Annotated in this window: 39 protein-coding genes; 26 read left to right on the plus strand and 13 right to left on the minus strand. The window is 72.0% G+C overall.

The window, feature by feature from the left end:
* Positions 1–164 precede the first annotated feature (164 nt).
* Positions 165–395 (minus strand): hypothetical protein, encoded by a 231-nt coding sequence (locus ACIRPK_RS24490; RefSeq protein ID WP_403041614.1) that lies wholly within the window; start codon positions 393–395, stop codon positions 165–167.
* Between the two features lie 503 nt (positions 396–898).
* Here ACIRPK_RS24490 and ACIRPK_RS24495 point away from each other — a divergent pair.
* The 3 genes from ACIRPK_RS24495 (at position 899) to ACIRPK_RS24505 (ending at position 5,124) form a co-directional block, all read left to right on the plus strand.
* Positions 899–3,010 (plus strand): type IIA DNA topoisomerase subunit B, encoded by a 2,112-nt coding sequence (locus ACIRPK_RS24495; protein ID WP_403041616.1) that lies wholly within the window; start codon positions 899–901, stop codon positions 3,008–3,010.
* 165 nt (positions 3,011–3,175) lie between these two features.
* On the plus strand, positions 3,176–3,526 hold the full coding sequence (locus ACIRPK_RS24500; RefSeq protein ID WP_403041619.1) for a DUF485 domain-containing protein: 351 nt from the start codon (positions 3,176–3,178) through the stop codon (positions 3,524–3,526).
* A complete protein-coding gene (locus ACIRPK_RS24505; protein ID WP_403041622.1) occupies positions 3,523–5,124 on the plus strand; it encodes a cation acetate symporter in 1,602 nt (533 codons plus the stop codon). The genes ACIRPK_RS24500 and ACIRPK_RS24505 overlap by 4 nt, the downstream gene beginning before the upstream one ends.
* Here the strand turns inward: ACIRPK_RS24505 and ACIRPK_RS24510 are convergent.
* Positions 5,102–5,800, minus strand: coding sequence for a response regulator (locus ACIRPK_RS24510; protein WP_403041624.1), 699 nt, complete (start codon positions 5,798–5,800; stop codon positions 5,102–5,104). The two genes, ACIRPK_RS24505 and ACIRPK_RS24510, sit on opposite strands and share 23 nt — an antisense overlap.
* Positions 5,797–7,377: an ATP-binding protein gene (locus tag ACIRPK_RS24515; protein ID WP_403041627.1), complete on the minus strand. Its 1,581-nt coding sequence runs from the start codon at positions 7,375–7,377 to the stop codon at positions 5,797–5,799. Before ACIRPK_RS24515 ends, ACIRPK_RS24510 begins: the two co-directional genes overlap by 4 nt.
* 225 nt (positions 7,378–7,602) lie before the next feature.
* On the opposite strand from ACIRPK_RS24515, the gene ACIRPK_RS24520 reads away from it, so the two are divergent.
* From ACIRPK_RS24520 to ACIRPK_RS24535, 4 genes are read left to right on the plus strand one after another with little or no spacing between them, the layout of a single operon-like run.
* Positions 7,603–8,424 (plus strand): ABC transporter ATP-binding protein, encoded by an 822-nt coding sequence (locus ACIRPK_RS24520; RefSeq protein ID WP_403041629.1) that lies wholly within the window; start codon positions 7,603–7,605, stop codon positions 8,422–8,424.
* Positions 8,414–9,280, plus strand: coding sequence for an ABC transporter permease (locus ACIRPK_RS24525; protein WP_403041631.1), 867 nt, complete (start codon positions 8,414–8,416; stop codon positions 9,278–9,280). The genes ACIRPK_RS24520 and ACIRPK_RS24525 overlap by 11 nt, the downstream gene beginning before the upstream one ends.
* 39 nt (positions 9,281–9,319) lie before the next feature.
* Positions 9,320–10,366 (plus strand): ABC transporter substrate-binding protein, encoded by a 1,047-nt coding sequence (locus ACIRPK_RS24530; RefSeq protein ID WP_403041634.1) that lies wholly within the window; start codon positions 9,320–9,322, stop codon positions 10,364–10,366.
* Positions 10,367–10,421: 55 nt separating this feature from the next.
* Positions 10,422–11,573, plus strand: a complete 1,152-nt coding sequence (locus ACIRPK_RS24535; RefSeq protein ID WP_403041637.1) for a hypothetical protein — start codon at positions 10,422–10,424, stop codon at positions 11,571–11,573.
* Here ACIRPK_RS24535 and ACIRPK_RS24540 read toward each other — a convergent pair.
* Positions 11,536–12,453: a sucrase ferredoxin gene (locus ACIRPK_RS24540; protein ID WP_403041640.1), complete on the minus strand. Its 918-nt coding sequence runs from the start codon at positions 12,451–12,453 to the stop codon at positions 11,536–11,538. The genes ACIRPK_RS24535 and ACIRPK_RS24540 overlap by 38 nt on opposite strands.
* Before the next feature lie 375 nt (positions 12,454–12,828).
* A complete protein-coding gene (locus ACIRPK_RS24545) occupies positions 12,829–15,282 on the minus strand; it encodes a DNA topoisomerase (ATP-hydrolyzing) subunit A (protein WP_403041643.1) in 2,454 nt (817 codons plus the stop codon).
* Between the two features lie 252 nt (positions 15,283–15,534).
* Between ACIRPK_RS24545 and ACIRPK_RS24550 the strand changes: the two genes are divergently transcribed.
* The 3 genes from ACIRPK_RS24550 to ACIRPK_RS24560 all read left to right on the plus strand — a co-directional run bounded on the left by ACIRPK_RS24550 (position 15,535) and on the right by ACIRPK_RS24560 (position 19,745).
* Positions 15,535–16,869 carry a M16 family metallopeptidase gene (locus tag ACIRPK_RS24550; protein WP_403041645.1) on the plus strand — a complete coding sequence of 445 codons (1,335 nt, stop codon included), beginning with the start codon at positions 15,535–15,537 and terminating at the stop codon, positions 16,867–16,869.
* Positions 16,866–18,251: a M16 family metallopeptidase gene (locus ACIRPK_RS24555; protein WP_403041647.1), complete on the plus strand. Its 1,386-nt coding sequence runs from the start codon at positions 16,866–16,868 to the stop codon at positions 18,249–18,251. The genes ACIRPK_RS24550 and ACIRPK_RS24555 overlap by 4 nt, the downstream gene beginning before the upstream one ends.
* Positions 18,252–18,551: 300 nt before the next feature.
* Complete coding sequence (locus ACIRPK_RS24560; RefSeq protein ID WP_403041650.1) at positions 18,552–19,745, plus strand: RtcB family protein; 1,194 nt, start codon at positions 18,552–18,554, stop codon at positions 19,743–19,745.
* Between the two features lie 4 nt (positions 19,746–19,749).
* Here the strand turns inward: ACIRPK_RS24560 and ACIRPK_RS24565 are convergent, their stop codons facing one another.
* Positions 19,750–20,589: an LAGLIDADG family homing endonuclease gene (locus ACIRPK_RS24565; protein ID WP_403041652.1), complete on the minus strand. Its 840-nt coding sequence runs from the start codon at positions 20,587–20,589 to the stop codon at positions 19,750–19,752.
* A 101-nt stretch (positions 20,590–20,690) separates the two neighbouring features.
* Between ACIRPK_RS24565 and ACIRPK_RS24570 the strand changes: the two genes are divergently transcribed.
* A complete protein-coding gene (locus ACIRPK_RS24570; RefSeq protein ID WP_403041655.1) occupies positions 20,691–21,611 on the plus strand; it encodes a glutaminase in 921 nt (306 codons plus the stop codon).
* A 230-nt stretch (positions 21,612–21,841) separates the two neighbouring features.
* On the opposite strand, the gene ACIRPK_RS24575 is transcribed toward ACIRPK_RS24570, so the two are convergent.
* A complete protein-coding gene (locus ACIRPK_RS24575) occupies positions 21,842–22,120 on the minus strand; it encodes an HPr family phosphocarrier protein (protein ID WP_403041657.1) in 279 nt (92 codons plus the stop codon).
* Positions 22,121–22,369: 249 nt separating this feature from the next.
* Between ACIRPK_RS24575 and ACIRPK_RS24580 the strand changes: the two genes are divergently transcribed.
* The 4 genes from ACIRPK_RS24580 (at position 22,370) to ACIRPK_RS24595 (ending at position 27,708) form a co-directional block, all read left to right on the plus strand.
* Entirely contained in the window at positions 22,370–25,147 is a 2,778-nt protein-coding gene (locus ACIRPK_RS24580) for a GNAT family N-acetyltransferase (RefSeq protein ID WP_403041658.1), read from the plus strand.
* Positions 25,148–25,240: 93 nt separating this feature from the next.
* The gene (locus ACIRPK_RS24585) at positions 25,241–25,831 is read left to right on the plus strand and encodes a DUF5998 family protein (protein WP_184913544.1); all 591 of its coding nucleotides are present in this window, start codon (positions 25,241–25,243) and stop codon (positions 25,829–25,831) included.
* Between the two features lie 10 nt (positions 25,832–25,841).
* Positions 25,842–27,011 (plus strand): alkaline phosphatase family protein, encoded by a 1,170-nt coding sequence (locus tag ACIRPK_RS24590; protein WP_403041661.1) that lies wholly within the window; start codon positions 25,842–25,844, stop codon positions 27,009–27,011.
* Between the two features lie 34 nt (positions 27,012–27,045).
* Positions 27,046–27,708 carry a thymidine kinase gene (locus ACIRPK_RS24595; RefSeq protein ID WP_403041664.1) on the plus strand — a complete coding sequence of 221 codons (663 nt, stop codon included), beginning with the start codon at positions 27,046–27,048 and terminating at the stop codon, positions 27,706–27,708.
* A 236-nt stretch (positions 27,709–27,944) separates the two neighbouring features.
* Here ACIRPK_RS24595 and ACIRPK_RS24600 read toward each other — a convergent pair whose 3' ends face one another.
* Entirely contained in the window at positions 27,945–28,649 is a 705-nt protein-coding gene (locus tag ACIRPK_RS24600; protein WP_403041667.1) for a VOC family protein, read from the minus strand.
* 128 nt (positions 28,650–28,777) lie between these two features.
* Here ACIRPK_RS24600 and ACIRPK_RS24605 point away from each other — a divergent pair, with 128 nt between their 5' ends.
* Positions 28,778–29,611, plus strand: coding sequence for a sulfurtransferase (locus tag ACIRPK_RS24605; protein WP_403041669.1), 834 nt, complete (start codon positions 28,778–28,780; stop codon positions 29,609–29,611).
* A 52-nt stretch (positions 29,612–29,663) separates the two neighbouring features.
* On the opposite strand, the gene sepH is transcribed toward ACIRPK_RS24605, so the two are convergent.
* A complete protein-coding gene (gene sepH / locus ACIRPK_RS24610) occupies positions 29,664–30,731 on the minus strand; it encodes a septation protein SepH (protein WP_403041671.1) in 1,068 nt (355 codons plus the stop codon).
* A 433-nt stretch (positions 30,732–31,164) separates the two neighbouring features.
* Here sepH and ACIRPK_RS24615 point away from each other — a divergent pair, with 433 nt between their 5' ends.
* Positions 31,165–31,971 (plus strand): hypothetical protein, encoded by an 807-nt coding sequence (locus ACIRPK_RS24615; RefSeq protein WP_403041674.1) that lies wholly within the window; start codon positions 31,165–31,167, stop codon positions 31,969–31,971.
* Between the two features lie 7 nt (positions 31,972–31,978).
* Here ACIRPK_RS24615 and ACIRPK_RS24620 read toward each other — a convergent pair whose 3' ends face one another.
* Complete coding sequence (locus tag ACIRPK_RS24620) at positions 31,979–33,292, minus strand: D-arabinono-1,4-lactone oxidase (protein ID WP_403041676.1); 1,314 nt, start codon at positions 33,290–33,292, stop codon at positions 31,979–31,981.
* 326 nt (positions 33,293–33,618) lie between these two features.
* Positions 33,619–34,854 carry an MFS transporter gene (locus ACIRPK_RS24625; protein ID WP_403041678.1) on the minus strand — a complete coding sequence of 412 codons (1,236 nt, stop codon included), beginning with the start codon at positions 34,852–34,854 and terminating at the stop codon, positions 33,619–33,621.
* Positions 34,855–34,979: 125 nt separating this feature from the next.
* Here ACIRPK_RS24625 and ACIRPK_RS24630 point away from each other — a divergent pair, with 125 nt between their 5' ends.
* Positions 34,980–36,134: a ferrochelatase gene (locus ACIRPK_RS24630; RefSeq protein WP_403041680.1), complete on the plus strand. Its 1,155-nt coding sequence runs from the start codon at positions 34,980–34,982 to the stop codon at positions 36,132–36,134.
* 44 nt (positions 36,135–36,178) lie between these two features.
* Positions 36,179–36,952: an inositol monophosphatase family protein gene (locus tag ACIRPK_RS24635; RefSeq protein ID WP_403041710.1), complete on the plus strand. Its 774-nt coding sequence runs from the start codon at positions 36,179–36,181 to the stop codon at positions 36,950–36,952.
* A gap of 212 nt (positions 36,953–37,164) precedes the next feature.
* Here ACIRPK_RS24635 and ACIRPK_RS24640 read toward each other — a convergent pair whose 3' ends face one another.
* Complete coding sequence (locus ACIRPK_RS24640; protein ID WP_057229287.1) at positions 37,165–37,350, minus strand: hypothetical protein; 186 nt, start codon at positions 37,348–37,350, stop codon at positions 37,165–37,167.
* A gap of 464 nt (positions 37,351–37,814) precedes the next feature.
* Here ACIRPK_RS24640 and ACIRPK_RS24645 point away from each other — a divergent pair, with 464 nt between their 5' ends.
* From ACIRPK_RS24645 to ACIRPK_RS24660, 4 genes are all read left to right on the plus strand, one after another.
* Positions 37,815–38,468: a response regulator transcription factor gene (locus ACIRPK_RS24645; protein WP_403041682.1), complete on the plus strand. Its 654-nt coding sequence runs from the start codon at positions 37,815–37,817 to the stop codon at positions 38,466–38,468.
* A gap of 52 nt (positions 38,469–38,520) precedes the next feature.
* Positions 38,521–39,819, plus strand: a complete 1,299-nt coding sequence (locus ACIRPK_RS24650; RefSeq protein ID WP_403041684.1) for a sensor histidine kinase — start codon at positions 38,521–38,523, stop codon at positions 39,817–39,819.
* Positions 39,820–40,086: 267 nt separating this feature from the next.
* The gene (locus ACIRPK_RS24655) at positions 40,087–41,088 is read left to right on the plus strand and encodes an acyl-ACP desaturase (protein WP_403041687.1); all 1,002 of its coding nucleotides are present in this window, start codon (positions 40,087–40,089) and stop codon (positions 41,086–41,088) included.
* A gap of 447 nt (positions 41,089–41,535) precedes the next feature.
* Positions 41,536–41,835, plus strand: coding sequence for a DUF4193 domain-containing protein (locus ACIRPK_RS24660; RefSeq protein ID WP_057229281.1), 300 nt, complete (start codon positions 41,536–41,538; stop codon positions 41,833–41,835).
* 239 nt (positions 41,836–42,074) lie between these two features.
* Here the strand turns inward: ACIRPK_RS24660 and ACIRPK_RS24665 are convergent, their stop codons facing one another.
* Positions 42,075–42,524 carry a DUF3093 domain-containing protein gene (locus ACIRPK_RS24665; RefSeq protein ID WP_403041690.1) on the minus strand — a complete coding sequence of 150 codons (450 nt, stop codon included), beginning with the start codon at positions 42,522–42,524 and terminating at the stop codon, positions 42,075–42,077.
* 196 nt (positions 42,525–42,720) lie between these two features.
* On the opposite strand from ACIRPK_RS24665, the gene ACIRPK_RS24670 reads away from it, so the two are divergent.
* The 3 genes from ACIRPK_RS24670 to ACIRPK_RS24680 are packed head-to-tail and all read left to right on the plus strand — an operon-like array spanning position 42,721 to position 44,639.
* Entirely contained in the window at positions 42,721–43,293 is a 573-nt protein-coding gene (locus ACIRPK_RS24670; RefSeq protein WP_057229481.1) for a PaaI family thioesterase, read from the plus strand.
* Positions 43,290–43,778 carry a dUTP diphosphatase gene (dut, locus tag ACIRPK_RS24675; protein ID WP_403041693.1) on the plus strand — a complete coding sequence of 163 codons (489 nt, stop codon included), beginning with the start codon at positions 43,290–43,292 and terminating at the stop codon, positions 43,776–43,778. Before ACIRPK_RS24670 ends, dut begins: the two co-directional genes overlap by 4 nt.
* 57 nt (positions 43,779–43,835) lie before the next feature.
* Positions 43,836–44,639, plus strand: coding sequence for a DUF3710 domain-containing protein (locus tag ACIRPK_RS24680; RefSeq protein ID WP_403041696.1), 804 nt, complete (start codon positions 43,836–43,838; stop codon positions 44,637–44,639).
* Positions 44,640–45,084: the final 445 nt, after the last annotated feature.

The following is a 45,084-nucleotide window of genomic DNA, read 5'->3' on the forward strand; positions in this document are numbered from 1 at the left end:
TCGCCGCGTGGCGCCCCCCTCCGCGCGTTCTCGCACGCCCCCCCCCACCGCGTGCGGGGCGGGGGCGCCGGAGCCGGGGGGGGCGGGGGCGGCCCGCCCCGCGAGGGGTGGGCCGCCCGGCTCCGTCGGTCAGCTCTGCGCGCTCGCCTGTGCGAGCGGCGAACTCAGCGTTCGTCCTCCGAGGCGTTGGTGCTCGGCTCCGTGAGGCGGCCGCTCTCGTCGTGTATCTCGGACGCGATCTTCTTGAGCTCGGGCTCGAACTTCCGCCCGTGGTGGGCGCAGAAGAGCAGCTCTCCGCCGCTCGCGAGTACGACGCGCAGGTAGGCCTGGGCGCCGCAGCGGTCGCAGCGGTCGGCCGCGGTGAGCGGGCTCGCAGGGGTCAGAACAGTAGTCACGTCGCCTCTTCTCTAGCTCGACGAGCTGTCGTACCAGGGTCAACATCCAACCAGGCCGAAAACGTTCCCGCTCGTGGCTTTTCTTCTCTGAGGATTCTGCTGTGTTGTTGCTGAGGACGTGCCCAAGGCGTCGGCGGTTCATGCCTGCCGAATCCCAGGACTCGCCATTTGGCTCGAACTCCCGATCGGTCGGGTGTCGAGGTCCGCGTAGCATAATCCTCTGCTGGGTTGGAGCATAAGCCCCGTCCCCGACACCGGTAGCCTGCATATCGCCTGCTCCACCGCCTGCTCCCCGGGCGACGGTCCTTCAGGACCCGTGGTGGCAGGAGGAGATGGCGCTCCGGTGACCCCGGATCCGGCGCAGACCTTGTTCGCGCAGCGCGTACAAGCTGCGCAGGCCGTCTCCGATGTGTCTCAGGCATTGGGAACACTGTGGGGCCGGCCGGGGAAGCACCGGGCCGGAAGTCAGACGAGTCAGAACGTCATTGAGGAGTGCACACCGAGTGAGCGCCGATCCGAACGCGTCGCCCGCCCTGCTGGCCGGAGACGACGGCTCCAACTACACCGCTCGGCACCTGCTCGTCCTGGAGGGGCTGGAGGCGGTCCGCAAGCGCCCCGGCATGTACATCGGCTCCACCGACAGCCGCGGCCTGATGCACTGCGTCTGGGAGATCATCGACAACGCGGTGGACGAGGCGCTCGGGGGCCACTGCGACCGGATCGAGGTGGTCCTGCACCAGGACGGCTCGGTCGAGGTCAAGGACAACGGCCGTGGCATCCCGGTCGACGTGGAGCCGAAGACCGGGCTCTCCGGGGTCGAGGTCGTGATGACCAAGCTGCACGCCGGCGGCAAGTTCGGCGGCGGTTCCTACGCCGCCTCGGGTGGTCTGCACGGCGTCGGCGCCTCGGTGGTCAACGCGCTCTCCGCGCGGCTGGACGTCGAGGTGGACCGGGGTGGCCACGTGCACGCGATCAGCTTCCGGCGCGGCACGCCGGGCATCTTCACCGAGCTCAGCCCGGACGCCCCGTTCGAGGCGGGCAGCGGGATGTCGAAGAAGGGCAAGGTCGCCAAGGGGAAGACCGGGACCAGGGTCCGCTACTGGGCCGACCGGCAGATCTTCCTCAAGGAGGCCAGGCTCTCGCTGGAGAACCTGCACGCCCGGGCCCGGCAGACCGCCTTCCTGGTCCCCGGCCTCACCATCATCGTGCGTGACGAGCGCCTGACGGAGAGTGAGAAGGTCCAGACCGAGACCTTCCGCTTCGACGGCGGGATCAGCGAGTTCTGCGAGTTCCTGGCCCCGGACAAGCCGGTCTGCGACGTGCTCCGGCTGCACGGCGAGGGCAGCTTCAAGGAGACCGTCCCGGTGCTGGACGCGCTCGGTCACATGACCCCGACCGAGGTCACCCGCGAGCTCGGGGTGGACATCGCCCTGCGCTGGGGCGCCGGCTACGACACCACGCTGCGCTCCTTCGTGAACATCATCGCCACCCCCAAGGGCGGCACCCACGTCACCGGCTTCGAGCGCTCGCTCGCCAAGACGGTCAACGAGGCGCTGCGCTCGGGCAAGCTGCTCCGGGTCGCCGAGGACGACATCACCAAGGACGACGCGACCGAGGGCCTGACCGCGGTGGTCACCGTCCGGCTGGCCGAGCCGCAGTTCGAGGGGCAGACCAAGGAGGTGCTCGGCACCTCGGCCGCCAACCGGATCGTCGCGGCGGTGGTGGCCAAGGAGCTGAAGGCCTTCCTCACCTCGGCCAAGAAGGACGAGAAGCTGCAGGCCCGCGCCGTGCTGGAGAAGGTGGTGGCGGCTGCCCGGACCCGGGTGGCGGCCCGTCAGCACAAGGAGGCGCAGCGCCGGAAGACCGCGCTGGAGACCTCCTCGCTGCCGGCCAAGCTGGCCGACTGCCGCAGCGACGACGTCGAGCGCAGCGAACTCTTCATCGTGGAGGGCGACTCGGCGCTCGGCACCGCCAAGCTGGCCCGCAACTCGGAGTTCCAGGCGCTGCTGCCGATCCGCGGCAAGATCCTGAACGTGCAGAAGGCGTCCGTCGCCGACATGCTCAAGAACGCCGAGTGCGCCTCGATCATCCAGGTCATAGGAGCCGGTTCGGGCCGGACCTTCGACATCGACCAGGCCCGCTACGGCCGGGTGATCTTCATGGCCGACGCCGACGTGGACGGGTCGCACATCCGCTGCCTGCTGCTGACGCTGTTCCAGCGCTACATGCGCCCGATGGTGGAGCAGGGCCGGGTGTTCGCCGCCGTCCCGCCGCTGCACCGGACGGAGCTGACCGCTCCCAAGCGCGGCCAGGAGAAGTACCACTACACCTACTCCGACGCCGAACTGCGGTCCACCCTGCTGGAGTTCCAGCGCAAGGGGATGCGCTGGAAGGAGCCGGTGCAGCGCTACAAGGGTCTCGGTGAGATGGACGCCGACCAGCTGGCGGAGACCACCATGGACCCGCGCCACCGCACCCTGCGGCGGATCAACCTGGGCGACCTGGAGCAGGCCGAGCGGGTCTTCGACCTGCTGATGGGCAACGACGTGGCGCCGCGCAAGGAGTTCATCGTCGACTCGGCGGCCACCATGGACCGTTCGCGGATCGACGCCTGACCCTGTTCGGTCGCAGCTGAGCCCCCGTCGGTCGACGGGGGCTCACCTGATTGAGTGAACGTATCTGCAAAGCCACCGCGAACGGCTCCGCAGGGGTTCCATGCTGGAGCAGTCCAGGTGACCGGAGGCTCGCCCTCCGGTGCCGATGCCGACCGTGGAGCAGCCGTGGCCCAACAGGAGATCGCACCCCAGCAGAGCGTGGGCCGGGCCGAGGTGTACCGGACGGTCCAGGAGAGCGACGCGTTCCAGCAGATCCGGCGCGGCTACCGGGGGTTCGTGTTCCCGGCCACGGCCGGCTTCCTCGGCTGGTACCTGCTCTACCTGGTGGCCCAGACCGCCGCCCCCGGCCTGATGCGGCAGCAGGTGGCCGGTCCGCTGAACGTGGCCTGGGTGTTCGGCCTGCTGCAGTTCTCCTCCACCTTCGTGCTCACCTGGCTCTACGCCAGGAACGCCCGGGCCGGCCGGGACGCGGCCGCCCTGGAGCTGCGCTGGGACACCCAGGACCAACTGCGGTGAACAGCGCCCGACACGGTCTGGCCGTGGTCCTGTTCGCCGTCATCGTGCTGGTCACCCTGGGCATCACGCTGTGGGCCGGCCGCCGGGGGCAGGCCGCCGAGGAGTTCTACACCGGCGGCCGGGAGTTCAGCCCGTTGCAGAACGGCCTGGCGCTCTCCGGCGACTACCTCTCGGCCGCCTCCTTCCTGGGCGTCACCGGCCTGATCGCGCTCTACGGCTACGACGGCGTGCTCTACAGCATCGGCTTCCTGGTCGCCTGGCTGGCGGTGCTGATGCTGGTCGCCGAGCTGGTCAGGAACGCGGGCCGCTACACGCTGGCCGACGTGCTGGCGCTGCGGATGCGCCAGCGGCCGGTCCGGGGCGCGGTGGGCAGCGCGAGCGTGGTGGTCACCCTGCTCTACCTGGTCGCGCAGATGGTCGGCGCGGGCAGTCTGGTGGCCCTGCTGCTCGGCACCGGCAACGGCTCGGCGAAGACCTGGGCGATCGTCGGGGTGGGTGCCCTGATGATCGTCTACGTCACGGTGGGCGGCATGAAGGCCACCACCTGGATCCAGATCGTCAAGGCCGTGCTGCTGGTGGCCGGTTCGGTGCTGCTGACGGGGCTGGTGCTGGTCCGCTTCCACGGCGACCTGGCCGAGCTGATGCGGTCCGCCGCCCGGGGCAGCGGGGCGGGCGAGGCGTTCCTCCAGCCCGGCCTCAAGTACGGGACGGGGGCGGCCAGTCGGCTGGACTTCTTCTCGCTCGGGCTGGCCCTGGTGCTCGGCACCGCCGGGCTGCCGCACATCCTGTCCCGGTTCTACACCGTGCCGACCGCCCGGGCCGCCCGCCGCTCCACGATGTGGGCGATCGGGCTGATCGGCGGCTTCTACCTGATGGCCATCGTGCTCGGCCTCGGCGCCGCCGCCCTGGTCGGCAGCGCCGCCGTCCGGACCGCCAACCCGGCCGGGAACACGGCGGTCCCGCTGTTGGCCCAGGCGCTGGGCGGGGGAGCGGGCAGCATCGGCGGGGTGCTGCTGTTCGCGCTGATCTCGGCGATCGCCTTCGCCACCATCCTGGCGGTGGTCGCCGGGCTGACGCTGGCCTCCTCGGCCGCATTCGCCCACGACCTGTTCGCCCGGGCCTGGCGCCGGGAGGGCGGGCGCCCGGTGACCGAGCGTCAGGAGGTGCTGGTGGCCCGGATCGCCGCCGTGGTGATCGGCGCGCTGGCCATCGTGCTCAGCCTGTACGCCCAGCGGCTGAACGTCGCCTTCCTGGTCGGCCTGGCCTTCGCGGTGGCCGCCTCGGCCAATCTGCCGACCCTGCTCTACTCGCTGTTCTGGCGCCGCTTCACCACCCGGGGCGCGGTCTGGTCGGTCTACGGCGGGCTGGTGCCGGCCGTGGTGCTGGTGCTGTTCTCCCCGGTGGTCTCCGGTTCGCCGACCGCGGTCTTCCCCGGGGCGGACTTCCACTGGTTCCCGCTGGAGAACCCGGGTCTGGTCTCCATCCCGCTCGGCTTCCTGGCCGGCTGGCTCGGCACCGTCACCTCCCGGGAGGCCGCCGACCCGGACAAGTACGCGGAGCTGGAGGTCCGCGCGCTCACCGGGGCGGGAGCGGCGTAGGCAGGACGTACCGGTGCTCGGGGCGGCCGGTGTCGCCGTAGCGCAGGCTCAGCCGGAGCCGGCCGTCGCGCTCCAGCTGCTTGAGGTAGCGCTGTGCGGTGGAGCGGCTCAGCCCGGTGTCGTCGGCCACCTCCTGGGCGGAGAGCGGGCGGCCGGCCCGGCGGAGCACGCCGAGCACCAGGTCGGTGGTGGGCGCCGAGTGGCCCTTGGGCAGGGTGCTCGGCGGGGCGGCGGCGCTGCGCAGGGTGGCGTACATCCGGTCCACCTCGTCCTGGCAGGTCTCCCGGGCGGCCGGTCCGGCCAGCGCGTGCCGCAGCTCGGCGTACGCGACCAGCTTCTCCCGCAGCCCGGCGAAGCTGAACGGTTTCACCAGGTACTGCAGGGCGCCGTGCTGCATCGCGGCGTGCACGGTGGAGACGTCCCGGGCGGCCGTCACCATCATCACGTCGCAGCCGATCCCGGCCGCCCGCATCCGGCGGACCAGGGCCAGGCCGGTCTCGTCCGGCAGGTGGTGGTCGAGCAGCACCAGGTCGACCGGGGTGCGCTCCAGCGCGGCCAGCGCCGCCCCGGCGCTGTGCGCCCGGCCGGTCACCCGGAAGCCGGGCACCTTGGCCACGTAGGCGGCGTGCACGTCGGCCACCCGGAAGTCGTCGTCCACCACGAGTACGTCGATCACGCGGTCACCGCCGGGTGCAGCGCCTCGGGCAGTTCGACACTGAAACGCGCTCCGCCGAGCGGCCCCTGATCGACCGTCACCTGCCCGCCGGACCGTTCCACCAGTCGGCGGACCAGCGCCAGGCCCAGGCCGCGCGGGCGGTGCGCGGGGGCGGTCTTGTCGGTCCAGCCCTCCTCGAAGATCGACTCCCGCAGCTCGACCGGCACGCCGGGGCCGCTGTCCGCGACCTCGATCAGCAGGGCGTCGCCGCAGACCCGCAGGCCGACCGCGACCACCCCGCCGGAGAGCACGTCCAGCGCGTTGTCGACCAGGTTGCCGAGCACCGTGACCAGCGCGCGCGGGTCGACCGCCGCGTCCGGCAGATGGCTGTCCGGGGTGATCTCCAGCCGGACGCCCCGCTCGGCCGCGACCGCCGCCTTGCCGGCCAACAGGGCCGCCACGTGCGGGTCCTGGACCTGCTCGGCGATCCCGGCGGCGACCGCCGCGTGCGAGCCCGACTGCTCGGAGATGAACTCGGCGGCCTGCCGGTGGCGGCCGAGCTCCAGCAGCCCGAGCAGCGTGTGCATCCGGTTGGCGTGCTCGTGGTCCTGCGCCCTGAGCGCCTCGGTCAGCGTCCGGGTGCTGTCCAACTCCCTGACCAGCGCCTCCAGTTCGGTGCGGTCCCGGAGGGTGATCACGGCGCCCTCGTGCTCGGTGGCCATCCGGTTCACCACCAGCACCCGGTCGTCCCGGACGGCGGGCAGGTCGGTGCCCTCGATCCGGCCGGTGAGCACCTCGGCCAGCCGGCCGGGCGGCAGCAGCTCGTCGATCGCCCGCCCGGTGCAGTCCGCCGGCAGGGCGAGCAGCCGGACCGCCTCGTCGTTGGCCAGCCGGACCCGGCCGCGCCGGTCGAGTGCGACCATGCCTTCCCGGATGGAGTGCAGCATCGCCTCCCGCTCGACCAGCAGGGCGGAGATGTCGGCGATCGCGATGTTGTGGGTGCGCCGCTTCAGCCGCCGGGCCAGCACCAGGGTCGCCAGCAGCCCGGCCGCCAGGCCCGCGCCCGCGCAGAACAGGATGCCCGCCACCATGCTGAGCAGCCGCCGCCGGATCGAGAGGTCGCTGATCCCGACCGACACCTCGCCGACGATCCGGCCGTCCGCCAGTCTCAGCGGCACCTTGCCCCGGGCCGTCCGGCCGAGCGTGCCCTGCTGGATCGCGGTCACGCTCTCCCCGCGCAGCGCGGGTTCCGGGTCGGTGCTGACCCGGAAGCCGATCTTCGACGGGTCGGTGTGCGAGAGCCGGATGCCGTCCAGATCGGTGACCACCACGAAGCTGGCGCCGGTGGCCAGCCGGATCTGCTCGGCGTTGCGCTGCGCGGCCACCTCGTCCTGCTCGGCCGCGGCCCGGACGATCGCCTCGTCGGCGGCGGTGGACTGGGCGATCGACAGCGCCCGCTGCTTGGCGTCGTGGTCCAGCTCCCGGCTCACCGGGGCCAGGAACAGGCCCGCCGTCACGGCGGTGACCCCGACCGTGACCACGGTCTGGCTCAGCAGCAGTTGGGCGAAGACCCGGCGCGGCCAGTGCAGGCGTCTCACTCGGGTCTCCTTCCTGACGGTTCGGGTGGGATCGACACCATATGTTTCCCCGGTGTTTCTGTCAGCCCCCGCCCCGCTGTTGTAGCGGAAGCAAAAGGAGCAGAACAGCCCTCAACGCCAGGAAGCCGCAGTACGCCCGCAAGGGTGCCGCCGTGACCCGCGCCACTCCTAACCTCCGGGGCAGACACAGACCCCGGCGACGGCGCCGGGACCTCGGAGGTGGAGATGAGCGGGCTGACAGACACAGCCCCGGCGATCGAGTTGACCGGTGCGACCAAGCGGTTCAGGACGCCCTCGGGCACCCTGCACACCGCCGTCCGGGACCTCGATCTGACGGTGGCCCCGGGCGAGTTCGTCGCGGTGGTCGGCCCGACCGGCTGCGGCAAGTCCACCACGCTGACCCTGGTCAGCGGCCTGGAGGAGCCCACCGAGGGCGAGGTGCGGGTGCACGGCGAGCAGGTCGAGGGGATCAACGGCCAGGTCGGCTTCGTCTTTCAGCAGGACGCCGTCTTCCCCTGGCGGACGGTGCTCTCCAACGTGATGGCGGGCCCCCGGTTCCGCGGCGCCCCGGTGGCCGAGGCCCGTGAGCGGGCCCGCGACTGGCTGGCCCGGGTCGGCCTGGCCGCCTTCGAGGACCGCTATCCGCACCAGCTCTCCGGCGGCATGCGCAAGCGGGTCGCGCTCGCCCAGACCTTCGTCAACGACCCGAAGATCCTGCTGATGGACGAGCCCTTCTCGGCCCTCGACGTGCAGACCCGGGCCCTGATGTCCGATCAGCTGCTCGAACTCTGGGCGGGCACCGGCTCCTCGGTGGTCTTCGTCACCCACGACCTGGACGAGGCGATCGCGCTCGCCGACCGGGTGGTGGTCATGACGGCCGGCCCCGCCACCGTCAAGGAGATCTTCACCGTGGACCTGCCCCGGCCGCGCACCGTGGAGGCGGTCCGGCTGGAACCGCGCTTCGTCGAGCTCTACCGCGAGATCTGGGCGTCGCTGGGCGAAGAGGTCCGGATCACCCGGGAGAGAGGAGCGGGCAATGCCGCTTGAGACCGCCGCCGGCGCACCGGCCGCCGCACCCGTCGTCACCCGCACCGCCGCCCGCGAACGGGCCGCCCGGAACCGGAAGTTCACCGTGTACGGGGCCCGGGCCGGGGTCCTGGTCGCCTTCCTCGGCCTCTGGGAGCTGTGCGCCAGGACCGAGGTCGTCGACCCGTTCAACTTCTCCCAGCCGTCCAGGATCTGGGCCCAGATCTGGCAGTGGGTCACCCACGGCACCGCCCAGGGCTCGCTCGGCGAGCAGATCGGCTACACCCTCTACGAGGCCCTCACCGGCTGGGTGATCGGGGTAACCGGCGGCGTCCTGCTGGGCATCGCGCTCGGCCGGATCCGCTTCCTGGCCGACGTGTTCGGCCCGTACATCAAGGTCCTGAACGCCATCCCGCGGATCGTGCTGGCCCCGATCTTCCTGATCTGGTTCGGTCTCGGCCCGGCCTCCAAGGTCGCCTCCGCCGTGGTGCTGGTCTTCTTCCCGGTCTTCTTCAACGCCTTCCAGGGAGCCCGCGAGGTGGACCGCAACCTGATCGCCAACGCCCGCATCCTCGGCGCGGACCAGCGCCGGCTCACCCTCCAGGTGGTCATCCCGGCCGCCACCACCTGGATCTTCACCAGCCTGCACGTCAGCTTCGGCTTCGCCCTGATCGGCGCCATCGTCGGCGAGTACATCGGCGCCACCAAGGGCCTGGGTCTGCTGGTCGCGGCCGCCCAGGGCACCTTCAACGCCGCCGGGGTGTACGCCGCGATGACCATCCTCGCGGTGGTCGCCCTGTTCACCGAGGGCCTGCTCACCTTCGCCGAGAAGCGGCTCTTCCGCTGGAAGCCCGCCGACTCCGGCGACGGTCGCTGACCCACCCTCACCCCACCCGCAGAGACAGGCAGACCCCCCATGCGCAGAACCGCCCTCGCAGCCCTCGCCGCCGCGCTGCTCCTCTCCCTCACCGCCTGTGCGAACGACGCCGCCTCCTCCACCCACGCGGAGGCCGGGCAGACCGTCGAAGGACCTAAGGTCAAGATCATGGTCGGTGGCCTGGACAAGGTCATCTACCTCCCCGCGATGCTCACCCAGCGGCTCGGCCACTTCGCCCAGGCCGGCGTCAACGTCGAGCTGCTGACCGAACCGGCCGGCGTCAACGCCACCACCGCCCTGCTCGCCGGGGACGTCCAGGGCGCGGTCGGCTTCTACGACCACACCATCGACCTGCAGGCCAAGGGCAAGAACGTCGAGTCGGTGGTCCAGTTCTCGCAGGCCCCCGGCGAGGTCGAGGTGGTCTCCGCCAAGCAGGCCGACGCGATCAGGACCGGCGCGGACTTCAAGGGCAAGAAGCTCGGTGTCACCAGCATCGGCTCCTCCACCGACTTCCTCACCAAGTACCTCGCCGTCAAGAACGGCGTCGCGGTAAGCGAGTTCAGCCCGATCGCGGTCGGCGCCGGGCAGACCTTCATCGCCGCCATGCAGCAGGGCAGCATCGACGCCGGTATGACCACCGACCCGACGGTGGCCACCATCCTGGCCAAGAACCTCGGCACCGTGCTCTACGACCTGCGCACCCCCGAGGGCTCCAAGGCCGCGCTCGGCGGGCTCTACCCGTCCTCCTCGCTCTACATGAACACCGACTGGGTCGAGAAGAACAAGGACACCGCCCAGAAGCTGGCGAACGCCTTCGTGAAGACCCTCAAGTGGATGTCCACCCACACCCCCGCCGAGATCGCCGCCCAGATGCCGGCCGACTACGCCCAGGGCGGTGCCGAGCAGTACGCCGAGGCGATCAAGGCCACCCTGCCGATGTTCACCACCGACGGCGTGATGCCGCCCGAGGGCCCGAAGACCGTCCTCGCGGTCCTCGCCGCCTTCCACCCGGACGTCAAGGGCAAGGAAGCCTCGATCGACCTGGCGAGGACCTACACCACCGAGTTCGTCAGCAAGGCGGGCTGACCACCGCCCAGCCCCGGTGCCGGCCGGTCCGGCGCCGGGGCTATCGTTCGTCCGCATGACCACCACCACCGTCCTGGTCGACACCGCCGTGGCCGCCTCCGTGCTCGCCGGACTGTGGCTCGGCCCCCGGCTGCTGCGCCACGCGGCCCCGCCCGGAACCGGTCGCACCGTCACCCCGGAGGTGCTGCTGACCGGGGTCGTCGGCCTGGTCTACCTCAATCAACTGCTCTGCGCCGCCTACCTGCTGCGGGTGCACGGCGGGGACGTCACGTTCGTCACCCGGTACCTGCCGCCGGGCTGGTTCGACCAGCCGGACGGCAACCCGCTGGTCCGGCTGGTCGCCGACCACCTGCCCGCCCCGAGGCTGTTCGGTCCCACCGTGCTCCGGGTCCAGGCCCTCCTGGAACTGCCGTTCGTGCTGCTCGCGTACGGCACCGTGCTGCGCCGGCTCAGCCCCGCGCTGTACCGGACGGTGCTCGGCTCCCGCCCGCTGGTGTGGTCGGCCGTGCTCTCCTACTCCGTGGTCTTCGGGGCGGTCGAATGGGGCCTGCACAACCCCTGGACCAGCCAGGACCTGGCGGTCCGGGCAGTCTCGGCGTTCCTCACCGCACCGCTGCTGACCGCCCTCGCCCGGCGCGAGCGGGGCGCCGACCGGGAGCCCGGGGCGGCCGGACTGCTGCTCTTCGCCGCCTCGCTCTGGGCCGTCGGCCAGCTGGTCATGGTGGTCTACGACACCGCGCTGCTCTACAACCTCGGGCACCTGGGCGCCCGTTGGCCCGAGCTCCTGCTCGCCCTGGCGGTGCTCGCGATCACCGCGCGGCGGCAGCCGGACCGCCCGGCCGGGGGCCCGAACCTGGCCGCCCTGGACGCGGTGCTGCGCCGGTCACTGGTGCTCTTCCTGGTGCCGGCGCTGGCGATCCGCTACAGCGCCGACTTCGGCACCCTGCTGCTCGCGGGGGCCGGGGCCCTGTCGGTCGGCGCGGTCGCCCTGTGGCACCGACCGGTCCGGGACGCGCTGCTCCCGCTCGTCCTCGGCGGGGTGGCCGGACTGGCCGCCGCGTACCTGGCGGTGCGGCTGGTCCTCGACGTCTACTACGAGAGCGCCCTGCTGCGGGCGCTGCTCGCCCTGCTCGTGGTGACGACGCTGGCCTGCGCCCTGGTCGACCGGCTCAGACCTGAGCCACGGTCAGCTCGCGCAGCGAACTGACGTCCATCCGGGCCGGGGTGGCCGGACTCTTCCCACAGCTCTCCGCCCGGGGCGGCTCGCTGACCCCCTGCACCACCTCGGCCAGCCAACGGCGGCCGTCGGTGTGCCGGACCGTCACCGACCAGGTGGCGTCGGCGGTCTCCTGCTGAGTCAGGGTCAGCGCGTCGGCGGTCGTCTCCCCGGTCAGCACCCGGACGGCCTGCTCGGCGGCCTGGCCGGGCCGGTCCCAGCACGAGCGGCCGCGCGACCACTCCGTCACGGTGTGCCCGGCGGCGGTCGCCGCCAGCACCTCCTTGGCCCCCGTGGGCGTCAGCCGCCCGTACGCGTAGCCGAACGGCAGCACCAGCATGGTGGGGGAGAACCGGTGGCCGCCCAGATGGGTGGCCTCCCACACCTCGGCATGCCCGGCCGCCGCCAGGTCGGCCGCCAACGGCCGGCCCAGCAGTGCACAGCAGCGGTCCCGCCGGCCGTTGGTGCACACCAGCGCCAGCGGGTCACCGCGGTGCTCGCTGCCGAAGCCGCCGTGCACGCCCGCGCCCAGCGCGGCGAAGTCCAGCGCCAGCAGCTCGGCCGGATCGGTCACCTCGGTGCGCCGCACCCAGGAGTCGCCCGGCGCCGTGTGCGCCACGATCACCTCGTGCCGGGCGGTCGGCAGGCAGTCGGCATGCCGCCCCGGACGCCGGATCAGCGCGACCCGCACCCCCGTACCCGCCGCGGCAGCGTCCAGCGCCCGCCCCACCCCGGCATCCAGGTGGCTCTCGGTCAGCGCCTTCGCGCCCCACGGCCCGGCCTGCTCCACCAGCAGCCAGGTCGCCGCCGTCGCCGCCGTGGCAGCCAGCGGCTCGGTCAGTTCGCGCGACAACGTTGCACAGGTGCTCACACAGGCAAGGCTACCCTCGCGATTCAGCCAACCGCTCGGGCCACTGCTGTGGTGCGGCTCCGCCGCGTGGGCGACGCCGGCCTTTTTGGCAGACGCTTCGGGAGAGTCAGGGGCTCGGGGAACTGCGACGCCGGCCCCTGCAAGGTGATCTGTTCAGGGGTGGTCAGGCACTTTCGCAGTGACCCGAACGCCAGATCTCCTCGCAGTTCCCCGAGCCCCTGACCGTAGCTGCCCGAGCACCTGCCAACAGCGCAGCCCCGAGCCCCTGACCGTAGCTGCCCGAGCGCCTGCCCAGAGCGCAGCCCCGAGCGGCTGCCCAGAGCGCAGCCCCGAGCCCCTGACCGTAGCTGCCCGAGCGCAGCCCCGAGCACCTGCCTACGAGGCCGGCCCCGCCACCACCGCGATGGTGCCCGTCACCGGGGTGCCGGAGCCGTCGCGGCGGGGGTCGCGTTCGGGCAGCGAGACCGGAGCCCCCGCCGCCGTGGCCGCGCGGGCCGGGGCCGGGCCCGCCCAGGCGAAGGCCAGGGCGTCCTCACCGCGCAGGAAGCGCTGGCACCGCACCCCACCCGTGGCCCGCCCCTTCCGCGGGTACTGCTCGAACGGGGTGACCTTCCAACTGGTGTGCTCACCACCCGTCAGCGTCGCCGAGGCGGCCGCGACCGAGACCACCACCGCGTCCACCGCCGGGTCCACCGCCGTGAACGAGAGCACCCGTGCGCCGTCCGCCAGCTTCACCCCCGCCATGCCACCCGCCGGGCGGCCCTGCGGACGGACCTGCCCCGCCGGGTACCGCAGCAGCTGGGCGTCGGACGTGATGAAGACCAAGTCCTCCTCGCCCGTGCGCAGTTCGACCGCGCCGATGACGGAGTCACCCTCCTTGAGGGCGATCACCTCGAACTCGTCCTTGTTGGCCGGCCACTCCGGCACCACCCGCTTCACCACACCCTGCACGGTGCCCAGCGCCAGCCCCGGCGAGGACTCGTCCAGCGTGGTCAGCCCGATCACCCGCTCGCCGTCCTCCAGCCGGAGGAACTCGCTCACCTGCGCCCCGCCCGCCAACGACAGCGTCGGCGACGGCGGCAGCGCGGGCAGGTCGATCACCGGCAGCCGCAGCGCCCGCCCGGCCGAGGTCACCACCCCCACGTCGCCCCGGGCGGTGGCCGACACCGCCGAGACCACCACGTCGTGCTTGGCCCGCGAGTCGGACAGCTCCACCGGCTCGCCGTCCGCCAGCCGGGCCAGCAGCCCGGTCGAGGAGAGCAGCACCCGGCAGGGGTCGTCCGCGACCTCCAGCGGCACCGACAGGGTGGCGGTCGGCACCGCGCCGGCCTCCAGCAGTACCGTCCGCCGCTCGGTGCCGAACTGCTTCGACACCGCGCCGAGTTCGGTCGAGACCACGGTGCGCAGCTTGCTGTCCGACTCCAGGATCTCGGTCAGGTCGGCGATCTCGGAGAGCAGCTTGGTCTGCTCCGCCTCCAGCTCCACCCGGTCGAACCGGGTGAGCCGGCGCAGCGGGGTGTCCAGGATGTACGAGGTCTGCGTCTCCGACAGGGAGAAGCGCTCCATCAGGCGCTCCTTGGCCTGGGTCGCGTTCTCGCTCGACCGGATGATCGCGATCACCTCGTCGATGTCGACCAGCGCGACCAGCAGGCCCTCGACCAGGTGCAGCCGCTCCTGGCGCTTGCGCCGCCGGAACTCGCTGCGCCGCCGCACCACCGTGAAGCGGTGGTCGACGTAGACCTCCAGCAGCTCCTTCAGGCCCAGGGTCAGCGGCTGGCCGTCGACCAGCGCCACGTTGTTGATGCCGAAGGTCTCCTCCATCGGCGTCAGCTTGTAGAGCTGCTCCAGCAGCGCCTCCGGCACGAAGCCGTTCTTCACCTCGATCACCAGTCGGAGACCGTGCGAACGGTCCGTCAGGTCCTTGACGTCGGCGATGCCCTGGAGCTTCTTCGCCCCGACCAGGTCCTTGATCTTGGCGATCACCTTCTCCGGGCCGACCGTGAACGGCAGCTCGGTGACCACGATGCCCTTGCGGCGCGCGGTCACCGCCTCGATCGAGACCGTGGCGCGGATCTTGAAGGTGCCCCGGCCGGACTCGTACGCGTCCCGGATGCCGGACAGGCCGACGATCCGGCCGCCCGTCGGCAGGTCGGGGCCGGGCACGAACCGCATCAGGGTGTCGAGATCCGCCGTCGGATGCTTGATCAGGTGCCGGGCGGCGGCGACCACCTCGGCCAGGTTGTGCGGCGGCATGTTGGTCGCCATGCCGACCGCGATCCCGGTGGCGCCGTTCACCAGCAGGTTCGGGAACGCGGCGGGGAGCACGGTGGGCTCCTGCTCGCTGCCGTCGTAGTTCGGCCCGAAGTCGACGGTGTCCTCGTGGATCGACTCCACCAGCGCCATCGAGGCGGCCGTCAGCCGCGACTCGGTGTACCGCATCGCGGCCGGCGGGTCGTCGTTGCCGAGCGAACCGAAGTTCCCGTGACCGTCGATCAGCGGCAGCCGCATCGAGAACGGCTGCGCCATCCGGACCACGGAGTCGTAGATCGAGGCGTCACCGTGCGGGTGCAGACGGCCCATCACCTCGCCGACCACGCGGGCGCACTTGACGTGCGCACGGTCGGGGCGCAGGCCCATCTCGTTGGCCTGGTAGAGGATGCGCCGGTGCACCGGCTTGAGCCCGTCCCGGGCGTCGGGCAGAGCACGGGAGTAGATGACCGAGTAGGCGTACTCCAGGAAGGAGCCCTGCATCTCGTCCACCACGTCCACGTCGAGGATGCGCTCCTCGAAGTCTCCGGGCGGCGGGGTGGGCGAACTGCGGCGGGCCATCGCGGCGGGGCTCCCTTGCGTCTCTGACGGGTACTTCGGTAACTGTCCGGGCGGCTGCTGGGGTACGGCGCCCCCCATTGTGGACCCTCGCACCGACAGCCTTGGTCAACCCCCTCCCCCCGAGCCCACTTCCGCCCGTGGCGAACGCCCTGCTGGCGCGGGCACATCCAAGCGCCTCACGCGTTGCACCACAATGAGGGAACGGCAATCCAGCCGCCCGGACCGACGACTCGAAGACGGGAAGGACCCAGCATGGCCAACCCGGCCCCCGCCTCCACCCGAGGCCTCGCCATCACCGAGCACCGCCTGGCCAACGGCCTGCGCGTGGTGCTCTCCGAGGACCACCTCACCCCGGTGACCGCCGTCTGCCTCTGGTACGACGTCGGCTCCCGCCACGAGGTGAAGGGGCGCACCGGCCTGGCCCACCTGTTCGAGCACCTGATGTTCCAGGGCTCGGCCAACGTGTCCAACAACGGCCACTTCGAACTGGTCCAGGGCGCCGGCGGCTCCCTCAACGGCACCACCAGCTTCGAGCGCACCAACTACTTCGAGACCATGCCGGCCCACCAACTCGAGCTCGCGCTCTGGCTGGAGGCCGACCGGATGGGCTCGCTGCTGGCCGCCCTCGACGACACCTCGATGGAGAACCAGCGCGACGTCGTCAAGAACGAGCGCCGCCAGCGCTACGACAACGTCCCGTACGGCACCGCCTTCGAGAAGCTCACCGCGCTCTCCTTCCCGGAGGGCCACCCGTACCACCACACCCCGATCGGCTCGATGGCCGACCTGGACGCGGCCACCCTGGAGGACGCCCGGGCGTTCTTCCGGACGTACTACGCGCCCAACAACGCCGTGCTCTCGATCGTCGGCGACCTCGACCCCGAGCAGACCATCGCCTGGGTGGAGAAGTACTTCGGCACCATCCCCGCCCACGACGGCAAGCAGCCGCCGCGCGACGGCGCACTGCCCGAGGTGATCGGCCGGGAGATCCGCGAGCTGATCCAGGAGGACGTCCCCTCCCGGGCGTTGATGGCCGCCTACCGCCTGCCGCACGACGGCACCCGGGAGGCCGACGCCGCCGACCTGGCGCTCACCATCCTCGGCTCCGGCGAGTCCAGCCGGCTCTACAACCGCCTGGTCCGCCGCGACCGCACCGCCGTCGCGGCCGGCTTCGGCCTGCTCCGGCTGTCCGGCGCTCCCTCGCTCGGCTGGCTGGACGTCAAGACCTCGGGCGACGCCACCATCGACCGGGTGGAGACCGCCGTCGACGAGGAGCTCGCCCGGTTCGCCGCCGAGGGCCCCAGCGCCGAGGAGCTCGAGCGCGCCCAGGCCCAGATCGAGCGCGAATGGCTCGACCGGCTCGCCACCGTGGCCGGCCGCGCCGACGAACTCTGCCGCTACGCCGTCCTGTTCGGCGACCCCAAGCTGCTCAACGACGCACTCGGCAAGGTCCTCGACATCACCGCCGAGGAGGTCAAGGCGGTGGCCGCGGCCCGGCTGCGCCCCGACAACCGGGCCGTCCTGGTGTACGAGCCCACCACCACCGACGACGCTGCCGAGACCGAGGACGAGGAGGCGGCGGCATGACCGACCCCACCCCCACCATGACCTTCCACCCGCAGCCGACCGCGGGCACGCCGACCCCGTGGGCCTTCCCGGCCCCCGAGCGCACCACGCTGGCCAACGGCCTCACGGTGCTGCACTGCGACCGCCCCGGCCAGCAACTGGTGGCCGTCGAGGTCCAGTTGGACGCCCCGCTGGCCGCCGAGCCGGACGGCCTGGACGGCATCGCCAACATCCTCGCCCGCGCCCTCAGCGAGGGCACCGACACCCTCACCGCCGAGGAGTACGCCGGTGAGCTGGAGCGGGCCGGCGCCACCCTGGACGCGCACGCCGACCACCCGGGCATCCGGGTCTCGCTGGAGGTCCCGGCCTCCCGCCTGGAGCGCGGCCTGACCCTGCTCGCCGACGCCCTGCGCGCCCCGGCCCTCCCCGAGGACGAGATCGAGCGGCTGGTCGCCAACCGCCTCGACGAGATCGTGCACGAGCAGGCCAACCCGGCCCGCCGCGCCGCCAAGGCGCTCTACGCCACCCTCTTCGAGGAGGCCGACCGGCTGTCCCGCCCGCGCAGCGGCACCGCCGACACCGTCAAGAACATCACCCGGGCGGCCGTCCAGTCCTTCTACGCCGACCACGTCCGGCCCGCCACCGCCACCGCCGTGGTGGTCGGCGACCTGACCGGCCTCGACCTCGGTGCGCTGCTCGAAGCCACCCTCGGCGGCTGGACCGCCGCACCCACCGCGGCCGGCGTGCACGCCCCGGTCACCGGCGACGACACCGGACGGGTCGTCATCGTCGACCGCCCCGGCTCGGTCCAGACCCAGCTGCTGATCGGCCGGATCGGTCCCGACCGCCACGACCCGCTGTGGGCCGCCCAGATCCTCGGCACCTACTGCCTCGGCGGCACCCTCACCTCCCGGCTCGACCGGGTGCTGCGGGAGGAGAAGGGCTACACCTACGGCGTCCGCGCCTTCGCCCAGCCGCTGCGCTCCAACGCCGAGGGCTCCGGCCGCGCGCTGCTCGCCATCAGCGGCTCGGTGGACACCGCCTCCACCGCCCCCGCGCTGGCCGACACCTGGACCATCCTGCGCACGCTCGCCGCCGAGGGCCTGACCGACGCCGAGCGCGAGGAGGCCGTCCAGTTCCTGGTCGGGGTCGCCCCGCTCAAGTACGAGACGGCCGGTTCGGTCGCCGCCACCCTGGCCGACCAGGTCGAGCAGTACCTGCCGGACGACTACCAGGCCGAGATCTACCGGCAGCTGGCCGCCCTCGACACCGCCGCCGCCACTGCGGCCGTGGTGGCCGCCTTCCCGCCGGACCGGCTGGTCACCGTGCTGGTCGGCGACGCGGCCGTGATCGCGGACCAGGTACGGGAGTTGGGCATCGGCGAGGTCACCGTCATCAGCTGACCCACCGCGTGCCGCGACGGCCCGACGGAGCACCAGCTCCGTCGGGCCGTCGTCGTTTAATCCGTTGCCGGGGTGTTGCCGCCTGTGGCTAGATAGCACCCGTCGCCCGGTCGGGCGGCCACACACAGGAGAGGAGGCGGTCACCATGCGGGTCGAGCGAACCAGCTCCCTCAGGCGACCGTACTTCCCCTGTACCGCTCGCTGAGCCGAGCTCCTCGCCTTCCCCGAGCCACGCCGGAAGCTTCGCGCGGCACCCCCTTTCTGAGCTTGGAACCAGCCGACCCCTGGAGGTCGTTCACCATGTCGTACACCGAAGTCCCCGGTATCCGGGTCCCGATCCGGATGTGGACCAACCCCTCGACGGTCGAGGGTCAGGCCATGCAGCAGCTGCGCAACATCAGCTCGCTCCCGTGGCTGCACGGCCTCGCCGTGATGCCCGACGTCCACCTGGGCAAGGGCGCCACCGTCGGTTCCGTCATCGCCATGAAGGGCGCGGTCTGCCCGGCGGCGGTCGGCGTCGACATCGGCTGCGGGATGAGCGCGGTGAAGACCTCGCTGACCGCGAAGGATCTTCCCGACGACCTGTCCCGGCTCCGCTCGAAGATCGAGCAGGTCATCCCGGTCGGCCGGGGCCTGCACGCCGACCCGGTCGACCCGAAGAAGCTGCACGGCTTCGCGACGGGGGGCTGGGACGACTTCTGGAGCCGCTTCGACGGCATCGCCGGCGAGGTGAAGTGGCGGCGGGAGCGGGCCATGCAGCAGATGGGGACGCTCGGCTCGGGAAATCACTACTGTGAACTGCTGTTCGATACAGAGGGATCAATCTGGCTGACCTTGCACTCGGGGTCGCGCAACATCGGCAAGGAACTGGCGGAGCATCACATGGGCGTGGCCCGGTCGCTTCCACACAACCAGGGACTGGTCGACCGGGATCTGGCGGTCTTCATTTCGGACACGCCGCAGATGGCGGCCTACCGCCAGGATCTGTTCTGGGCGCAGGAGTACGCGAAGTACAACCGCGCGATGATGATGGCGCTCTACAAGGACGTCGTCCGGCGGGAGTTCCCCAAGACGAAGGTCGCGTTCGAGCCGGAGATCAGCTGCCACCACAACTACGTGGCGGAGGAGCGGTACGACGGCGTCGACCTGTTGGTCACTCGTAAGGGCGCGATCCGGGCGGGCAGCGGCGAGTACGGGATCATCCCGGGTTCGATGGGCACCAGCTCGTTCATCGTCCGGGGCCTCGGCAACGAGGCGGCCTTCAACTCGGCCTCGCACGGCGCGGGCCGGAAGATGAGCCGGACGGCGGCGAAGAAGAAGTTCACCGCACAGGATCTGGCGGAGCAGACGAAGGGCGTCGAGTGCCGTAAGGACAGTGGCGTGGTGGACGAGATCCCGGGCGCCTACAAGTCGATCGAGAAGGTCATGGAGCAGCAGCGTGACCTGGTCGAGGTGGTCGCCCAGCTCAAGCAGGTCATCTGCGTGAAGGGTTGAGAAGTCAGGCCGGGGTGCGCGGGAAGCGCACCCCGGCCTGACTCGGTCCGATCAGTCGCCAACGTCGGGTCTGACAGCTCTTCACCGAGCGGTTCAGTAAGCGGGCCGCCGCTTCTGGGTCGGGGGTTGCGAGCAGGAGTTCGGTCTCCTCGGCGGTCCACTCCTTGCGGTGCATCCTCTTCATGCCGGTGGGCCTGACCCAGTTTCCGACGTCATCCGCAGCCGCCTGCTTGCGAGGGAGTGCCAGACAGCCTGGGTAGTAGAGCTCTTGAGTCAGGCCCATGGCCTCCTCGCGCGTCAGCAGAATGTTGTAGATGTTGTCGCGCGTGTTGCGCCTTGCGGTGCGGGCCCTGCCGGTCAGGCGCTCGGTGTAGTCGCAGTAGTACCGGACGAGCGCTTCGCTGGCCGTGGTGAAGCCGACGAACGGCAGATCCTGTGCGGTCCGGCCGACGGACCCGTCGGCGTCGATGATGCCTCGGACGTAGTCCCGTTCGGAGTAGGGAACGGTCGGCGGGCCTATGTTCAGCGACTTGCGGCCGCTCGGCAGGCCGAGGGCCTGGAGCTGCTCGCGGAAGTCCAGGGCGCAGACCGTCCAGAGCACCGAGGTGTGCTCGGCCGCGAAGTTGGTGCTGCGGGTGCGGTAGCTGATGGTGCTGTTGTACGGGCAGAGCCGCTGGAACTCCTCCAGCAGTGGCGCATCGCGGGCGGACAGCTCCACAGTGAGCCGCCCCTTCCGGCCGGGCCCTTGGTTGAGGTGCCCGTCCGCCTGGATGAAGCCGAACATGTAGGCGTGCTCGGGCCGTTCGAGATCGAAATGGTTCATGTGGCACAGCGTGCGCTTCATCAGCCCCGCTCACTGCTGCGACCAGGTCGGACCATCCGATCGGATGGAATGGCTAAAGTCGAAATGTCTGATTCTCCGTCAGTCGGTCTCGCCTGGGCAGAATGGGCGGCGTGGACTACCAGCAGCTTCTGCACGACGTGATGGACACCGCCCTGCGCGCGCCCGGGCGCGGCCGGCCCGCCGACTACATCCCGGCCCTGGCGGCCGTGGACGCGAGCGCGTTCGGGATGGCGATCGCGACCGTGGAGGGGGAGGTGTACGGGGCGGGGGACTGGGAGACGCCGTTCTCGGTGCAGAGCGTGTCGAAGCTGTTCACCCTGGCCCTGGCGCTCGCGGCGGGCGGGGACGAGCTGTGGAAGCGGGTGGGGCGGGAGCCGTCGGGGAATCCGTTCAACTCGTTGGTGCAGTTGGAGACCGAGCACGGGATCCCGCGCAATCCGTTCATCAACGCGGGGGCGCTGGTGGTGACGGACCGGCTGCTGGAGCTGACGGGGGACGCGGTGGGGGCGGTGCGGGACTTCCTGCGGGCCGAGGCGGGGAACGACGGCATCGAGGTGGACGACGCGGTGGCCTCCTCGGAGGCGCGGCACGGGCACCGGAACGCGGCGCTGGCCCACTTCATCGCCAGCTACGGGAACCTGCGCAACCCGGTGGACAGCGTGCTGGCGCACTACTACGCGCACTGCGCGATCACCGCCAGCTGCCGGGACCTGGCGCTGGTGGGGCGGTTCCTGGCCTCGCACGGGGTGCGGGCGGACGGCTCGCGGCTGCTGACCCGCAGTGAGGCGAAGCGGGTGAACGCGGTGCTGCTCACCTGCGGGACGTACGACGCGGCGGGGGAGTTCGCGTTCCGGGTCGGGCTGCCGGGCAAGAGCGGGGTGGGCGGCGGGATCCTCGCGGTGCTGCCGGGGCGCGGGGCAGTCTGCGTGTGGAGCCCGGGGCTGGACCAGGCGGGGAACTCGGTGCTGGGGGTGGCGGCGCTGGACGCGCTGACCACCGCGACCGGGTGGTCGGTGTTCTGAGACCGACCGGCACATGGTGGGCGGGTGAAGGAGCGGCGCCGGGGCACGCACCTCGACGGCTTCTCGTCGGTCGCCGATGCTCCGCAGGGACTCCTCCTCGGCACCGCCGAGTCACGCACCCCACCACCGCTCCTTCACCCGCCCACCATGTGCCGGTCGGTCCAAGCCGAGGATCTGAGCATGCGGAAGGGGTGCACCGAGACTTCCGGTGCACCCCTTCCGGTGGTGGCTCAGGCGGCGGGGAGCTCGTCCAGGCCCTCCTGGACCAGCTTCGCCAGGCGGTCCAGCGCCGCGTCGGCGCCCTCGGCCTCGGAGGCCAGGATCACCGGGTCGCCGCCCTGGGCGCCCAGGCCCAGCAGGGCCAGCATGGAGGCGGCGTTGACCGGGTTGCCGCCCTCCTTGGCGATGGTGACCGGCACGCCGACGGCGGTCGCCGCGCGGACGAAGACCGAGGCGGGACGGGCGTGCAGGCCCTCGGGCCAACCGATGGTGACGCGGCGCTCAGCCATGAGACGTGCCTTTCAGGTGGTGCTGGTGGAGCCATGTTGTCTAGACCATTGTGGCACGCAAACCGCGAGGTCGCGCCGTCCCGGGACGCATTGGTGGCCAAGGTCCCACCCTGCCCCGCCGACCGGCCCTACGCCACGCGGCTCGCCGCCGACCAGCGGCGCGAGCACCCCGACGGGTGGCGCGAGGAGTTCGGGAGACCCACCCGCGCGACCGGCTCCACAACCCGTTCGAACGTCTAACCTGACGCTGTGGAAGACTCCGGCCCCCGCGCGCCGCACGGCGACGAGCACAGCTACCCCCAGCACTGGGAGGCCGACGTCCTGCTGCGGGACGGCGGCACGGCCAGGATCCGGCCGATCACCGAGGACGACGCCGAGCGCCTGGTGGAGTTCTACGAGCTGGTCTCCGACCAGTCGAAGTACTTCCGGTTCTTCGCGCCCTACCCCCGGCTCTCCGACAAGGACGTCCGCCGGTTCACCCACCACGACTACGTCAACCGGGTCGGACTGGCCGTGGTGGTCCGGGACCGGTTCATCGCCACCGTCCGGTACGACCGGATCGACCCGGACGGGCGGCCGTCGACCACCGGCACCGACGCCGAGGTGGCGTTCCTGGTGCAGGACGCGCACCAGGGCCGGGGCGTGGCCTCCGCGCTGCTGGAGCACATCGCCGCGGTTGCCCAGGAGCGCGGCATCCGCCGGTTCACCGCCGAGGTGCTGCCGGAGAACCGCAAGATGGTGAAGGTCTTCACCGACGCGGGCTACACCCAGCAGCGCTCCTTCGCCGACGGCGTGGTGCACCTGGAGTTCGACCTGGAGCCGACCGACTCCTCACTGGCCGTCATGCGGGCCCGCGAGCACCGCGCCGAGGCCCGCTCGGTGCAGCGGCTGCTGACGCCCCGTTCGGTCGCGGTGATCGGGGTGTCCCGCGGCCCGCAGTCGGTCGGCCGGGCGCTGCTGCGCAATCTGAGCGGCTTCCGGGGCGAGGTGTACGCGGTGAACCGGAACGCGCCGCCCGGCACCGACATCGACGGCGTGCCCACCCACCGCTCGGTGCTGGAGATCCCAGGACCGGTCGACCTGGCGGTGATCGCGGTGCCCGCCACCGCCGTGCCGGGGACGGTCGCGGACTGCGGCGCGCACGGCGTGCAGGGCCTGGTGGTGGTCACCGCCGGGTACGCCGAGACCGGCCCGGAGGGGCGGGACCGCCAGCGCGCGCTGGTCCGGCAGGCCCGGGCGGCCGGGATGCGGGTGATCGGCCCGAACGCCTTCGGCCTGCTGAACACCGACCCCGGGCAGCCGCTGAACGCCTCGCTGGCCCCCGTCCTGCCCGAGCGCGGCCCGTTCGGCCTGTTCTGCCAGTCCGGTGCGATCGGGGTCGCCCTGCTGGAGGTGGCGCACCGCCGGGGACTGGGCATCTCCTCGTTCGCCTCGGTCGGCAACCGGGCCGACGTCTCCGGCAACGACTGGTTGCAGTACTGGGAGGAGGACCCGGCCACCGAGGTGGTGCTGCTCTACCTGGAGTCCTTCGGCAACCCGCGCAAGTTCACCCGGATCGCCCGCCGGCTGGCCGCCAACAAGCCGGTGGTGGTGATCAAGGGGGCCAGGCACACCGGCAGCCTGCCGCCGGGCCACGCCGTCCAGCCCGCCGCCAGCCGGCTGCGGGACGCCACCGTGGACGCGCTGTTCCAGCAGGCCGGTGTGCTGCGGGTGGAGACCATCACCGAGCTGTTCGACGTCGGCGAGCTGCTGGCCCACCAGCCGCTGCCGGCCGGGGACCGGGTGGCGGTGGTGGGCAACTCCGACTCGCTCGGGCTGCTCACCCACGACGCGCTGCTCAGCGCGGGGCTGCACCCGCGCTCCCCGGTCGACCTGACCACCGGCGCCACCGGCGAGAACTTCCGGATCGCGCTGGACACCGCCCTCACCGACCCGCTGATCGACGCGGTGATCGCGGTGGCCATCCCGCCGATCGCGGCCCAGGGCCCGTCCCCCGACCTGGGGTCGGACGAGCCCGAGTTCGCCGACGCCCTGCTCGAAGCCTCCGGCCGGGCCCGGGAGTTGGGCAAGCCGCTGCTGCTCGCCCACCTGGCGCTGACCGAGCTGCCGGAACGGCTGCGGGCCGGTGGCATCCCCGCCTACCCGGCCCCCGAGCGGGCGGTGCACGCGCTGGCCCAGGCGGTCAGGTACGCCGGCTGGCGGCGCCGGACGGCCGAGGCGGAGCAGACCGCCCGGGTGCCCGAGCTGGGCCGGATCGCCGAGACCGAGGCCCGCGCCCTGGTCGAGGCCGCCCTGCAGACCAGGACCGCCGTCGCGGCCAGGACCCAGCCCGGCGGGGCGCGGATCACCCTGTCGGACGCGACGGGCGCCGCGCTGCTCGGCCACTACGGCATCGACGTGCACCCCGCGCTGCCCGCCCCCGACCAGGAGAGCGCGGTGCGGGCCGCCGCCACCCTCGGCTACCCCGTCGCGCTCAAGGCCACCGCCGAGCACCTGCGGCACCGTCCCGACCTGGGCAGTGTCCGGCTCGACCTGACCGGCGAGCCCGGACTGCGGCGCGCCTTCCAGGAGCTGGACGCCCTGCTGGGCGGCGCGGCGAGGGCCGCCCTGGTGGTGCAGCGGCTCGCCCCGCGCGGGGTGGACACCGTGATCGGCGCCACGGTGGACCCGGCGGTCGGCGCGATCCTGTCCTTCGGCCTGGCCGGCGCCCCGGCCGAGCTGCTCGGCGACGTCGCGCACCGGCTGATCCCGGCCACCGACCAGGACGTGGCAGCGCTGATCCGGGAGGTCAGGGCCGCCCCGCTGCTGTTCGGCTGGCGCGGCGCCGAGCCGGTCGACACCGCCGCCCTGGAGGAGCTGCTGCTCCGGGTCTCCCGGCTGGTGGACGACCTGCCGGAGGTCGCCTCGGTGGACCTGGAACCGGTGGTGGTGGGCTCGAACGGGTTGGCGGTGCTGGCCGCCCGGGTGCGGATCGCACCGCTACCGGTACGAAGTGATCTGGGGCCGCGCGCCATGAGCACCCTGTAACCTTCCTTGGTTGCGTCCGACAGCGGACGCCCACGGCCAGAAGCCCGGCGCAGTGCCGCCCGCTTCGTCCGCGGGACATGCCAGGATGGAGCTATGGCGAAGACCGGTACCACGACCACGCAGGACCTGCGCTCGGCGATCGAGCGCAGTGGCTACTACCCGGCGCTGGTCTCCGAGGCCGTGGAGTCCGCGGTGGGCTCCGAGCCGATCGTCTCCTACCTGGTCCACCAGGAGACCACCTTCGACGCCAACGAGGTCCGCCGGCACGTCACCGTGCTGGTGCTGACCTCCTCCCGGTTCGTGGTCAGCCACACCGACGAGCAGAACGGCGACGCCGCCACCCCGGTGCCGTACGCGACCACCTCGACCGAGTGCGTCCGGCTGGACCGGATCGGCTCCGTGGTGCTCAGCCGGATGGTCGCCAACCCGGAGACGTACACCCCCGGCACGCTGCCGCGCGAGGTGGTGCTCACGATCGGGTGGGGTGCGGTGCAGCGAATCGACCTGGAGCCGGCCGGCTGCTCGGACCCGAACTGCGAGGCCGACCACGGCTACACCGGTTCGGCCACCGCCGACGACCTGTCGCTGCGGGTCAGCGAGGCGGGCGACGGCCCGGAGACGGTGGCCCAGTCGCTGGTCTTCGCCCGGGCGCTGTCCGAGGCGACCATCGCCAACCGGGGCTGACGGGGCTCCCATGACCACGCACCTCGGGTACGAGGCCTTCGAGATCCTCGACCCCTCCGACGCGCCTGCCCCGCACTACGGCACCGGCTCGCTGGCCGACCTGCTGCCCGCGGTGGCGGCCGGGCTCGGCGTGCCCGGGTTCGAGAGCGGTCTGGCGCTGGCCCCCGCCGACCGGGTCTGCGTCTTCCTGGTGGACGGGCTCGGCTGGGAGCTGATCAAGCGTCACCCCGAGTACGCCCCGTTCCTCAACTCGCTGATCGACGGCGGCGGCCGCTCGCTCACGGCCGGTTTCCCGTCCACCACCGCCACCTCGCTGGCCTCGGTCGGCACCGGCCTGCCGCCGGGCCTGCACGGCCTGGCCGGGTACACCGTCGCGGTGCCCGGCACCAACCAGCTGATGAACCAGCTGCGCTGGCAGCCGCCGGTCAAGCCGAGCGTCTGGCAGCCGTACCCGACCGTGTTCCAGCAGGTGCACGCGGCCGGGGTGGCCACCGCGCAGGTCTCCTCCCCGCTGTTCGCGCAGACCCCGCTCACCCAGGTGGCGCTCTCCGGCGGCAGTTTCCTCGGCCGCACCACCGGCGAGGAGCGGATGGACCTGGCCGCCCAGTGGCTGGCCGAGCACGACCGCGCGCTGGTGTACACGTACGTCAGCGAACTCGACGGCGCCGGCCACCGGTTCGGCGTCGACTCGGACGAGTGGCGGATGATGCTGGACAAGGTGGACCGGCTGGCCAAGCGCCTGGCCGAGCAGCTGCCGCCGCGTTCGGCGCTGTACGTCACGGCCGACCACGGCATGATCGACATCACCCCGGAGGACCGGGTCGACTTCGACGAGGACTGGGAGCTGAGCGCGGGCGTCGCCCTGCTCGGCGGCGAGGGCCGGGCCCGGCACGTGTACGCGGTGCCCGGGGCCGCCTCGGACGTCTTCACGGTCTGGAGCGAGGTGCTCGGGGACCGGATGTGGGTCGCCACCCGGGACCAGGCGATAGCGGCCGGCTGGTTCGGCCCGACCGTGGACGAGCGGGTGTACGGGCGGATCGGCGACGTGGTCGCGGCCGCCCGGGACGACATCGCGGTGATCGCCTCCCGCAACGAACCGGGCGAGTCCTCGATGATCGGGCTGCACGGCTCGATGACCCCGGTCGAGCAGATCGTGCCGCTGCTCGAAGTCCGCGCCTGAACCGCTCCACGACCGAAAGGCCCCCGCTCCACCCATGGCTGAACTGGTGTTCTTCTCGGGCACGATGGACTGCGGCAAGTCGACGCTCGCGCTCCAACTCGACCACAACCACGCCGCCCGCGGCCGCCGGGGCATCATCTTCTCCCGGCACGACCGGGCCGGGGCCTCCACCATCTCCAGCCGCCTCGGCCTGCAGGCCGAGGCGGTCGAGGTGACCGACGGCTTCGACTTCCACGCGCACGTGGTGCAGCTGCTCTCGGCCGGCGGCCGGGTGGACTACCTGATCTGCGACGAGGCCAACTTCTACACCTCCGAGCAGGTCGACCAACTGGCCCGGGTGGTCGACGAACTCTCCATCGACGCCTTCACCTTCGGCATCACCACCGACTTCCGCACCAAGCTCTTCCCCGGCTCGCAGCGGCTGGTCGAGCTGGCCGACCGGGTCGAGGTGCTCCAGGTCGAGGCGCTCTGCTGGTGCGGTGCCCGGGCCACCCACAACGCCCGCACCGTCGGCGGCGTGATGGTGGTCGAGGGGGCCCAGGTGGTGGTCGGCGACATCGCCAAGAACGAGGGCGAGGTCGGCTACGAGGTGCTCTGCCGCCGGCACCACCGCCGCCGCCTCACCGCCGCCACCGCCCGCGCCTCGGTCCTCTCCCCGGACGTCCTCCCCTTCGGCGACGGCAACCACCGCACCTGACCTTTTTGCAGATGGCCCGGCATCCACGGTCAGGGGCTCGGGGAACTGCGACGCCGACCTCGGAACAGGTGATCGTCGCGTAGGTGGTCAGGCACTTTCGCAGTGACCCCGGCGCCCGACCTCCTCGCAGTTCCCCGAGCCCCTGGACCGTAGCCCCGGAGCGCCTGCCGAAAGCGCAGCCCCGAGAACCCTTGGACAGTGCAACTCGTCGCGCCGCAAAGAGCTGAGCGCCCTGCCTACGGCGCGACCGCGACCACCGAGAAGCGGCCGCCCTGCGGATCGGCCAGCCGGGCCACCCGGCCCCGCTCGGTGTCGTGCGGAGCCACCAGCACCCGGCCGCCCAGCCGTTCGGCCTGAGTTGCCGTCAGATCCGGGTCGGCGACGGCGAAGTGGACCCGCCAGCGGGCCGGACCGTCCCGCAGGTCGCCCGGCCTGACCGTGCGTTCGACCCCGGCGCCGAACACCATGTCGTAGAAGAAGCCGGCCTCCTGGTCCGGGGTGAGCAGCTCGGCCCAGGCCGGTGCGCCCGGCACGTTCATGGCGTCCCAGCCGTGGTGCTGGTCGCCCTGCCAGAGGCCGAACACCGCACCGGAGACGTCCGAGGCGATCGCCAGCCGCCCGGCGTCCGCGGCCTGCAGCGGCCCGACCGCCACGGTGCCGCCGCACTCGCGGATCCGCTGCGCCACGTCGTCCGCCTGGTCCACCGCGAAGTACGTGGTCCACTCGACCGGGTGGCCGCTGCCCAGCGGCTGGTCGCCCAGACCGGCCACCTTGGCCCCGTTCAGGGTGGCCCGGACGTAGAGTCCGAGCTGGCTCGGCCCCGGCCCGAACTCCCAGCCCAGCAAGGTGCGGTAGAACGTCTTCGCACCCTCCAGGTCATCCGTCATCAGGCTCACCCAGCAGGGCGTGCCCTGGGCGAGTCGGGCCTGTACCGCGGTCATGGCGGACCTCCTTGGGAGCGCGTCGCAGGGGAATGGTTCCACCGTCGACGGTGTGCCTTCCTGACATACCCCGGCGAGCCGGGCAAAGACCAGACAAAGTGGCGAGTTGCGCGGGAAGAATAGGGGTCATGACCTCCCCCCTGATCACGGCCGCCGAGCTGGCCGCCGACCTCGACACCGACCGGCCGCCGGTCCTGCTGGACATCCGCTGGCAGCTGGGCGGCCCGCCCGGCGCCGAGGAGTACGCCGCCGGCCACCTGCCGGGTGCCCACTACCTGGACCTGGACCGGGAGTTGGCCGCCCCGCCCGGAGCCGCCGGGCGGCACCCGCTGCCGGACGTCGAGGTGTTCGGCGCCGCGCTGCGCCGGGCGGGCGTCCGGGCCGACCGCGCCGTGGTGGTCTACGACGCCGGCCCGGCCACCTCGGCGGCCCGGGCCTGGTGGCTGCTGCGCTGGGCCGGACACCCCGACGTCCGGGTGCTGGACGGCGGCCTGGCGGCCTGGCGGGCCGCCGGGCTGCCCGAGTCGGTGCAGCAACCGGCCGACGGGCAGGGCGACTTCAAGCCGGAGCCCGGCGCGCTGCCCACCGTGGACGCCGCCGCCGCGGCCGAACTGGCCCGTACCGGGCTGCTGTTGGACGCCCGGGCGGGCGAGCGCTACCGGGGCGAGGTGGAGCCGGTGGACCCGAGGGCCGGGCACATCCCCGGCGCGGTCAGCGCCCCCACGGCCGAGAACCTGGCCGCCGACGGGCGCTTCCTGCCGCCGGCCGTGCTGGCCGAGCGGTTCCGCGCGCTGGGCGTGGACGGGGCCTCCGAGGTCGCGGTCTACTGCGGCTCGGGGGTGACGGCCGCGCACCAGTTGCTGGCCCTGACCGTCGCGGGGCACCCGGGCCTGGCGCTCTACCCGGGCTCGTGGAGCGAGTGGTCCGCCGACCCGGCGAACCCGGTGGCGACCGGCGCCTGAAACGGCCGACGGCGGGTCGGGCAGTGCCCGACCCGCCGTACCGGTGCTGCGCTCAGTCCTGCTTCTTGCGACGGCTGCCGAAGACGATCTCGTCCCAGCTGGGCACCGTGGCGCGCCGGCCGGGCCGGACACCGTCCGCCTCGGCCTGCCGGTCGGTGGTGCCGACCAGCCGCTCGCGGTGCGGCGAGACCGCCCGCGGCATCAGGATGTCCGCGTACGCCGAGCCGGCGCCGACGCTGGCCGCCGGGGCGGCCTGCTCCTCGGTCTCGGCCGGCTCCTCGGCGATCACCGGCTCCGCCACGGGGGCGGTGAGGTCGCCTCGGTAGGCGGGCACCACGTCGAGCAGGCTGGTGAGCGAATCCCGGGTCTCGGCCGTGGCCTCCCGGACCTCCCTGGCCTCGCGCGCCATGATCCGGTCGGGCAGGGCGGGCCGCTCGATCATCGGGCGGGCCGGCCGGTCCTGGGGGAGCCGGGCGATCCGCGGGATGAACGGGAAGACCTGCTCCTCCTCGCGCTCGACGTTCTCGCCGATCAGCGCGCGGGCCTCGTCGTCGTTCGGCTGGACCAGGCGGCGGGGCGGGTCGTACGTCCAGGTCGCCGTGCGGGTCTCGCCGTCGGCGCGGTAGGAGAGGAAGATCTCCCAGGTGCCGTCGTCCCGGCGCCAGGAGTCCCAGCTCTCGGCGTCCTTCTCGGCACCCCGCAGGGCCAGCCGCTCCGCGACCGCCTCGCCGAGCTGGGGGCCGGTGGACTCGCCGTGCCGACGGATCGCGGTCTTCCGCGCCCGCTCGGCCATGAAGGCCCGCTCGGCCAGCACCGGACCCTCGAAGCGACGGACCCGGTCCACCGAGATGCCCGCCGCCTGCGCGACCTCCTCAGCGGAGGCACCGGCTCGTATCCGGGCCTGGATGTCACGGGGGCGGAGGTGGCTCTCGACCTCGATCTCGATCTGGCCGAGGCGCGGACGGTCACCCCTGATCGCGGCGCGGAGGCGCTCGTCGATGGGAAGGGTGTACTCCGTGCTGTCGGCAGCTTTGAGCACCAGCCGTGTGCCGTCGTTGCTGACGGCCACGACGCGCAGTTCGGGCACGGTTACCTCCCGGGTGGTGCCTGCCGACGTCACCTGCGTCGCTGCTCCCGTACTGAGTGTGGCCTGCCCACTCACGACTGGCCACAACCTTGCAGAGTTACTCGGCGTGTCGGGCTTTCGCCCGACCCTGCCGTTGTGGCACGGTTGCCTGTTTGCCACGTCGTCGGTCGACGCTGCGCCCGGGATGCCCCGGCCGCCGTCTGATGGACAGTCGGCACTGATGACCGAAGGCTCAGGCTTCACGAACAGTACTCCATTCGTGGCACCCAGAGGGGCGGCTCGCCGCTCAAGTCTCCCGCGATTCACGGGAATCTCAAGGGTGGGCACTCCAATGGCCGACCGTCGATCAGTGCGCGGTGATCATCTTCACATATATCGACCGCCGAGAACCAGATTTTCGCCCGTTGTGTCCTTCTTTGTGCAAGATGGAGGGACTTTTCCCACTCCCAGCCGTACCCACCGAGGGATGTTGATGCCCCAGCAGCGCGCACCGCAGGACGTCGCCGAACCGTCCGCGCAGCCCGAGACGACCGCGAGCACGCCCAGGCGGATCGACCTGAGCGTGGCTCAGGTGGCGGCCAGCGCACTGGCGACGATCGTCGGCGCACTGCTCGCCTCGGAGCTCGGGGTCTACGGCACGATCATCGGCGCGGCGGTGGTCAGCATCGGTGCCACCACCGGCGGGGCGATCTTCCAGCACCTGTTCCGGCGGGGCGGCGAACAGCTCCGGCAGGCGGTCGACCGGGTCGGCACCGGCCGGCAGCCGGCCCTGCCGCAGCCCGCCGGAGCGGCCCCGGTCACCGAGCTGTCCTCGGCGTGGAACGAACCGCGGACCGTCCGGGCGAAGCGGCGCTGGACGTGGAAGTCGTACCTGGCGGTCTCCGGCCTGGTCTTCGTGCTCGCGATGGGCCCGATCCTGGCCTTCGAGATGGCCACCGGCCAGCCGGTGTCCGCCACCGTGAAGGGGGAGAGCGGCTCGGGCACCTCGTTCGGCGGCACGGTGCAGCAGAAGCCCGCCTCCACCCCGCCGGCCGATCCCGCCTCGACCCCGTCCGACGACGCCGGGTCGACCCCCGCCCACAGCCCGAGTCCGACCCCGTCCGGGACACCTTCGGGCACGCCGTCCTCGACCCCGAGCGGCAGCCCGTCCTCGACGCCGAGTCGGTCGCCGTCCGGCAGCCCCTCCAGCACCCCGTCCGCCCCGCCGTCGTCGGACCCGACCGGCAGCACCCCGGGGGACGCGGCCACGCCGAGCGGGACGCCGTCGCCCTGACGGCCGGTCAGTCGCCCAGCACCCGGCGCAGGTAGTCGTTGGCGAACAGCCGGCCGGGGTCCACCTTGTCGCGCAGCGCGGTGAAGTCCGCGAAGTGCGGGTAGACCGACGCCAGGTACGCCGCGTCCCTGGTGTGCAGCTTCCCCCAGTGCGGACGGCCCTGGTGAGCGGTCATCAGCTTCTCCACCTCGGTGAAGTAGCCCTGCTCGGCGGTGCCCCGGTAGAGGTGCACGGCTATGTAGACGCTGTCCCGGCCGTTCGCGGTGGAGAGCCAGAGGTCGTCGGCGGGCGCCACCCGGACCTCGACGGGGAAGCTGATCCGCCAGTCCGACCGCTCCACCAGCGCCTTGAGCTCCCGCAGCACGGTGGTGGCCGCCGCGCGCGGCACGGCGTACTCCATCTCGATGAAGCGCACCTTGCGCGGGCTGGTGAACACCTTGTACGCGGTGTCGGTGAAGGTCCGCTCCGACCAGGCCCGGCTGGCCAGCTGGGCGATCGTCGGCACGGCGGCCGGGAACCGGCGGCCGACCCGGCAGGCGCCCTCCCAGACCGTGTTGGAGAGGAAGTCGTCGTCCAGCCAGGACTTGAACCTCGGCAGCGGCGCGGCCGGGCCCTGGCTGCGGTTGTTCCGCTTCACCGAGCAGCGGTCGGTGTGCGGGAACCAGTAGAACTCGAAGTGCTCGTTCACCGCCGCCAGGTCCTCGAAGGCGGACAGCACCTCCTCGAAGCCCATCGGCCGCTCGTGCGCCGTCAGCAGGAAGGCCGGCTCCACCCCGAAGGTCAGCGCGGTCACCACCCCGAGCGCGCCGAGCCCGAGCCGGGCGCCCTGGAACAGCTCGGCGTTCTCGGTGGGGGAGCAGTGCTGCACGGTGCCGTCCGCGAGCACGATCTCGACCGCCCGGATCTGCGCCGCCAGCGAGCCGGAGTCCCGGCCGGTGCCGTGCGTGCCGGTGCTGGTGGCCCCGGCCACGGTCTGCACCTCGATGTCGCCCATGTTGGTCAGCGACAGCCCGGCCGTCTCCAGCAACCGGTTCAGCTTCCACAGCGGCAGGCCGGACTCCACCGTCACCGTGCCGCCCGCGCGGTCCAGCTCCCGGACGGCGGTCAGCCCGTCGGGCCGCACCAGCACCCCGTCACCGGCGGACGCGATCGACGTGAACGAGTGCCCCGATCCGACCGCCTTGACCGTCCGCCCCTGCTCGGCCGCCTGCCGGAACACCTCGCCGAGCTGCTCGGCGGAAGCCGGCGCGACCGTCCGGCTGGGCCGGGCGCTCTGGTTGCCGGCCCAGTTCCGCCAGTCGACCGATCTGCCCTGGGGCATGGGGGTGCCTCCTGCTCCGGGGCCAACGGCACCCGTACGTACCGGTGGGTAGGGGGAGCGTAGCCACTCGACCCGCACAGGTCTACGGCCCAACGGCCCGGGGGCGACGCCGACCTTTTGGCAGGTGCTTCAGCTCCACGGTCAGGGGCTCGGGGCTCTGCTGATGTGCGGCTCCGCCGCGAGGGCGACGCCGACCTCGGAAAAGGTCACACGTGCGTAGGCGGCCAGGCACTTTCGCAGTGACCCGAACGCCAGATTTCCTCGCAGTTCCCCGAGCCCCTGGCGTGGGCAACTGACCTTTCTGCAAAAGGCGCAGCCCCGAGCCGTCAGCCCCGGGCCGGCTCCGCCTCGGCCGTCGCCAGACCACCCCGCAGGCGCGGCAGCCCGACGAACGCCACCACCATCCCGAACGTCGCGGCGGCGAGCGGCACCCAGTACCCCGCCGGGGCCCCTTCGGCGTCCACCACCAGCCCGGCCGTCGAGGACCCGAGGGCCACCCCGAGCGCCAGCCCCGTGGTGGTCCAGGTCATCCCCTCGGTGAGCTTCGCGGCCGGCACCAGCCGCTCCACCAGCGCCATCGCGGTGATCAGGGTCGGCGAGATGGAGAACCCGGCGACGAACAGCGCCGCACTGATCGCGAGCAGCCCCCCGACGCCGTGCACCAGTTCACCGACCAGCAGCAGCGGCACCATGCTCGCGGCCATCACCGCCGCCCCGACCGGGAACCGGGTCGCCATCGACCCCTTGAGCCTGAGCGTCCCGAAGATCACCCCGGCCAGGCAGGAGCCCAGCGCGTAGACCGCGAGGACCAGACCGGTCCAGCTCTTGTGCCCCTGCTCCTCGGCGAACGCCAGGGTGACCACCTCGACCGAACCGAAGACCGCACCGGTCGCCACGAAGGTCACCACCAGCACCTGGAGCCCGCCCGAGAGGATCGCCGGGCCGCCGGTGTGGTGCTCGGCGGGGTGCACCGGGGGTTCGGTCCGCCGCTGGGCGGTGAACAGCAGCACGCCCACCGTCAGGAACACCCCGGCCAGCAGGATCCCGGCCTCCGGGAAGACGCTGGTGGCCAGCGTGATGGAGAGGATCGGGCCGATGATGAAGCAGATCTCGTCCACCACCGCCTCGAACGAGTACGCGGTGTGCAGCTTCGGCGGCGAGGAGTTGTAGAGGTGCGCCCAGCGGGCCCGGACCATCGAACCGGTGCTCGGCATCACGCCCATCCCGAAGGCGCAGACGAACAGCGTCCAGGTCGGCGCACCGGACCGGGCGCACAGCAGCAGCCCGACCGCGGCCAGCACGGTGATCGCGGTCGCCGGCAGGGTCACCCGGCGCTGTCCGTGCCGGTCCACCAGCCAGGAGACCGCCGGCCCGAGCACCGCCGCCGCGCACGCCATGGTGCCCGACACCCAGGCGGCCAGCCCGTACGAGCCCCGCAGCTGGGACAGCATGGTCACGATGCCGATCCCGGTCATCGAGATCGGCATCCGGGCGATGAAGCCGGCGAGGGAGAAGGCCAGGCTGCCGGGGGCGGCGAAGATCTGGCGGTAGCTGGACAGCAAGGGGGCTCCGCTGGGTCACAGTAAGGAACATCGGTCGCGTACACAGCTTACGTACTCGGACAACGGGGTTTCCGTACCCCGGACCTGACCCGGTGTCGGGTGCCGTTGGTGGCAGGATCGGAGCCATGTCCGACTCGCACTCCCTCACCCACCCTGCCGCCACCGCGGACCCGGCGCCTTTCGACGCGCTCCTGCTGCTCTCCTTCGGCGGGCCGGAGGCCCCCGAGGACGTGGTGCCGTTCCTGGAGAACGTCACCCGGGGCCGGGGCATCCCGAAGGAACGGCTTGCCGAGGTCGGCAAGCACTACTTCCTGTTCGGCGGGGTCAGCCCGATCAACGAGCAGAACCGCGAACTGCTCGCCGCGCTGCGCAAGGACTTCGCCGGGCACGGCCTGGACCTGCCGGTCTACTGGGGCAACCGGAACTGGGCGCCGTACCTGACCGACACGCTGCGCGAGATCGCCACCGACGGCCACCGCCGGGTGCTGGTGCTGGCCACCAGCGCGTACGCGGGGTACTCGGGCTGCCGGCAGTACCGGGAGAACCTGGCCGACGCGCTGGCCACCCTGGCGGCGGAGGGGCGGCCCGCCCTGGAGGTCGCCAAGCTCCGGCACTTCTACAACCACCCCGGCTTCGTCGGCCCGATGATCGACGCCACCCTGGCCGCGCTCGCCGAGCTGCCCGCCGGGGTGCGCGACGGCGCGCAGCTCGCTTTCACCACCCACTCCATCCCGGACGCCATGGCCGAGACCTCGGGCGCCCCCGACGACCCGGCCCGGGGCACCCCCGGCGGCGCGTACGTCGCCCAGCACCTGGAGGTGGCCCGGCTGGTCGCCGACGCCGTCGCCACCGCCACCGGCGTGGCCGACCGCCCCTGGGAGCTGGTCTTCCAGAGCCGCAGCGGCGCCCCGCACATCCCCTGGCTGGAACCGGACATCTGCGACCACCTGGAGTCGCTGAAGGCCGCCGGGGCGCAGGCGGCCGTGATGGTGCCGATCGGTTTCGTCTCCGACCACATGGAGGTCAAGTACGACCTCGACACCGAGGCCACCGCCAAGGCGGCCGAACTCGGTCTGCCGGTCAGCCGGGCCGCCACCGTCGGGGCGGACCCCCGGTTCACCGCAGCCGTCCGGGACCTGGTGCTGGAGCGGGCCGCGACCGAGCGGGGGGCGGCCGTCGAGCGCTGCGCGCTGGGGGCACTCGGCCCCAGCCACGACGTGTGCGCGGTGGCCTGCTGCCCCAACCCGCGCGCCCCCCGCCCCGCCGCCGCCCAGCTCTGACACCCCGTCATCCGCCGGAAGGAATCCCCGTGCCCGACCTCGCCCTGTCCGACGAACTGCTGGACGAACTCCTCGACGTCGCCCTGGAGGCGGCCGGCCGGGCCGGCACCCTGCTCCGCGACGGCCGCCCCGCCGACCTCGGCGTGGCCGCCACCAAGAGCAGCCCGGTCGACGTGGTGACCGAGATGGACCTCGCCTCCGAGAAGCTGATCCTGGAGCTGATCAACGCCCGCCGCCCCGCCGACGGCTACCTCGGCGAGGAGGGCGCCGACCACCCCGGCACCAGCGGCGTCCGCTGGGTGGTGGACCCGCTCGACGGCACCGTCAACTACCTGTACGGGCTGCCCTCCTGGGGCGTCAGCGTGGCCGCCGAACTGGACGGCGAGGCCGTGGTCGGCGTGGTCGCGGTCCCCGCCCGGGGCGAGCTGTTCCACGCCGTGCTCGGCCGCGGGGCCTACCTGGACGGCGCCCCGATCCGCTGCCGCCCGGCCCCGCCCTGGGGCCAGGCACTGGTCGGCACCGGCTTCAACTACGTCCAGTCCGTCCGGGTCCGCCAGGCCGAGGTGCTGCTCGCCCTGATGCCCGAGGTCCGCGACATCCGCCGGGCGGGCGCCGCCGCGGTCGACCTCTGCGACGTCGCGGCCGGCCGCCTGGACGCCTTCTACGAACGCGGCCTGCAGCCCTGGGACCGCGCCGCCGGCGCCCTCATCGCCGCCGAGGCGGGCGCCCACACCGGCGGCCCCGAAGGCATGACCTGCACCGCCCCACCCGGCACCTACGAACACCTCCTCACCCGCCTCCAGGCCCTCAACGCCTGAACCCTTGGCAGGTGCTCAGGCGCCTACGGCGCCACGGGCTCGGGGAACTGCGACGCCGGCCCTTGCCAGGTGATCCGTTCAGGGGTGGTCAGGCACTTTCGCACTGACCCGAGCCCCCGGACCGTGCGACCTTGCGCCCTGCGAAAAGCTGAGCGCATGCAGAAGCCCTGGCACACGGGGGGTGCCAGGGCTTGGTGGTGCGTACTGCAGGATCAGGCGGCGGCGCGGTGCATCTCGCGCACGGGGTCGATGCCGTGTTCGGCGGCGAGCCTGCGGAGGTCGTCCAGTTCGGACTGCTCGACCTCGGCGAGGAACTCGTCACCGGACTCGAGAGCGCGGTGCAGATCTGCCTCGGCGTTCCTTATGCGCTGAATGATGCCGGCGGTGAAGGCGTCCATTCTGGCCCCCTTGCTTTGTCGGACGGGCACGGTCCGGCGTTCCCCGGACCGGGCTTCGGTGCCAACGGAAATGCCCCAGCCGGTGGTGCTCTCCCCGGCTGGTGCGGTGGCGGTCAGGGACCGCCCGATGGACTCCGATACCCGGGCCGGTGCGGATGAACGCACGGCGGGTGGTGACGGCGATCGGCGCTTCAGCCCGATCGCCGGTGTGAAGCTGTCCTCCCCGCCACCGGCGGCGGGAAACCTGAGTCACCGAGAAAGTTGCCCGCGTCACAGTCCGTTCGTGGAACCGGGGTCCGGCAGGTTCCCCCGCTTACCGGTGCTTTACCGGCCGACCAGGCAGGATGTAACCACCGTCGGACTGGGGTGCCCGACCTCGGCCGCCCCCCGTTCCGCGCCCGCGCACCCCACGGCCTGCGCGGACGGAGTCACGGTGGGCCGCTGCTGGAGAAGGGACGACCACCGTGCGGGTTCTCGTTGTGGAGGACGAGCAACTGCTCGCCGAAGCCGTTGCCACCGGCCTGCGCCGCGAGGCGATGGCCGTCGACGTGGTGTACGACGGCGAGGCGGCGTTGCAGCGGATCTCGGTCAACGACTACGACGTGGTGGTGCTGGACCGCGACCTCCCGCTGGTGCACGGCGACGACGTCTGCCGCAGCATCGTCGAGCAGAGCCTGGCCACCCGGGTGATCATGCTGACCGCCTCCGGCGACATCAGCGACCGGGTCGAGGGGCTGGAGATCGGCGCCGACGACTACCTGCCCAAGCCGTTCGCGTTCAGCGAGCTGGTCGCCCGGGTCAGGGCGCTCGGCCGCCGGGCGACCGTACCGCTGCCGCCGGTGCTGGAGCGGGCCGGGATCTCGCTGGACCCGGGTCGCCGCGAGGTGCTCCGGGACGGCAAGCCGGTCCAGCTGGCGCCCAAGGAGTTCGCCGTGCTGGAGGTCCTGATGCGGGCCGGCGGTGCGGTGGTCTCGGCCGAGCAGCTGCTGGAGAAGGCCTGGGACGAGCACACCGACCCGTTCACCAACGTGGTGCGGGTGACCGTGATGACGCTGCGCCGCAAGCTCGGCGACCCCGCCGTGATCGTCACCGTGCCGGGCTCCGGGTACCGGATCTGACCGACCCCCAGCCCCCGCCACCCCGCACCTGGACGCACCCGAGAGGACAGCCATGACCACCCCGCCCCCCACCGGCGGGGCCCCCGGCGCGCATTCCGGCGCCCCGGTGCCGCCGCGCCCGACCCAGCCCCCGACCGTCGCACCGGCCCGGCCGACGCCCCAAGTGGTGCACGGCGAGGGCCTGTTCAGCTGGCTGCCGCTGCGCCCCACCATCCGGATCAGGCTCACCCTGCTGTACGGCGGGATGTTCCTGATGGCCGGGGTGGTGCTGCTGATGCTGATGTACTTCTTCGTCCGGCAGGCCTTCTACGACGCCGCGCTGCCGCCGCTCCGGCTGGGCTCGAACGTGCAGATCCAGACCGAGGACGGCACCGTGATCACGGCGGCCAACTTCGAGCAGTGGCTGCGGCACTTCCAGAGCGTCCAGGCCGAGGCCGCGCTGACCACCCTGCTGCGCAAGTCGCTGACCGTGCTGGTCTGCCTCGCGGTGATCGCGTTCATCCTCGGCTACGCGCTGGCCGGCCGGGTGCTGCGCCCGCTCAACCGGATCACCAGGACCGCCCGCGAGGTGGCCGGTTCCGACCTGCACCGGCGGATCGACATGGACGGCCCGGACGACGAGCTCAAGGAGCTGGCCGACACCTTCGACGACATGCTGGAGCGGTTGGACCGGGCCTTCGACTCGCAACGCCGGTTCGTCGCCAACGCCTCGCACGAGCTGCGTACCCCACTGGCGATCAACCGGACTCTGCTGGAGGTCCAGCTCTCCGATCCGGAGGCGTCGGCCGACCTGCAGCAGCTCGGGAAGACCCTGCTGGCCACCAACGAGCGCAGCGAGCAGCTGGTGGAGGGCCTGCTGCTGCTGGCCCGCAGCGACAACGAGCTCACCGACCGCCGCCCGATAGAGCTCGCCGAGGTGGCGGTCCGGGCGCTGGAGCAGATCCGCCCCGAGGCGGCCGGGCGGGAGGTCGAGCTGCGTTCGGTGCTGGAACCGGTCCAGGTCAGCGGGAACGGCGTGCTGCTGGAGCGGATCGCGCTCAACCTGCTGCAGAACGCGACCCGGTACAACACCCCCGGCGGTTGGGTGGAGATCACCACCTCGCCGGTGCCGGGCGGGGCGGGCGAGCTGGTGGTGAGCAACACCGGGCCGGTGGTGCCCGGGTACGAGCTGGAGCACATCTTCGAGCCGTTCCGCCGGGTGAAGGGCGCCGACCGGACCCGGAGCGACAAGGGGGTCGGGCTCGGCCTCTCGATCGTCCGCTCGGTGGTCCGCGCGCACGGCGGGGCCATCGAGGCCTCCGCGCGCGCCGGGGGCGGCCTCACCATCCGGGTCCGGATCCCGGGAGCCTGAGCCACCCCTATCGCCCGTGAGGGGTCGCCGCAGCCACCCCAGTGTCCTTTTCGGTCGGATTTCGCTCCGTGCGCGGAGCATCCGGCAGGCTCCCGAGCCGCCCCCACCAGGCCGGTCGGCATGACAAACGGCCTGGCGGGGGCGGCTTGTCATTTTCGGCCGGGACAACTTACGGTGTCGTAACCTACGGAGCCGTAAGGTTGGTCGTAGCCACCCGGCCAGACGCGACCCCCGTCGTCCCTGCCCCGCCCTTTCAGGAGCACCGCCGTGACCATCGCACCCGAGCAGCGCACCGCCGCCACCCCCTCCGCCGCCTCGCTGACCACCGCGGGCTGGACCGACGCGCGATTGATCATGGCGCTCGAGGAGGTCGTCGAGGTCGAGCTGAACCGGCACCTGAAGGTCGCCAAGGAGTGGATGCCGCATGAGTACGTGCCCTGGAGCCTGGGGCGCGACTTCGACGGCGTGCTCGGCGGCGAGGCCTGGGCGCTGGACCAGTCCAAGGTGACGCCGCTCGGCCGGATCGCGCTGGTGGTCAACCTGCTCACCGAGGACAACCTCCCCAGCTACCACCACGAGATCGCCACCATGTTCGGCCGCGAGGGCGCCTGGGGCACCTGGGTGCACCGCTGGACGGCCGAGGAGGGCCGGCACGGCATAGCCATTCGCGACTACCTGCTGGCCACCCGGGCCGTCGACCCGGTGGAGCTGGAGCGGGCCCGGATGACGCACATGGCCGAGGGCTTCGAGTCGGACAACGCGCACAGCATGCTGCACTCGGTCGCGTACGTGGCCTTCCAGGAGCTGGCCACCCGGATCTCGCACCGCAACACCGGCCACTTCTCGGGTGACCCGGTCTGCGACCAGCTGCTCGCGAAGATCGCCAACGACGAGAACCTGCACATGGTCTTCTACCGGAACCTGCTCAAGGCGGCCATGGAGATCGCGCCGGACCAGGCCATGCGGGCCATCGCCGACGTGGTGATCGACTTCCGGATGCCGGGCCACGGCATGCCCGGCTTCGAGCGCTCGGCGGCCCAGCTCGCCATCGGCGGGGTCTACAACCTCCGGATCCACCACGACGACGTGCTGCAGCCGGTGCTGCGCCACCTCAAGGTGATGGAGGTCGGCGGGCTCGGCGCGGCCGGTCAGCAGGCCCAGCAGGAGCTCGGCGTCTTCCTCGGCGCCCTCGACGCGCAGGCCACCAAGTTCGACGAGCGGCAGGCCGCACTGCTCGCGCGACGGGCCGCGAACGCCGCCAAGAAGTAGCCGTCGGGTGGGTGGATTTCCAGGATTTGCCCGAAAAGTTCAGACTGTGAGGAAGCTCACACAAAGTGGCCCGACACGTTCGGATGATCTCTCAGGGTGATCACCGGTTCGGGCTACCGGGTCGCCGACGGTGACCGTCGGACGCCCCGCGGGATTTGTCGACACGTCATCAAGTCGTCTCGGGTGCAGGTGAGTTGACTGATGGCCGGTCGGGCATCGGCTACCGAACGTCATGGTCCGAACGGTCGGTCGGCCCCCCGGAGGGAGCTCTCCGTGAGGCCGTTCGGACCGCTCGGCAGGGCCCTGAAGAGGCCGTTCGCGGATGTCGATTGAGTAACAGGGCTTGAAGTAAGGCAAAATCTCCGCCTCGGGTCGGGCACAAGACCGGCCCCCCATGCGTTACGTGCGCTGGAGATACCGCACACACCCAGAGGGGGAGAGCGAACAATGGCAACGGACTACGACACCCCGCGCAAGACCGACGACGATGTCAACGAGGACAGCATCGAGGAGCTCAAGGCTCGTCGGAACGAGAAGAGCACCAGCTCGGTCGACGTCGACGAGTTCGACGCGGCGGAGGGCCTCGAGCTCCCCGGCGCTGACCTTTCCAACGAGGAACTCTCCGTCCGGGTGCTTCCGCGCCAGGCCGACGAGTTCACCTGCATGAGCTGCTTCCTGGTGCACCACCGGAGCCAGCTCTTCGGTGAGAAGAACGGGCAGCCCATCTGCCAGGACTGCGGCGCCTGAGCACCGGGCGGGAAGGCCCGGCCCGGCGGATCCCCGTCGGTTCGGCACACCGCCCCGCCCGGCCTTGGGCAGCAAGGCCGGAGGCAGCAACTGCGGTCACCCCGGCGGCCGCTCCAGCACCACCGCGCGACCGGACCCACCGGTCGGGGCGCAGTACGGAACACAGGGACGGTCCCGCGTGCACATGCGCGGAGCCGTCCCTCCGCCGTTTCCGGGGCCGGACGAGGTGCGGGGCGGGGTCAGCCGTGCCGGCCCCGGCGGGCCTCGGCCAGCGCGTCGGCCAGCCGCTGCGGCGACCGGGTCGACAGGTAGACGTACGGGGTCGGGTCGGCCGGGTCGGTGATCTCGACCCGCAGCGCGGTCGGCACGTAGCTGCGCAGCAGCATGAAGGCGCGCGGGTCCGCCTTCACGGACCGCCAGGCCACCGTCTCGGCCGGGTTCAGCACGTGGGCGGTGCCGAGCACGTCGGCCGGGATCCGGGCCTGGCCGGCCACCAGGGAGCCCTGCACCACCCGGATCCGGGCGGAGCCGTAGCTGCTCAGCGCGGCGGCTCCGGCGACGATGCCGACCACCAGACCGACCAGCGCGCCGATCGCACTGAACCGCAGCATGATCAACGCCAGCGAGAGGCCGAGCGCAACGGGAAGCAGCCACCAGCTGCGGGGGACGGTGAGGCGTTCGTCGTACATGCCCCCATTGTGTGCGCCGCCGCCGGGCCCTCGACCGCCGCCTCCCCCGGAGTTCCTGCCGTTCCTCCGCCGGCCTCCCCGTGGACGGCCGGTGCGGCCGGTACTACCCACCGGTAAGGTCGCCGCTGTGAACGGACCAGCCGCCTTCCCGCCTGCGCAGCAGGGCTCCGAGCAGCCCGTCGCCCGCGCCACCGCCCTGCCGCCGACCACGCCCCCGGCCGACGCCGTGCTGCCGCCCCGGGCACCCGAGGCGCCCGCGCCCGGCACCCTGCTCGGCTCGCACTACGACCACTGCTTCGGCTGCGGGCCGCAGCACCCGCAGGGCCTCCAGCTGACCGCCGTGGCGGGCGAGGGCCTGAACGTCACGGCCGAGTTCACCGTCCGCCCCGGCCACCAGGGCGGCCCGGGGCTGGCCCACGGCGGCGTGCTGATGACAGCGATGGACGAGACGCTCGGCACGCTCAACTGGCTGCTGCACATGGCCGCCGTGACCGGCCGGCTGGAGAGCGACTTCGTCCGTCCGGTCCCGGTCGACTCCACGCTGCACATCCACGCCTGGGTGACCGGCGTGAAGGGCCGCAAGATCTACAGCGCGGCCGAGGGCCGGATCGGCGGCCCGGACGGGCCGGTCGCCATCCGGGCGCAGGCACTCTTCATCCAGGTGAAACTGGAACACTTCACCACGCACGGGCGTCCCGAGGACATCAAGAAAGCCCTGGACGACCCGGATCTGTTCAAGCGTGCCCGAGCCTTCGAGGTGAACCCGTGAGTACCACCGCCCGCCCGCCGGTCGACGTCCTGATCACCCGTTTCGATCCGGAGCTGCCGCTGCCGGCGTACGAGCACCCCGGCGACGCCGGAGCCGACCTGCGCACCACCGTGGACGCCGAGCTCGCCCCTGGTGAGCGCGCCGTGCTGCCGACCGGGATCGGCATCGCCCTGCCGGACGGTTACGCCGCCTTCGTGCACCCGCGTTCGGGGCTCGCGGCCCGGTGCGGAGTTGCACTGGTGAACGCCCCGGGGACGGTCGATGCCGGGTACCGTGGTGAGATCAAGGTGATTCTGGTAAACCTCGACCCGCGCGAGGGAGTCAGCTTCCGCCGTGGGGACCGAATCGCCCAGCTGGTGATCCAGCAGGTCGAGAAGGCGAGTTTCCACGAGGTGGCCGAACTTCCCGGTTCGGCCCGTGCCGAAGGTGGGTTCGGGTCGACCGGAGGTCACGAGAGGGTTACCATGCCCGCGCCAGCGCAGTAGCCGAGCAGTAGTCGAGCAGGTATTCGCATCGGTCTTGGACCGGGAAGGACAGTGACCGTGTTCCGTCGCCGCCAGAAGAGCGAGGACGCTGTCGAGCAGCTCGCCGACGACGCCATCAGCGCCGACGAGACGGCCGATGACGTAGAAGGCTCCGCCGACTCCGAGAGCGAGAGCGCCGCCGACGCAGACCCCACCGACCGGGTCGGCCTGCCGCCGGCCCCGCGCCCGGACGGGCCGTGGGACATCTCCGAGCTGGAGAACCCCGAGGAGGGCCGGGTGGACCTCGGCGGCCTCCTGATCCCCGGTGTCGAGGGCATGGAACTGCGGGTCGAGGTGGCCGGCGACGCGATCGTGGCCGCCACCCTGGTCCTCGGTAACAGCGCCATCCAGCTCCAGGCCTTCGCGGCCCCCAAGTCCGAGGGCATCTGGGGCGAGGTCCGCGAGGAGATCGCCTCGGGCATCACCCAGCAGGGTGGCCTGGTCGAGGAGGAGGAAGGCCCGCTGGGCTGGCACCTCCGGGCCCAGGTCCCCGTGCAGCTACCGGACGGCACCCAGGGTGTCCAGCTGGTGCGCTTCGTCGGTTGCGACGGACCGCGCTGGTTCCTCCGCGGCGTGATCTCCGGCCAGGCCGCGGTCCAGCCCGAGATGGCCGGGATCCTCGAGCAGGTCTTCCTGCAGACCGTCGTGGTCCGCGGCGAGACCCCGATGGCCCCGCGCGACCCGATCGTGCTCAAGCTCCCCGAGGACGCCCAGATGGTCGCCGACGGCGGCGCGAGCGTGGTCGACGCCGGAGGCTCCCGCTTCGCGGAGGCCTCGCTGGACCCGTTCGCCCGTGGTCCGGAGATCACCGAAGTCCGCTGATCGTCCGCTGATCGCCTCCGTCCGGTACGCCGGGCGGAGGCGATTTGCCTGTGGGGCGGCGATGCCCGTACAGTTCCGGAGTCGCACCGCGAGGGGCGAAGAAAAGCGAGTCGGGTGAATGAAACTCCGGAAAACGGAGCGGAAAACGTCTGATAAGCTCGGAACACGAAAGAACGAAGCACCCGGAGGGCCTGCCTGATAAGCGGCTCGAAGGAAGTGTCCGTTCCTTGAGAACTCAACAGCGTGCCAAAAGTCAACGCCAGATATGTTGACATCCCCGGCCTCAGATTATTCTGGGGTTGGAGATTCCTTTATGAAGTAAAACACTAGCGAGGACGCAGTGCGCGGGGTCACCTATTCCGGTGGTTGCCGTGCCGCTCTTCCGAGGTGGTTGCCCGATGACGGGTAGACATTCACGGAGAGTTTGATCCTGGCTCAGGACGAA

Origin of the sequence: Kitasatospora sp. NPDC101801 (genome assembly GCF_044766665.1) — a bacterium.
Taxonomy (GTDB): Bacteria; Actinomycetota; Actinomycetes; order Streptomycetales; family Streptomycetaceae; genus Kitasatospora.

Excerpts from the sequence above, each read along its gene's own strand:
- ACIRPK_RS24620 (WP_403041676.1), bottom strand. The coding sequence starts at position 33,292 with ATGCCCCAGGGCAGATCGGTCGACTGGCGGAACTGGGCCGGCAACCAG.
- ACIRPK_RS24640 (WP_057229287.1), bottom strand. The coding sequence starts at position 37,350 with ATGGACGCCTTCACCGCCGGCATCATTCAGCGCATAAGGAACGCCGAG.
- ACIRPK_RS24535 (WP_403041637.1), top strand. The coding sequence starts at position 10,422 with ATGACCACCACCACCGTCCTGGTCGACACCGCCGTGGCCGCCTCCGTG.
- ACIRPK_RS24590 (WP_403041661.1), top strand. The coding sequence starts at position 25,842 with ATGACCACGCACCTCGGGTACGAGGCCTTCGAGATCCTCGACCCCTCC.
- ACIRPK_RS24660 (WP_057229281.1), top strand. The coding sequence starts at position 41,536 with ATGGCAACGGACTACGACACCCCGCGCAAGACCGACGACGATGTCAAC.
- ACIRPK_RS24605 (WP_403041669.1), top strand. The coding sequence starts at position 28,778 with ATGACCTCCCCCCTGATCACGGCCGCCGAGCTGGCCGCCGACCTCGAC.
- ACIRPK_RS24565 (WP_403041652.1), bottom strand. The coding sequence starts at position 20,589 with ATGAAGCGCACGCTGTGCCACATGAACCATTTCGATCTCGAACGGCCC.
- ACIRPK_RS24550 (WP_403041645.1), top strand. The coding sequence starts at position 15,535 with ATGGCCAACCCGGCCCCCGCCTCCACCCGAGGCCTCGCCATCACCGAG.
- ACIRPK_RS24595 (WP_403041664.1), top strand. The coding sequence starts at position 27,046 with ATGGCTGAACTGGTGTTCTTCTCGGGCACGATGGACTGCGGCAAGTCG.
- ACIRPK_RS24560 (WP_403041650.1), top strand. The coding sequence starts at position 18,552 with ATGTCGTACACCGAAGTCCCCGGTATCCGGGTCCCGATCCGGATGTGG.
- ACIRPK_RS24555 (WP_403041647.1), top strand. The coding sequence starts at position 16,866 with ATGACCGACCCCACCCCCACCATGACCTTCCACCCGCAGCCGACCGCG.
- ACIRPK_RS24615 (WP_403041674.1), top strand. The coding sequence starts at position 31,165 with ATGTTGATGCCCCAGCAGCGCGCACCGCAGGACGTCGCCGAACCGTCC.
- ACIRPK_RS24630 (WP_403041680.1), top strand. The coding sequence starts at position 34,980 with ATGTCCGACTCGCACTCCCTCACCCACCCTGCCGCCACCGCGGACCCG.
- ACIRPK_RS24575 (WP_403041657.1), bottom strand. The coding sequence starts at position 22,120 with ATGGCTGAGCGCCGCGTCACCATCGGTTGGCCCGAGGGCCTGCACGCC.
- ACIRPK_RS24570 (WP_403041655.1), top strand. The coding sequence starts at position 20,691 with ATGGGCGGCGTGGACTACCAGCAGCTTCTGCACGACGTGATGGACACC.
- ACIRPK_RS24545 (WP_403041643.1), bottom strand. The coding sequence starts at position 15,282 with ATGGCCCGCCGCAGTTCGCCCACCCCGCCGCCCGGAGACTTCGAGGAG.
- ACIRPK_RS24525 (WP_403041631.1), top strand. The coding sequence starts at position 8,414 with ATGCCGCTTGAGACCGCCGCCGGCGCACCGGCCGCCGCACCCGTCGTC.
- ACIRPK_RS24520 (WP_403041629.1), top strand. The coding sequence starts at position 7,603 with ATGAGCGGGCTGACAGACACAGCCCCGGCGATCGAGTTGACCGGTGCG.
- ACIRPK_RS24600 (WP_403041667.1), bottom strand. The coding sequence starts at position 28,649 with ATGACCGCGGTACAGGCCCGACTCGCCCAGGGCACGCCCTGCTGGGTG.
- ACIRPK_RS24665 (WP_403041690.1), bottom strand. The coding sequence starts at position 42,524 with ATGTACGACGAACGCCTCACCGTCCCCCGCAGCTGGTGGCTGCTTCCC.
- ACIRPK_RS24530 (WP_403041634.1), top strand. The coding sequence starts at position 9,320 with ATGCGCAGAACCGCCCTCGCAGCCCTCGCCGCCGCGCTGCTCCTCTCC.
- ACIRPK_RS24585 (WP_184913544.1), top strand. The coding sequence starts at position 25,241 with ATGGCGAAGACCGGTACCACGACCACGCAGGACCTGCGCTCGGCGATC.
- ACIRPK_RS24650 (WP_403041684.1), top strand. The coding sequence starts at position 38,521 with ATGACCACCCCGCCCCCCACCGGCGGGGCCCCCGGCGCGCATTCCGGC.